Here is a 57671-nt window from a genome sequence, read left to right as displayed (position 1 = left end):
TAAAAACATTTTGAGAGACGGGGATAGTAAATAGTGTAGCAATAATTTACTTTTGAAAGCCTGTTTTCCAAATTTTTTGAGTGTCCTGTCATCTATGGCTTGTGTGAAAGTTTCGCCAATTCCCGTTCCCGTATTGCGTATTGTTTAATATCCTTCGTGGTATCAAAACCGTGAAGTGATAATAACTCGGGTTCTGCAAGGTCTAAAAATTCTTTAGCGTATTCGGTGGACCCGTCATATCCAGATTTTTCACAGTCTTCTACGCATTGCAGCCATTTTATAGCAAGATATGTTTTACGGTCATAATCCATTGTGCACCAACTGTGGCGTTAACGTTGAGATATCAGTTTGTATTTCTACTTTTTAATTCTCTATTGATATTAGTTACTGTGTTAAAATTTACAATCAAAATGGGCGAAAGTGCTAATGGAATAATAAGCAAATACGGGAATCCATTATTAATTGTTAAAAGGATAGCGTAGACAATTAGTACGATTAGCATTCCAGTCAAAATACCTGTTACAAGGGATATGGTCTTTTTTTTGATTAAATCTTCTGTGGTTATTTCTTTAAAACTTTCACTTCTCATTTTTATATCTATTTTGAATGTTTACAGGTTTACGCTGAACTTTAAATATGCGAATTTTTTAGTAACTGTTCGTATTGAGGACACACTTTTTACAACTCAAAAAATCGCAGTGAAATAGGCTTCTAGGCTTCGTAACGTTGATAGCTTATATGAGGTAAGTGTTTATTTATTGTGGCAATAGGTTACATAAGTTAAGAACTTATTGTAAATTTGACGATAGAAACCCTCAACGATAAACTTCTTGTGAATAAGTCTAATATTTTCGTCTATATCGAGCTGTCTAAACTCGTCTCAAGTCTCACCGCCAACGTCCTGCTGTCAAAAGAAATCTTAAAATCACAGGCAGGGTATTTCAATATCATTACCGGGAAATATTTTTCGGATGCTTTGTGTCCCGAATGGGAAAGCATAGCATCGGAACTGAAAGAGAAAGGCCCACAGAAAGATCAGGAAGGAAAAATAAAAACCAATGCGTTTATAAACACCATTGATCAGATGTCCCAACAAGAGTGTATTGATATGGTCTTTCGCATAACGGCTCTCTACGAGAAGGTAAAGTTAGAACTGGAATTTCCTGACTAAATCGAAATAATTACCAATTGAGTTTGTGGAAGTAGTTTCAAATATTCCTGGCAAAGATCAGGAATATTTTGTGTCTGGACGGTATAAGACACATATTCCAGACACCATAATTTCTGGTGCAGCCATCGATTAAACAATTTTCTTCGCGTGATAGGGTTTGATGAGCTGCTTTGCCATCAATTGAGACACTGTATTCTTTCCAAGCTTTAATGCTGTTTTTGCTGGAATTATTGGATAAGACTTTAGAGCAAAACAGTCCTAAAAATTACGCAGGTAACTTTTTATTCAGGGGAAGAGCTAGTTTTTAACATGCATTATTAATATATTGACATGATATACTAATTATGGTACATCTATATATACGAATTAAGGCACGGCTTAATAAACTAATTTAAATACGGCATTAAAAACGAATAGCGATTACAATGGCAACTCCATCCGAAAAACTGGCGCAATCACTTGAAGTGCTTCATAAGCTTCAAAGCAATGATGGGGTGATTGCCATACAAACAAAAGAATTAACGCGTACACACCGGGAAAGGTTAGTCAGTAACGGTTTTTTAACTGAGGTAATCAAAGGGTGGTACATTCCCTGCCGGCCAGATGAAATTCAGGGAGACAGTACAAGCTGGTATACCTCATTTTGGCATTTTTGTGCAGCCTACTTAAATAGTCGGTTTGGAAAGAACTGGATACTTTCACCGGAGCAATCCATCGCTATTCACAGTGGTAACTGGACAGTGCCAAGGCAGCTTCTTGTACGATCTCCCAAAGCGAATAACAACATTATAAACCTGCCATTCGACACCTCACTTTTCGATATCCGGGTTACGCTTCCAGTGGATAGTGATATAGAGCACGTTGATGGTATCCGCGTTTATACATTGGCGTCTGCACTGGTATTAAGCTCACCGACATTTTTTTCGCAAAGCCCTATGGATGCAAGGGCTGCGCTTTCCATGATACGTGACGGCTCTGAGATTTTAAGCCGGTTACTGGATGGAGGGCATAGCACAGTTGCAGGAAGGCTGGTGGGGGCTTTCCGAAATATTGGCAGAGAACGCATTGCTGACGACATCTTAAAAACGATGCTCAAAGCGGGATATGATGTACGGGAAAACGATCCATTTACAACCAAGCTTCCATCGGTGTTAAACTCTCGGGAGGTTTCACCCTACGCAAATCGTATCAAACTTATGTGGCAGCATATGCGGGGAACCGTCATTGAAAATTTTCCGTCAGCACCCGGCTTGGCTATTGACAGCACTGCTTACATGAAACGCGTTGAAGATGTATTTGTCACTGATGCTTACCACTCGTTATCTATTGAAGGGTACCGGGTCACACCGGAATTAATAGAGCGGGTTAGGAAAGGGGAGTGGAATCCGGAAGAAAATGCCTCGGATAATGAGCAAAAAAATGCGCTTGCGGCACGTGGTTATTGGCAGGCCTTCCAAGCGGTCAAAGAGAGTATTGCACAGGTTTTGAGTGGTGAAAATGCCGGGATTATCGCTTATGATGATCACGGTACGTGGTACAGAGAACTGTTTGGACCAAGTGTTACCACGGGGATACTGAATGCAAGCGATTTAGCAGGATATAGAAATCATCCAGTCTATATTCGCCGCTCCAAACATGTCCCGCTGAACAAAGATGCTGTAAGAGACACAATGCCCGTTCTTTTTGACTTATTGCGGGACGAGCCGGAAGCTGCGGTTCGGGTTGTTTTAGGCCATTTTATCTTTGTTTATATCCATCCCTACAATGATGGGAATGGTCGAATTGGAAGGTTCCTAATGAACGTCATGCTGGCCTCCGGTGGGTATCCATGGACTGTTATTCCGTTGGAAGAACGTAGCGACTATATGCAAGCCTTAGAAAAGGCAAGCGTCGATCAGGATATTACAGACTTTGCCCGTTTCATTGGAAAGCAGGTAGAAAAAAGACTTCGAGGAAATGAATTGCCTAAAATCCCGAATTAAACGCTAGCTTTTTTTGATATCTGTGCAAGAAATACTTAAAATCAAAAGTCGGATTTAAATTACCCGGTATTGATTTTAAGTATTTCCATGGTGGATTATCATTCACCAATTTGTTCCAGAATTTGTATTAAAGGCTGGGTAATGTCTGCTTCCTTTGTTTAAAAAAAAGTCAGCTCCGCCAGCTAAAATTCTCTGCATGGAATCGGCATCATTTTTACTTGAAAAGGCAATTATTTTCAGGGAAGGCCAATCTCTTTTTAATATTTGTGCCGTTTCGAAGCCGTCCATTACAGGCATTTCAATGTCAAGAATGATCACAGAAGGCAGCTTAACCGCTTGGCGCATTTTATCAATGCAGACCTGACCATTTTCAGCCTCAAAAATGATACAAACGTCAAGTCGTGTAAGAAGGAATGAGGTAAAGGCGCGTACGACCGGGCTGTCATCCACTATTGCAATGGAAAGGTTGGGGAATAGTTTCATGATAAACGTTGAGTGTTAGGGTTTTACTGAAAGATGAATATACTGTTATTTATTTGAATCTATATACGTTTTGAGTGTAAATAATCCTTTATCAGCTTGCCGTGCTACGCAGCGTTTAGGATAAAGAGTATTGATCTGACGAGAAAAACTGAGAGCTTAATTGCACAAGCATGTTTTAGAAAATACTGATGAAATAGGTATTTTTACATTTCAATGCAATTACAGAATTTTACTCTCCTATTTAAATGAAAACTGATACTCAACATCTTGCAAGATTCAATGATTTGCTTCTGTTATACAAAGCAGAAATAGAGCTGTCTACAATGAGACCTCTGGCTAAGAAAACATATTCAATCCATGCTCAAAACTTTGTTCGGTGGATAGCGGGTGATTTCGTACCGGGTGGCAAACTTAGAATGAAACAAATGGAGGGGGTAGATAGTACAGATTAGATATTTGTGTTCATTACCATCCTGTAATGGCTCATTCAAAACTTTAGTTTTTGGAGAATTGTCAGATTCAAAACTTGTTAACAAACCCTTGAACGGATTGCTAAGAGATTGGCTCTTATTGACTGGAAGCTGAAACCGCAAGAGGGTTAATTCAGTTTTAACCATCAAATCTCACCACTGATAATCTGTTTTTCGAAATCATTGTCACCAAGAGGTGAATTCACTTGGCAATCGCAATATTATCCCTGTTATTGCATCTGTCATTAAAATCCGACCTTTGTTTGTCAGTTGACTGATGATGTCAGCATAGCTCAACGGTTATAATACGCTTATCCCTCATTTTCTTTCATAAAATGCTCCCCGAAGGAATAAAATAGACGCGCGCATCAATTTTATTCCTTCGGGGAGCTATCATAACCTTATGAGCTTTCATGCTTCCATCATCAAAAACAAACAAAGGAGATTTGAAGATGACTACTAAAAAATTCCATTTAAATTGTGATGCACCTTCCCACAAGATCTTACTGAAGTGGATTCCCAATCTAAATCAATCACCGGTTTTCGATAAGATTGGTGCCGCTTGGGATTATGGCCAAGGCAAACTTATGCATTTAAGATTTATTGTACTTTCAACTACGGTCTATGCAATTGCCGAAGAAATTCAGTCGGAAACTGTGCTGAAATCAACCGGTTTGCTTAAAACTCTGATGGCTGAAGAACCAAACAATATGCCCTCACATGTTATCAAAATCGGCAATGTTATAGTCGGTGCCGTTTGGAAGCAAAAATTTAATTCGAGTTTCAATACCAAAATTTTTGTTATGGGGCATATTATTCAGCTCATCATACAGAAAGTTTGAACAGACCCGTTATGCACCTAACGCCTTCCGTAATGAGTGAAATGCGCCTTAAGTGTAACCCAGGCGTAACCCCGAATAGAAAAGGCCATAGCCTGTCTTAATTAAGTTATTGAAAATATGGTGGGCCCGGACAGATTTGAACTGTCGACCAGACCGTTATGAGCGTTCTCAATGCAATTTTATTGCAACTTACCGTCGATTAATATTATATTTATTTTCATCACTTTACTAGAGTTTTCTCTAATGTTATGTTTGCTTGAATTGAACCCAAATTACTCCCAAATGTAACCCCGGTGTAACCCAGACCAAGAGAGGCTGTCATTGAGCAAGAAGATTAATTTTACAAAATCTGTAATAGAGAATGCCACTTCACCTAAAAATACGCGACTTGTATTGCATGATACAAAGATAGTCGGACTGCAATGCCGAGTTGGGTCAACAGGTGTCAAAACTTTTTGTGTGTTCAAAAGGATAAGGGGAGGCGCTCCAGAGAGGATAACGCTAGGAAGATTCCCGGATCTAACCATTGAAAATGCGCGCAGAATGGCTTTGATCATTAGCTCCGAGATTGCTTCTGGTGCAAATCCCGCCCAAGTAAAGCGAGCTCATAAAGCCGAAATGACTTTCAAGGAGCTTTTTGAAGATTACCTAGAGAAGCATGCAAAATTTAAAAGTCGTACTTGGGAAAAGGATCTAGGCAGGTTCAAATACTATTTGGAAAAGCCGTTAGGGAAAAAGCGTCACTCACAGATTACTAAGTCTGATATAGCTGCGATCCACAATGGTATTAGTAGAGAGCCTGTAAGAGGGAAAAAGTGCATCGATGGTAAGCCCAAATTGAAAAGTGGGTCAACTGCAAACAGAATCTTAGACTTAATATCTGCAGTTTTTGGTTGGGGGATTCAGTCAGATTTATGTCAGCATAATCCTGCAAAAGGTATCAAAAGAAACCCGACGCGTAGTCGTGAACGTTTTTTGCAAAAAGATGAATTACCCGCGTTTTTCAAGTCTCTCGGTGAAGAAACAAATCTCTCGGTTCGTGACTACGTTTTAATATCTTTATTGACAGGCGCGCGACAGGCTAATGTATTGGCGATGAGATGGGATGAAATTTCTTTTGAGCGGAAAGAATGGCGTATCCCTCGAACAAAGAATGGAGACCCACAAACTGTCGTATTGGTAGATGAAGTTATCAAAATACTCAAGGCTAGAAAAGGCCATGCGTCTCGATATGTGTTTCCAAGTAAAAGTAAATCCGGTCATTTGTCTGACGCTAAAAAAGGATGGGCTAGAATAATAAAACGTGCACATATCGTTGATTTAAGAATGCATGATCTAAGAAGAACCCTAGGAAGTTGGCAAGCTAGAACGGGAGCATCACTTATAATAATTGGAAAATCTCTTAATCATAAGTCGCTAACGGCCACTCAAGTCTACGCTCGATTGGATAGTGATCCTGTAAGGGAGTCTGTTCAAAAAGCGACTAGTGCTATTCTTGAGGCCGCGCAACTGGATTTGTTCAATGAGTAATTTGTAAGGATTCTGTTGCAACTAATTAGCCTGAACTTGCTGAAAATGAGTAGCCGACTGTAATTTGATTCACGACAGCCATTCTGATTTTTGTTGAACTGTCTAATTTCGACTTTTAACAACATTAATTAATTCAGTAGCTGTATAGCCTGAAATATCATAGCGTTACAGAATAATAAATGACGTGAATTCGGTTTAGGAAATAGTTAAAGAAAGTTGATTTGTTTTAGCTTCTTCAATATTAAGTGACGGCTTTTAGGAAAGAAGCAATAGGCAATCGGGGCACCAAGTATGTTCATAATGAAGTTATTAATAGATCTATGCCGGGTATGTTCTATCTGGCATAGGTTCTTTTAATTCATCATTTGCCCGCATGGCCAATTTAAATTTCTTTTACTCGAACATTACTTACATCTTCAAAGTAATACATTAGTAAAGACGCCGCCTTAAAAGTCACAATTGTTTGCGGCGATCAATGAAAAATAATGTAAATGGAGAGAATAGTTGCCGTTGGATAAGATTATTAAACTTAAATTTTTCTTTTTTGTGCTCAAGGCGGATTTGATAAAAGTTTGAGATATCTTGCTGATGGGATAACCTTATCCAATTCGGTTGTAAGATAGTTACATTCTTATAACCCTTTGTATGCCCTTATTGCATTAATGCAGTATTACTTATATTTATTATATATCAACATATAAAAGTGGCGTACTGTAATTTGTTTGGAGACGTCAGTATAAAGGGTTCTTTATGAAAAATATTTTTAGATTTTCATTGGTTGTAAGTATTGTGATTGTCGTTTTTTGTTTGTCTGCCTGCAAACGGGAGAGTAGAAAAGAAACGGATGGCGCAAATGACAAAATTTCATATGCTGTCCCACAAACTATAGCAGCCATGCCAGCCTACGTCGCAATAGCGAATAAATATTGGGAAGAAGAGGGTTTAGAAGTCGACACTAAAATTTTTTCGTCTGGACGGCTTGCATTGGATGGATTGTTGTCCAAAAATGTCGAGGTCATGTCATCTTCTGAAACTCCATTAGTACATTCAATATTAAAAGGAAGTAAAATCTTCATAGTTGCCACAATAATGAGGCACCAAGAAGTGAAATTTATAGGACGCCGAGATCACGGCATTTCCGCACCTTCTGATTTTGTAGGGAAAACTATTGCTACTTTACCAGGAACGAATTCAGATTTCTTTATGTACAAATTTTTTAAGCATAATAAAATTGACATAAAGAATATCAAAGTTGTCAATATGTCTCCGCCCGAAATGGTTACGGCACTGGTAAGTGGAAATATTGACGGTTATTTTGCCTGGGAACCATATATCTACAACTCACAAGCAAAATTGCCAAAATCGACTGTTATTTTTAATCCCGGGAATCTTTATTACGGTAGGCACTGTGTAGCCATGAATCAGGATTTTGTTAACGCAGAACCGAAAGTTGTAGAGAAATTTTTAAGGGGGTTGATTCGCGCAGAGGATTTTATTAAAAAAAATCCCGGCACTGCTTTAGAGATAACTTCGAAAGCAATAAATATTCCGGTAAAAATTTTAGAAATTCTACTTCCTGAATATCACCCAATAATTGAACTTGACTCGAATTTGGTAGGTATTGTCAATCAGGAAGGCCAGTGGGCTGAATCAAAAACAACTTCAGATCGTAAAATAAATATCAAATTTGATGATTTTATATTTACGGAGTCGCTGCAAAAAATAAAGCCTTCAGCAGTCACAATCAAGATTCCCGAGGAAAGTATGCCATGAAAAGATTGCTTCTTAAATGTTTGAGTCGGAGCCTTGCTTTGCTATCAGTATTATTTTGCTGGCAGATTTTATTTTCCTTAGAAATTTATAATCCCTTTTTAATACCATCACCTCTTTCAGTTGTATCCGCCTATCAAGAAATGTTGATTTCAGGTGATTGGCAAAATGATGTGGCTACTAGTCTTAATCGATATTTATACGGACTTTTTTTAGGGGTAACTACTGGGATTGCCTTCGGTCTTATCACAGGAAAAACTCGAACTGTTGCTCTTTTTATAAATCCATTATTCAATTTTCTCCGTAGCGTTCCGTCGGTGGCTTTGGTACCGCTCGCTATAGTCTGGTTCGGAATTGAAGAGACAGAAAAGGTTATTCTGATATCCTGGGGTGTTTTTTTTCCTGTTTGGTTAAACACACAAATTGGAGTTTTGGAGGTTGAATCGGAATATATTTGGGCCGCAAGAAGCCTTGGATCAAAAAATCTATCCTTGTTAAGGGAAGTAATTTTACCTCGGGCTTTGCCAAATATCGTATCAGGAGTCAGAATTGGTATTGCCACTGGCTTTTTTGCTTTGACCGCGGCAGAGATGACGAGCTCGTCTGTTGGGATAGCTTATCGGATATTCTTGTCACACCAGATTTTTCGAACTGATATGATGCTAGTTTCAATTATTACGATTGGGGTGCTTAGTTTAATATTAGACACTATTTTTATGAGCTTTGTGATTTTAATTTTTCCATGGTTACGGGGGCATTCTAAATGATCAGGATAACAAATTTATCGCTAACCTACGGTAGGCGTGGACAGAATATTGAGGCACTTAGAGATATTAATTTATCGATTCAAAAGGGAGAATTTATTTGCCTTCTTGGCCCTTCAGGTTGTGGAAAGTCTTCTTTATTAAACCTTATAGGAGGGTTTTTAAATCCTACAAAAGGCGAAATCCGGATAAACAATCTTGATATGAAGCGACCCAATGCAGACATAGGAATGATTTTTCAAAAGTTTAGTCTGTTCCCCTGGCAAACAGTTGCTCAGAATATTGCATTTGGCCTGCGACAGAAAAATCTAGAACGTGAAGCTGTTATTGGCATAGTTAGATCATACCTTAAGAAAGTGGATCTAATCGATTTTGAAAGTGCTTATCCAAATGAGCTGAGCGGCGGAATGCAGCAACGTGTAGCTATAGCGAGGTCATTTGCAAATGACCCAGCAATTCTATTGATGGACGAGCCATTTGGTTCTCTTGATTCGCAAACAAAATATCAGATGAGATCTTTACTTCTTGATATTTGGAATGTCAGCCGGAAAACCGTTGTTTTTGTTACCCACGATATTGAGGAAGCAATAGAACTTAGTGACCGAATAATTGTAATCAGTAGTCGTCCCGGGACCATCAAATATGAACTTTCGGTAGAATTGCCTCGTCCGAGGAATTGGGATGTATTGAATTCAAAGGAAGGATTGTCAGTCAGGGAGCTACTGTTAAGCTTGTTGTGAATACCTAGTATATCAAAAGTTCCATAAATATACACATAGTCGTGACTGAAGTTCCCAAATTTGAAATTATAGAAACTCTATTGCCAAGTGCAAAAAGAGAAAATCCTGAGTTTGTTAATGTTATGGTGTTTCAGACGGAATACTCTCTAGAAACTGATTATAAAAAAATAAATGATCTATATTATCATAGGAATATGGATAAGATCAAATATGTGTTATTGGAAGCCTTGGCAATCGCCAAAAAAGATAATGTCCATCTGTTAGTTTTTCCAGAACTATCTATTCCAGAAGAACTGATTCCCTTGTTGCAAAATTGGAGCAAATGTAACCACGAGCTCGTAATCGTCGCTGGAAGCCACTATCATTGTGAAAACGAGGATAAAATACCAATCTCCCGATGTCCCGTTATTCACAATGGGGACGTTTATTATACACATAAGATTGTTCCGGCAGACGATGAACTGAGTATTAATTTGGGTTATGGCCTCAAGGAAGGGTCTCAAATATTAAAATTCAGTAATTCACCTGTGGGGAAATTTGTTGTATTGATATGTTCTGACAATCTAGAAAATTCGGTGCGAGTTAGAGCCACTAATTGGAATTTTGATTTCCTTGTAGTTATAGCTGCTCAAAAAAAGTCTGAGGATCACTGGATGCCAATATCACAATTTGTAAATGAAGGGACAGACCCGAAATACGTAATTTATGCAAACAACAAAATATCGTTGAAACATCCTAAATCTAAACGGAATTCCGTTATAATAACTGACGGAAGATCATCTTTTTTTGGTGTCACGAGCCCCCAAAAAAAAGATCAATTGGTAGACAGGGGTAACACAAATTTCAAACCGAAAGGTAAATTGGTCGAGATTACAGGTAAGGATAACTACTATTTTTTGAAAGCAAATATTAAAAACAAAAACCCTTCGGGAAAGCCTACGGTAGCACTGCGTGGGAATACAATGAATATTGATCAAGTTGTGTGTTTGGAAGCCAAAATTGACAATTTGGTTGCTTTGGAATTAAGCGGGACAAGGTTGATGTACCAAAATGCACTGGAACAGATTGAGAAAATCGAATTGGATCCATCGAATTATGGCAGTTTTTTGTATCCAGACCTGATCAAAACAGTTCAGTTTTATTTAGATAAATATAGTGTACTTATCCTTATTGGTCCAATTCAGGTTGGTAAAACAACTATGCTAAATATTATATGTCATTCTTTAAGTGAGAAAATTCACTTCGTGCCAATTATCGATAGCAGTGTTTTTTCTCTGAGGAGAAAGAAGATCGACAAAATAGATTCACTTTTTTTTCTCTGGTATTCTGAAATAGTTGACTATGTTTTAGCATTACAAAATAAGCATCGAGTAGAGCTAAGCCCGAATGACAAAAGTAGAATTGCTGAACAAGAAATATTTTTGGATTGGCTTGGAGAAAATAGGTTTGTTGGCGAAACAAACTTGCAAGCTTTTTTGAGGACCATTGAGCTTTTTAAAGAAAGTGTTGGATATAGGTCTGGATTGTATTTAGGTATTCGCTTGGATGAGGTCCAAAAATATGTAAGCGAGGCTGTGTTTACTGAATTCAACGAATTCCTTTCAACTTTAAATTCGACTACCTTACAAAGTTTCACGACCAAACTAATCATTGCGTCAAGATATTTTCCAGGAATGAATTTCAAACGTAATTCTTTAATATACGTACCGCATTTTGAAACGGAGGTTGTCAAAAACCTTACAGCACTATTTTCTTTTGAAATGGAGCAGGAAATACAGGATGAGTTCATTGAACTAATAATAGAAAAAACTGATGGGTATCCTTGGTTTGTGATGCGCTTTTTGAAAATTTATCTAAGGCATCGAATTCAGGATAATTTTACAAATCCGATAGAACTGTCTCATCAGATTTATAACCAAGGCAGCTTTTGGGTATCGGATTCTTTTTTTTTAAGTGAAAGCCATTCACATTTTGTAAATGAGCTAACTTCACTTTTGAAAACCAGTGATAAGGTTTCGAAAGATGAATTTAAAAGATTTATCCGGCCAAATTCTAGCCACACAGAGCTTAACAATGGATGGAGCGTTTCAAAGGATTACTTAGTCAAACAATCAGGGTTTTTTAAAATCAATCTGGATTCAGGACAATTTGAAAATAATGGTTGCTTTTTACTTTCTACCCATTTTAAAGATCTAGCTTTAAACCATGAGTAATGTAGTTTACAAAAAATTGGTGCAATTGTTGGAACAAATAGCCAAGGTTTCGTTTTCTGACATTATAGAGTCGGAAGATATAGAGGGTTTTCAAGAACTGAACGTTTGGAAATACCCACTTAACAGTCCCTTGGGGACACCACGGTACTGCTATGTAATAGTTCCTGGCCCTGAGGACAGTATACTCCCTGAAATTGAAAAACCTGATTCTTACATTATTATAGACTGTTTTGAAAATTTCGAAGAGAGGAGTGATGCGACAAATCCGTACCATTTTCTGACCGATTTTATTTTCAACGCTGACGAATACTATAAATATTTACGTCGTCAATCAGTATATAGAGATATTGATAGTTTATATACAGGAAGGAAGGTTTCTTTTTTTAACCATCAAGAAGAATGCCTGCAGTCCCTAGAACAGGGGTTCTCTTTGGAAGGCTTAATTTATGAATGGAAGAAAAATTGTAGCAAACCTCTCCTGATACTGGGAGAGAGAGGAATTGGGAAATCGTGGTCTGTTCAAAATTTTTGCAGAATTGGAGCCGAGCAATATCATAGTAATCCATGGGTAGAAAGTTTGCCTATTTATATTAATCTCAAATTGCTTTCAGGTAATACTTCAGGGCTAACAGACATTCGCGAACTGACTTTTTACCATTTAAAAAATCTATATGGTATTCGTATTTTCGGGAATTACGCTACATTCTTGTCATTGATCAACCTAGGAATGGTGATCCTTGTGCTCGACGGTTTAGATGAAATGTCTAAAGAAGTTAGCAACGAGATAGTGATTAAGAATTTGTGGCAGGTATTCACCCTTTTTTCTGGAAGTTCAAAATTCATATTGACTTCCAGGAAAAATTTTTTTAGCTCTGGTGATCAAATAAAAGAACATTTTTCCTATGAAGAATATCTTGCAGTCAGAAATGTAAAAAATCTACCAGAGCGCGTTTACAAGGACGAAGAGCGCCGGATACGACAGGATTTTAATATTTGGGAAATAGAACCATTTGAAATTGATGCGCGCATTCATCTATTGGAAAAGGCTCACAATATATCAAATAATTTCCTGGAGGCAGGACTTAGGCTTTTGCAGGAATTTGAACATTGCAGTGAACAAACTATTGAAAGAGAAATATTTAATCTATGGGATATTCCAGGATACTTTCTTCCAATTCTTAGACTTTTAAGCACGGAAAATGCAATTTCAAGATATGATCTATTTGAGCAATGTATAAACTTGGTGATTATCGAATATAACATAGAGACAAACCGAGCTCTTGATAGATTCCGAATCATCACAAGTGCTGCCGATACTTATCCAGATCAAGATGTCTCTATCAGATCCTACTCTTTTGGAGTAAGCGAAAAGAATGAAATATTGCGAAAATTAGCGTGGTACATGATTGAAAGAAATCTTGTTCAATTTAGCATGACAGAATTTCCTGACTTTATTCGAGAAATTGATGGCCAGGATTTTGATATCTTGCTTAATGACTTACAGACTCAAACCGTCATAACCCTAAAAGATGAGGGAAAATATGGTTTTGTGTCGGAAAGCATATTTGGATTCTACGTCGCCAATCATATATTGCTCTTATTGGAAAGCCCAGACTTTGGTAAGGTAAAGCTAGGTCTTCAAAATTTGGGCCGATATGATTTGTCGAGTAGTTCCGTTATGCGGAAGGCAAGTGTTTTTCTGCGAGAAAAACTAACAGGTGCGCGAAGTACAAATACATTTGAGGTCATTCATGGGCTTGAGAATGGTGTGCGAGATATCATTTTGTATGATCCCCCTTATTCTGCATGGCAAAAGTATTTAACACGGAATATCGAGATTTTAGGGATATCATTAAAGGAAATACCCAGAGTTAAAGATGTTTGGGTGTCGGCCCCCATATCTTACGCCGGTAACAAGGTCGATGAATTAATGTTGTTAATTCCAGGAACAGAAGATATCAACCCATTTTTTCTAGGATTGACGGAAGTTACAAATAGGCAATATTACGAATTTTTATATGACGACATAAACGAAGACCCGATAGAAAACAACGAATTTCTAACAAGATGGTGGAGGAAATCAGAATCGAAAAATCCTATAAATCCCTTCAGAGAAATTATTAATTACTACCACATAATATTTTGGTCTAGCAAAACGCGAATTCCGGCGGAAAAGGAGGATCATCCGATAGTTTGGGTTTCATGGTACGCCGCTGCGATGTATTGTAATTGGTTGTCGAGAAAAGAAGGTATGACTTGCTACTATAATTTCGAAATTGAGGAAGGTAAGTTTAAAAGGCTGACATTCAACAGGACGTCCTATGGTTATCGTTTGCCTACCTCCAAGGAGTGGATTTATGCTGCTCGGGAAGGCGGATCAGACTTCGATTCTTTTCTTGATAATATTGAAAATGCAAGGGAGAAAATTAGAATAATGGAGAAGTTTAGTAAAATGTCATTTGATACTTATCCGGTAAAAAATGAGAATGCTAACAAATTGGGTATTTACGGATTGATGGGAAATGTAAGAGAATGGGTTGAAACCGAGTCAGAAAACGATCAATTATTTTCTTACTCACTCCAATCAATAAAAGGTGTTGGATGGCTTTCAGATGATAAGAGTTTTAATTTTAATAGTGATAGTTTTCTAATTGCTCAAAATAACAATGCAGATGTCGGATTTCGTATCTGTCGTAGCTTATCGGACATTGAAAGAAAACGCGTAGATGAGGCAAATTTGAATTGGTATAAGGGATAAAATGTTATTAGATTTAATGTTAAACTTGTAGATAGCCATTTACATTACTTCAAGATTCATTTAACCATTGTATGTTATTACAAATCAAGACGAACAAAAAATGCTTTTGAACTCAACAAAAGTTAAAATTGCTCAATAGGTAGCAAAAAGACTTGTATCTAGGTCAGCGAATTCAGAACTAAGAACTACACCACAAAAGCTATCTATTGTAAAGTGGTTGTTGATTTGAATGGTTGGTTACTTAATAATTACGGCGTTGAGCTTGAAGCATTGGCATCCAATTTCATTATTGCGTCCGGCAAATTTAATAGCCGGGATTTCTGAAGTTGAAGAATTTGAGAATATCCATAACATAATGGTGGAAATTTGGTAGAAGTAATGATTATACAAGCTTAATCTTAGGCCACATTTCGACTTAACTATTTTTCATCGAGTTGATTTCGCGAAAATACATTTGTTTGTTAACTTTTGGAAGTTTCTGATTGTAAGGGCTTCGTAATTACAATCCGGAACTTCAAAGAGTACTACTTTAGCTGAAGTAATTTTTATATCAAAAATTTATTTAACAATACTACTATGACCTGGCTTTATATAGCTTTATCTCTATTAGGTACTTGGGCTTTTTTTTTTATAATTGGAACCAAATATCGACAAAGAAAGCAACAAGAAGATTGGCATGAACACGTTGAACCCTTTTCTGAAATGTCTGAAACAATCCTTATAACTATTCCGAGTCAGGAAATAAAACAAAGTGCTTGGGAAATTATGGAAGCAATTTTAGGTGATCAGATGCCTAAGCGTTTGATTTTCAATGGCGAAGTTAAATATGTTACTCATACTTCCAACCTGGAAGAGACACGTACAAAAGATAGGGAGAATAAGAAAATGGGATATACCGATTTAATGAATGCATATGGAATACTTTTCGAGGGTAAGGAAAAAGCCTTAGAATGGCAGTACAGCTTCTTGAAGACCCACTTTTACGAAACTCTTCTAAAAAATGAATGTAGAATAAAGGATCTTCCAAATTATTATGAAATATTAAATTTTGTAAAACCGTAATCAAGAGGTACCAACACGACTTTAATTAAAAACGGACTCGGAAATCAGTCAATCTCATTATTAAGTAAGATTGACATCGTATTGTTTATTAAGATTCCGGGGGTATCCGTGGACTGTTATTCGTTGGGAGAACATAACGACTATATGCAAGCGTTAGAAAAAGCAAGCTTCGAGCACATTTCAATTTCAGCCTAATATGTTTTGTGATAACTAGGTTTTTTTGATGTTATTCTATTTTGTTGCCGCAATACATGCCCCAAAAACTATATATATGTTAAAATCTATTGATTTTTATAAATCAAATGCACTAAATATTCAAATAGTAAATTTTTCTAGCAGTGACTTCGGCAACTGGCGTGCACTGCGGGCTTGAAGAAATTATCAATATGACCGAAAAACAAAATATTGGGTATGTCAAATTTACATTCCTGCTGCTTGATAGAGAATCCAGGCCAAATGCCGGTGAGAGACATGAAGACGTCCATGAGTTATCGTGGTAAGCTTCGCGCTGAAACTTTATCAAAGTTGGAACTGCTATCTCCATTCGTTTGCTGAAATAGATTACAGTCTTTATCTGGGCATAACATGAGCATCAAAGGTTGCCGTTAAATAAATTTCATTTTGCAATTTATTTATGTTAACTACATTTATAAAAACTTATGGCAAGCGCATCAATATTTGATAATAATGTGTATTTCAACTCCGTTGGATGAATCAGATTCATGCATCCTGAATTTACAGGTTTGAAGAGGGGGGCACTCGTATGATTTTGCTATTGATAGTGAAATTAAAAGATCCTTTTATAAACGGATATATTTGCAAGAGCTTAAATATAAAGGCACGATATATATCAGACAAAATTTGTGGCCCGTTTTCAGCAAGCTTGCTGTGGCTCAGGTTGGAGGCGTATTTAGCTTTTAATAATTATGAATACTTGGTGGAATAATGGAGGTAAAGTAAAGACCAGGTAAGCTAATTTCTTGCTTTAGTTTAAACTTACACATAAAACGACGAACAAAATGCAAATTTATGTAGTTACTTTCCTAGGAGGAAATGGTAGTTCTGATTATCAAACCATGCCTATTCATGCGGGCTCAAGAAATGATGCGATAGTTACTTTTCAAAAAAATTACAGTAATAGAATTGTCAGAGCAGATAATAAGACCGTTCATGATAATGTTAGTGCCGTAGCAAAGCATTTGATTTCTTTTGCTAAACTTTCTGATAATAGGGACATGAAAAATATAGGTAAATTTTCAAAACCAATAAGTGAGGTTTCCATCACGATTTTTGAAGAATTTATGCATCTAGTTGACCATATCGAAAACGATCATCATTTTGACGCAAAATTATCGGCTAAAAAAATCTATGAATCGGTAATAGTTGGGTTCAGTCGTTAAAATGTCAGCTTATTGTCTTCAGATTTTACTGGTGCGATTGAGACTGAGATCAAAAATGCAAAGTTGATTCATTAGGACTCCAATAGGCTAATTGGAGTTCCTAACGAATCAAATTTTGTATCACCTAAAATATCTAACGAAATCACCTGTATTTTACATTTATAAAGTCATTCCAGAGCATTTTGACCCACCTAAAACGGATTTCGACATCGCCTATTTAACTGTAAATAAGAGAATTTAAATGTCGTTTTTTGCCAGCGGGGAGTAATTTGGCATTATTACTCAATGTGTTGTTTTCCCAAACTCAGGTTAAACCAATTGAGTGTAAAGTAACCAATGATATTATCAATCTAGCCGCGATAAGCATTTCCATGTTTACTGGAATATGGTTTAATCTTAGGCATCAGGGGAGGGGATAATGGGGCGTCCTAAAAAGTGGCATCATTGGACATTCAGTCCACTAGCGATTATCAAGTCTAGGCAGATTTATTGATCCAATAGAAATCTGGTTCAGCACTAATAATTGAGGAAGTTTTCTCAAGACTCTTACTACAACGAATTATATATTTTTTCAAAAATGATATGCCTATTTTTATAAAGAATCCCGTCCTGCTTAATCGCTTCTTCTACTGGGAAAAAAAATCTTGAGATGCTTTCAGAACTTAAGATAAAATGATCTATCTCATCCACGAATGCAAATCCGTATTGAGTAAAGGTTATTGATTTTATTGGATCCCGGAAAGAATTGCGTTTCGCCAATTTACAGGCGTTTTCTTCAAATTTCGTAATTTTTTCGTACGCCATCCATTTTAGTTTTTTAATTTTTACATTTGATTCTTCATAAACCTCTCTAGTTGCGGTTTCTTCAAATGTTTCTCCCTTTGTGTGCTGTCCTCCAGGGAGGTCCCATCGCCCGTCCATTTTTTTAATTAACAGAAGGTGTTTTTTTTTATTAAAAACAAATACTCTTACACTTTTTAGTAAACAACTAGGTTCAGGTAGAACAGATGAGAAGTATAACTCAGTAATTTGATCTTTTGATGATTTGATGTATGAATACATATTAATTTCATACTTAATCCCGGTTTGAAAGTCAACTTATTTATGCATACTTACAATCGATGATATTTCTTGGCAGCAATCATGTACCGAATTATCGCCATCTATAATATAAAAATTTGAATAAATCTTGTTCATTATATTGTAAAATGTTTTTTCTGCATCCGGTTGTAAAGTTAAAGCGTCGTAATAATCCATTCCTTCATGTGCACGGCTGTCATTGAGGCGGGAGATCCTTACATCGTAACTTGGCTTAATATAGAATACTAAATCAGGGTAAATTACAGGTAGATTTTTATAATCTATATCAATACATTGTTGTTTCAATTGTTGGATATGCAATTGGTAGGAGTGCAATTCACTAGCTAACCATCGAGATACAATTAGAGGATATGGCTGATCAAGCATGAGTTGAATTCTATTACTGGTCTCTCCGAAGGCCATTAAAAATGCAATATGTAAGTTGTGAGGTGACCTAGAATTATAACGTGTACTATGAATTTGTTCTTTGAAAAAACTAGTGCGCTTCGACAACTGTTGAAATCCATAATTTTGAGAAAGAAACCGTGTTATTGTACTTTTTCCACTACCGTCTAACCCTTCCAGTGCTATAAACATTAAATCTGAGTGTTAAATCTGAAAAATTAGACCTTGATGGTAATAAGTTCCTTCTTTTCTTGTGAAATGGTGAACACCCACATTCGGGATTTCGGGAATGTGAAAATATTGTTTTAACTTTTTATTGCATAGAATCATATAAAGTATTTTCAATGGGATATCGTGGGATACTATAATAATTGTGTCAGCAGATTCTTTATCAAGTATTTGAAATTTGAATTCTAAGATTCGTTGGTAGACATCCACAAGGCTTTCACCTTGTGGATAACAAAATGAAAGTTTCTCATTATTTGCTTTGGCTGTAAGATAGTCTGAATAATTTTTTGGATATGTATAAGCCCATTCTTGCATAGAAAGGCCTTTAATTGCTCCAAAACATAATTCCTCAATTTTTCGACTTTCACTTATTAATATTTTTTTTGGGGAAGACAGTGACAATGCAAGTCTATCTGCAAGATATTTTGTACGTATAAACGGACTGTGATAGATATGAAGTCTCTTGTTGTTGAAATATGAATTTTTTATAAAATTCACGCATTGAGAAGTTTGCGCATATCCCAAAATAGAAATTTCGACATCAAAATCACGAACATGACGACAAATCGATCTATCAATATTCGCTAAGCTTTGTGGATGTCTAATAAGTAGAATATCACGGCTACATTCCATGGCTAGACTTGTATGCTCCAATGTGACTTTGCATTATTTTAACAACTTGTGATGGAGCTATAAGAGAAGTGTCTATTTCTATTATGCCAGGGTTTACCTTTCGAATAACTTCTAGGAACAAGTTTTGAGCCTCTGTGGCTAGACTTTTTAAGTCATTACCCACAATTTCTCCTCTATTTCGCATTCTTTCACTCCTCACAGTATCATTAAGCAATAATAGAAATGAAATATCTGGTTTAATGATATTTAAAAATTTATAGTCGATTTCAAGTGGATCTTGACTTTTTATCTTAGAGTGAAAGTGATGAGATGCCGCTTGGGTTGCTGTCCAACGAGCTACAACAACATCTTGCCCGTTTTTAAGATGCTCATGAATTAAGATTGATTGCTCAACTGCGCCAGACAAATAGAGAAAAAAAAGCGTTGTTTCATTAACACCATGTGCCTTGGCCTTATCAATTATATTGATATAATTGTTAGATCTTTTTGGAATCTTGATAAAATTAGAGGTTTCTGCAAGAAGTGCGGCACTTGTACTTTTTCCTACACCATCAATTCCTTCTATTGATACGAACATCTGTTTATTGATTTTGTTAAAACTTATCAACCATCACCTTGTATGACTATTTAATCCAGCTTCAACTAGTTTAATTAATAATGGAGTTAATTTAAGAAGATACCTCAATGTTGACAGGGAGCCAATATCTGCATCATTGATCGAATGAATAATTTTTAATGCTAAGGTGCTGTTGCCGATTGGGTTATCTTTAATTCTAAGAACAACTTCTTCAATTGAAATTCCTGATGAAAGATTAGGATTTTTAATGGTCTTGTCCAAACTTCCTAGTATGTCATGATTTTTAATTATGAAACTTATTAAAGTTTCTTCTTGATTTGTAACATTTAGCTTTGCTTTTTGCCAAATCTTTGCACCATAGGCAGCGTGACAGCCAGCAGTCCAAACAGTTCTGGTATTTGTTTTGCCAATATCGTGCATTAGCATTGCCATTCTAATAGGTTTTCGAAATTGTTCAGGCAAATGATCAGTTTCAAGGCGAATGGTTGAATTCAAGGAATGTTGCCAAGTTTTCCAGCCTTGGTGCGTTCCTTTTTGTTCGGTTAGTTGTAAATCTATTATCTTTTGAATATTTAAATCGATTTCGATATCATTTCCTTGGTAAGCATATTCGGCTTGTTGTAATAGCCAGTATCTGAATGGCAAATCCTTGTCAATCCAGGGGTTTGAAGAGGGATTACTTCCAAAGGAAGGAGCGGGTATCCATTCCATTTGCGCTGGATTATTTTTGTGCCATTCAAGAATGGTATTAATTTCCCGCAGATGGATTTCAGGAAAGCAGACTTTTGGAGTCATGTTGAAATTTTTGAGGATTAATCTCTCTTGGTTTTCTCTAGCGATCTCATATTGTGAGGTCAAAATTTGTGCTGGGTTTATGTTATTAATAATTAGTGCTGGAAAATTTTTGGCCAATTTTAAAATTTCGATCGTTGTACCTTCACAGTTAATTATTCCTTGTTCTAAAGAATTTTTTATATGTGTGGAAGGAAATTTGATGGTTGGGTATCCATCATCCATGGTTATAAAAATATCCTCAAGCCCTCCTAATTCCCTTCTAATAAATGGCTTCCATACAATAGTGGGTACAAGCATGTTTAGTTTATTAATCAAAAGATTTGATTCAATATTAGGACTCAGGAATTCAGTTGTTAGTGGTTCGTTCATCGGACCGAAGCGACCTCCAAATAGGATTGCAGCTACGGACTCTCCGCATAAATATATTGGAAAACCCGTAGCTTGGAGAATATTAAGTTTATCGGAAATCCACTTTGGACAGTTGGCAATTATTTCTTTCATTTTGCGCTATGATAAGAATAACTCTAGGATACAATTTTTTTTTTGAATTTCAAATCAGATTAATGAAATATTAAAAGTGCATGATGGACTGTATACTACATGAGAATAACTATATCCAATCCTTGGGATGGGAATGGGAAATTTTAAGAAAAATTGAATTTGCTTCAATGCAAACAGGAATAGAAGCTTGGGGAGCGACTGGGCTTTTCTATCGCCCATTTTTTAACGGGCGTTATGGACCCGCCCAGGATGGGTTTGATAAGGATGTATGTGTCAGAACTGAGCAAGAAGTTAGAATATTTTGGACTTTTTTAAAGGACATTTGGCCGGATATACGTTGGTCCGTTTATAGCGGTGAAATAGAAAATAATAACTATCATGTTCCTAACAACCACTGGGCTGTACAGATGGGACGCCCACTACTTTTTCGGTTAGGAGCAGTAAATATTCATAATGGGAAGGTACATGTTTTAATGCCTTATGAAGCACTTGTCTCTTTAAATTCAGGCTTAATTGAAATTAATCATCAAGCATTTATAAATGATGGAAGTCAGGAAGATATGAAAAATGTCGCGATTTCGGCAGTGACTAGGACAAGAAAGGTACTTTCTGAATATCCTGGATTAAAGTGTGGATCGACAGTAAACGAAATTGCAGAAAAATTTCAAGTAGATAAGGTCGCTAGTTATGATGTTAAGGATTTATTTTATTTAAATGCACAAGTAGGAAAATCTTCGAAAAAATTAAATTTATTTTTGGAAGATACTCAAGAAGGATTGGTGTTGATAGAAAGAATTAAAACTAATCTTAAATCTGGTAGTTATCCTTCTCCGCGATTCGAAGAATTACCAAAGGCTCTTGAAAGTATTCGTAAAATTAAAATCAAACAAGAGCATTATTTGGAGATAACGAATTTGGAAGAAACCGTTCTGAAACAAAGTGATGAAATTGTCGCGCCTGATCAGTATCCATCTTGGTTGGAGTATTGTGCCAAAAACGAATTCGATGCTTCATTCAAAGAATGGTTTTCAATACAGTTAAGGTCTAGAAATCCAGTTGGAGGCAAGGACCCTTACTTAAGTAAGTTCATTAGTGGATACCTGTTTAGTGATGAATTTGACATCAATACAAATGGAGTACACCAGAGCGGTTGGTCGTGGAAAAAATATATTCGAGAGAAAATTTTCGCACTTAATATTGATCTGCTAGTTGTTGATAAAAAAGAGGTCAGGTCCTTGGTTCGTTTGGCAACTATTTTTTTCGATATTGATACGGTAAGTGGCCTGAAAAATCAAGGTAGAGAAGAACTTACAGTTTCTATTTGGAAAGCTTCATATCCGGAGTGGCTTTCTGAAAATGAAGTTTTTATTGTTACGGAATTGATACGGGGTCAATATCAACTGATGGGGCTACTTGGAGAGGCGCTGCGAAAAATTAATCTAGCGCAGGGAAACACAATTTTGAATACTTATGATGGCTCAATCAGTAATATGTTAAAGGTAAAAAGTCGTTTACTGAGGTTAGAGGTTTGGAGGGAACAAGAAATTTTCAACTTGCTTTTAGCTTCATGCAGAGCCCACCTTTATGCTACAAATAGTCTCCAATTTTTATCCGTTTTTGTTGACGAAATTTTTAGTTTAATATTTCCTTTGGATTAATTTAGTATTTTTATAGATGAGCTTTTGCAAGAGTATTGACAGATAGTTGCGCTAAACATTTCCATGCACGCGGGAATATAGTTCAATCCTTAGCAGGCCAAAATTGCCTGTTCATATTTTTCCTTTAAGTAACTATAGTTGAGTTGATAAATGTTTGACATTCATAACAGTAGAGGCGGATGGTCACAAAATTTTGAATGTAAGATACAAATTTCTCCAATGCGATGAGCGACTCAGCAAGATTCTGGTATTTTTAAATCTTAGGAACATCAAATAAATATTGCTGTATATCTCTGCTGTTTATCAATCATTAATCAAACTCTGGTTGTATTGATTTCGCCCACAAAAAACTGTTATCACTATCGGGTACCGGAAATGATTCCGGTAGATCATCATTTTTGAAAGGTATTTCTCGATGCCAAAAATTCTACCAGCAGATCAATTACTCGACCGAAAAGCGGCTGCAAAATATTTAAAAGTAACGCCGGGAACGCTTGCAGTTTGGGATTGTACGAAACGCTACGATCTTCAGCCATTGAAAGCGGGACGTTCCGTCCGCTACCGATTGTCAAGTCTGGACAAGTTTATCGAACGAAATCTGGTTCGATAAAAGTCGGGAAAGAAAAGTTTTCGAAGAACTTTTTCCTTCCCTGGGTTCCATACCACCACATCCTATGAGAGAGCATAATGAATATTGAACTTGCTAAATCTATAGCTATATCCGAAATTCTGGGCAAGCTAAATCTTATACCTAAGTCCTCCTCCAACAAAGAACTCCGCTATTTATCACCCTTTCGCAACGAGCGAACCCCCAGTTTTTTCGTAAATATTAACGAAAATGTATGGTTTGATCATGGGGAGGGGATAGGTGGTGATCTGGTTAAATTCGCATGTGTTTACCTGGAACGGCAGAACGAAGCCCATACTGTTTCTGATGCGCTACGCTGGATATCTAATTTATCTTCTGAATTTCCGGTCAGTTCTCTTTTGCCAGTACGGAAAGAACGCAGCTTTGAAAAAGAAGATAGTCCGCTTTCCTTAAAATCCAATCGCCCACTCACTAACGTTGCGCTGATCCGTTATCTTGAAAAGCGGGGTATTCCCTTAAATTTAGCCAAACGCCATCTAAGGGAACTTCAAGTTCTCAACAGCAATTCCGGCAAACGAATTACCTGTCTTGGTTTTCCAAACGAAGACGGCGGATTTGAGCTTCGCAATCCATTTTTTAAAGCTTGTCTGAGACCAAAATCAATCAGCTTTATACGGGGCAGGGTGCCAAAACCCGATGGTATCCATTTGTTTGAAGGGTTTCTTGATTACCTTTCAGCAATTGTTCAACTAAATGGCCGTCCCCTGAAAGCAGACACCATCGTATTAAATTCAGTTTCCTGCGCAAAAGAGGCAATGGCTTATATCCACAAATATGGCTATCGCATTGCCTATACATGGATGGATAACGATCCTGCCGGACAAAAAGCCACGGAAGCCTTTGCTGAATTCTTCAAATCTGAAGATGGTCTATCCCATGCACCGATGAACAATATTTATAGCCCTCATAAAGACGTCAATGCCTGGCATATGCACCATCTTAGGCTGTGACATATTTCTAGTCCGATAATTTACTGACTTATAATTTGCCAAGGGTTTCGGGTTGATCATTTGATCAGACTCCGTCGGTTTGTTTTTGAGCTGTCGTTGTACACGGGGGCGCTCATTCCACCAACAACAATTTTCCCCTGCCTTCGGCATTCCTCGCGCGAACAAAATTGTTGCCGGTTCATTCCCTTATACCCCCGTGTCATTCCAACGCCGTCAAACCAACACGAACGGAGATAATACATGACATCAACTAAATCCAAAAACGCTTATAATAAATCAAAATCAACGCGAACTGGACAGAATGATAATTCTGATCCATCTTTAAAGGACGTGTATTCCAGAGTAACTGCGAAAATTATTTCAGATCTTGAAAAAGGTGAACTTACATGGCGCAAGCCTTGGAATTCTGCATACATGGAAGGAAATATTATGCGTCCGCTCCGGTGGAATGGTATTTCCTACACTGGGATCAATACCATTCTGTTATGGGCAACAGCAGCTGAAAAAGAGTATGCTCAGCCACACTGGATGACTTTTAATCAGGCTATAGAGCTCAAAGGGTCAGTCCGTAAGGGTGAAAAAGGTGCACAAATTGTTTATGCAGATAGCATCACAAAACAGGAGGAGGACAAAAATGGAGAGACTGTCACTAGTAAAATACCGTTTTTAAAAACCTATACTGTTTTCAATGCTTCTCAAATTGATGGGCTCCCGGATCACTTTTATCAGTTGCCTGAAAAGCAGATCGAACCAGCTAACCTTCGAAATGAAACATTGGATAAGTTTTTTGCCGAGACAAAAGCAGATATTCGTCAGGGAACAAAGGCGTTTTATGCACAGCATGTCGATTACATCTCCATGCCGCCAATTGAGAGCTTTGAAGATCCAACACTCTATTACTCTACACTTGCTCATGAAATTACTCATTGGAGCAAACATCCTCAACGCCTTGATCGCGATTTTGGTAGAAAGGCATATTGCGATCAAATGTACGCCAAAGAAGAGCTTGTTGCCGAATTAGGTTCCTGCTTTTTAGGAGCTGATCTTGGGCTGGAGCCGCTTCCGGAAGAACGTCATGCAGCTTACATTCAGTCTTGGTTGAAAGTTCTCAATGATGATAAACGGTTTATATTCTCGGCAGCATCCCATGCACAGAAGGCAGTCGAATATATTCACTCTCTCCAACCTCAGATTATCTAAAGGATCAATATGAACTTGTTTTACCAAATTCGGGCACCTCCTTATAAAACTTCAAATTGATTATCTCGTAGATAAACCGAATGATTGATGAGTTAACTTTATCTCATAATTATGGCAGACATTATAATTCCTTGATCCGGATCGTCAGTTTAAATTTAAAATTCTCTTGTGGCGGAAATCCTGTTTTCATATAGATCATTAGTACATCTACTTTCTTTGTTGTTTTCAGATGATGTCAGAATGACCCATTACCTCGTGATACGCTAATCCCTCATTTTCATTAAAGGCAATGAAAATGCTCTTACGACTTCGTCAAAAAATAGACGTTGCACATCGATTTTTTGTCTACGGGGAGCTTTCACGATTTAACGGGTCCTTTTACTTCCATCATCAACAACAAAAAAAGGAGATATGATGATGACTAACGAAACTGAAACCAACTCAAAATACCCAACACACACAGTTTATTTTTTAAAGACAAAGGAGGGCTCTAATAAACCTGAGTGGATTAAAGCCGGGGTTGCATGGGGACATCTGGACGGAGAGGGACTCAATCTTTCTCTTGACAGCTTGGGTCAGAAGATTGCTCTAACTGTCCGCAAGAACAAGCCTAATATTAAATAACACAATGAGCTGGACGGAATAATTTCTGTCCAGCTTTTTCTTTCAACTCTGTTATCTGATAAGATTACTCGTCTCTCTTCTCTACAAACATTTCTGTGATAACTGCTTCCTGATTTGTGTCATCCGTTACATATCTTTCGTCAGTAGCAACAATTATTCTCGGGACATGTTCCAGCAAAGCCATGAAAATGCTTTCCAGGCCAAAGCCTTTGATTTGAATGGAATGTCCAGAAAAATTAAGGGTAATTACGTTTTTCTCATCTGTATCACTGAATGCGCCAGATATCAGATAAGCGTAATTGAAAAACATGCGCGTATTATCTGGCCAGACAAGACAGAGGCTCCTTGCATGACCGGAAACGTCATAAAGTTCATTGTGATGAGTTACAGAGGACGGAGCATTGGTTTTACCAGGATCCCCCTCACGTATTTGATCGTATCGCAATTTAAATCCCTGGCTCATAGTCTTGATGTCTGGTTGGACTTGATTTGTCAATATTTTTTGGTTTTTCAGGTAGAGCTGGAGATCGGCTCATTTCATCCCTGATATGCTGCTGCGCCATTTCCTCGGACTTGTTCCGCTTGCTGACAAGCTCTATCGCGGACATCCTGTCACCCATTTGGGAAGCATGATGAAGCAATTGCTCCTTGTCATCTGTGTAAATACGAGCCCGCTCCCGTGCCCGGGAGACCGATACATAGAATTGCTTTGCATCAGTTGCAGGAAAAGTGGCAGCTGGCTGCGAGATAAACACCTCATCAACGGTTTTCCCCTGCGATGCATGGGAAGTAATACAATGGGCATGAGCAATATGGCCATAATCTTTTTTCAGCTGATAAGATTCTTTGCTGAATTTATTCCGTAGCATTATATCGCCCTTTTTCTTTACTCCCACCACTTCCAAAATTTGACCGTTATTCAGACGGGAATCTTTTTCATCAAATCCATTCCGCGTAATCCGGATAATATCTCCTTTTGAAATACCGATTTCGCTTTTGGAATACACTTCAAACTGACTACTTTTTTCCACAGGCAAAGGGATAAGCTGGTTATCGTCATTGGATATCATCACAGCTTTGTTTGATGTTGTAGTTACATTCCAGAGACTGCCTCGTTTAATACCAGGGACATTCTGATTAAACTGAACAACCTGCCCAGGTTGAAAATTACGCCAGTCTGCTTTCTCTGCTTCTGTCAGATTAAGGTTTTTAAATCTTGACGCTGATATTTCTTTTTTGCCGACTAACCCGGCAGATTTTAACTTTTTGCGTATTTCATCGGTGACTTCGTCTCCCTGCTGATGGGTGGGAGCAATCACCAGAGCAGATTTCCCCTTTTTTACTGCTTCGATGTAATCGCCAACGATCAAATCATTGGGCTTCAAAGGATCAATATTTTGAATAGATTGTATCTGGTCAAGCTTTTCAAAACCATCTTTTACATTACCTTTTGAGAGATCTTCTACGACTGAACGGAACTCAAAGTTTTTCTGACGATAAATTTTACTGACTTCGGCCGTTTTGATGCCACCTACAGTATTAAGTATACGCAGAGCATCTCCTCTTATTACACTGGAATGTTGCCTGGTATCTCCTCCAAGGATAAGCCGGGCATTCTGTTTTGTAACAAGTTCAAGGAGGGAAGTCATATCCTTTGTTCCCAGCAATCCAGCTTCATCTACCCAAAGAACCTGATCTTTCAACTTATCCTGCATTTTTTTGTTTTGCAGTAATGTTGCAACAGTTTCTGCCTTATCAAACCCTTCTTCGCGAAGGACACCACGTGACGCCTGAGCGGTGGGAGCAACAACAATTACCTGTTTTCCGGCCTTTTTCATCAAACTGGCAGCCTCTTTCATCAATGTAGTTTTACCCGTTCCCGCTGCTCCTCTTATAATCGAAACACGGTGAGGGGTAGTCAGAACATGTCGAACCGCTTCTGCCTGCTGGCCGTTCAAAAACAGCTCAGGAACCTGGCTATATAGGGGCTTTAACTTCCCTTGACCCTCACGGGCCAGCTTCACCATCTTTTGTTCTTCTGACAGTACCTGACGGGTTGTACACATGGTACGAAACTTATCCTTCACATGGATGATGCGATCATCCTGCTGAAAATGACTGGTAACGTCTTCAAGAGAAATCGAACTATCCCCAATGCTGTGACGATAGGCCGCATCCAGCAGTCGTCTGTCATGCATCACCGAAGCACGCTCAAAGCCGTGGAGCATCGCATGATCAACACAGAGTTCAGGGGAGAGCTTGTCTTTCTGCTTTTCAGTGGAGAACCGGACTGCTGAATTGCCATCATCATCCTTGTCGGGCTCCAGTTCCTTTATCTGTCTTTTCCATTCAGTTTTAAGTTCGGACATGGATAAACCCTTTTGTTTTTTAGATCGAGTTCTGGCACCTAATGCGCCCAGTTCGTCGATATCGGTAATGCCCTTTTCTTTCGCAATGCGACCGATTTCGTCGGTGCGCTTGGAAAACAGGGCGATGACGTTCTTTGGAACTCCTGTAACTTCAAATGATTTTCCAGCCCGTCGGATCTCATACCCCTCTTTGATAAGATTATCAGATAGCCTTTTATGAAACCTTGCCTGGTAATAAGGCATGTCTCTATTGATATCTCTGAATTGTCCGGCCTTGATCCGTTCTTCCTGTTCATCCCATGTGGCGTTAAATACGAAACAGTGTGCGTGAAGATGGGGATCGGGAACTGAGCCGTCTACTGGTCGAGCTGTCTGATGGACAAAGTCTGCCCACACAAGCTCTCCTGTTTCTCTGTCATCATACGCACCTTTTTTACGGACACGTGTCTTGCTGTCCCGTTCTATATCCTTCATCGTTTCTTTGACACTGTCGTGAAACAGTTCCAGAAGATGATCGTCTTTTGAAAGAGCATGCAGGATCGACACCGATTTTGGGCAATGAAAATTAATGTCATAGCCTACTGTTCTTTCTTCTCTCTGACGCGCTGTTAATTGCTCCCCAGTTGCAGGGTTTACATTTTCAGACAGTGCAAAAAATGATTCTTTTGTTGCTGGACCGGTAATGCCTAAACGTTCTGCAAGTCTGCCCTGGATTTTCCCGTTCAGCTCCTGATCATCGATATAATAATCGGATTTATCCAAGGACTGAGAGAAGTAAGCTTTGGCGTGAGCGGCTGAAATACTCTGGATCATTCTTATCATGACCGGGGACTTTACAGGCGTTTTTTACGAACTGAGAAATATTCGTGTGTTGATAATAACAAAGAATGCTGGTTAAAACGGGAAATTGGTTTTGCTGTGCTTCGAAAAATTGCCTGTATCATTATAGAAATAGTATCAGACGTCTTCCCTAAGCACAGCTTACGCTTAAAAAACCTCAGCAGTTTCTGACTGCTGCTCTGTAAACGTCTCCGCCACTTTTCTCCTTATCTCTGGATCGGCAGGACGACGACCATAGTAATTTACCCCACGTGTTTTACTTGGTTCAATTCCCTCGACAAAGGAACTATAGAGTTCCTGATTACAGATAAGTTCATCTATCTTATCCATGATGAAGTTATCTCCCACATGGAATGCCGCCATATAACTGAATGAGTAAAATATACTGCTAATTGCAATAAGCGCACCTGAGATGGCACCCATCTTGATTAAAATCAAGCCAACAATTAGACAGACTAGGGGCTCTAATATGGTAGCTATTTGACGTTGATCAGGTCCCACTTTCGGCCCTCCTGCAACTTCTCTATTCTTAAAAATTGTGACTTTTTCAAACAATGGATTTGTATCGCCAGATGATAAGCTAAATTTTCCGAGATCAAAAACCGATGGATTTCTATCAATTTCTTTCTGCCTGAAATAGGCAACGGCAAGGAAGATACCTATGAATATGTACCATTCAAGATACTTAACAAATATGTCGTACAAAGAATCAAACTGTCTCATATAACTGTCAAATATCTTATTGAGCAGCACTGGCATTAATGCCAAAAAGAACGCCATGATGACAGCAGTAGAGAACGAAAAATAACGTTCTCCGAAATTTTTGCGTAAAAATACTTCCAAAAGCAGGCGAGGCCAGGAAGCCAGGGCAGTGAAAATATTAAAAAAGAATTCTTTTACTGGGTTTTTTCGTTGGAAAACTGCGTGGTAATAGAGGTTTTTTTTCATGAGGATTACGATTTGGGATTACGGTTTTGATTAAAGATTGCTTTGGTAAAACTATGTCCCCCAAACAGAGCATCACCCTGTTTATGGAAGAAGCCTTCTACACGGTGACCGTTTCTCGGGCCTCCGGTTTTAAGCTTCAAGAATTCTTCTGGTCTTATATGTTTATCCATTTTTAATGAAAAACTATCACCATGCGAAAACTTTTCTCCCGTCTGAACTGATGTCCCATGCTCCTCATACAAAATATCCCCGAAAAGCTCAGAACTGTATTTGTTGGTTTCTATATCAGCATTTGAATGAAATATCTTGGTTCCCAATGTTCCAAGAAAGCTTTTAACCTTGTATTCCGCTTTTTGTCCTCCCATCGACGCATAATAATTTGGAAGGTTCTGGCTTATATACACTGTTGATATGCGGCTGCTACGTGCTGTTGCCTGATATTCCGCATCATGCTCATGCAAAAAATTCTGTGCTTCATCGGCCCATAAAAATACTGGTGGTGATTGAGGAGTGATTATTCGTCTCTCCATAGCACGCTGCCACACATACTTGAACAGGATTTGGCAATCCCGCCCAACCTTATGATAAACTTTCACAGGAAGATTTATGAGAATGATTTTTCCTTTTAAGCAATCCTCAGGAACCACATTAGATTTATGCTTACAAAAAATAGAATAAACTGGCTCCCGCAAGAGCCGAAACAAAAACCCGGAAAAAGTAAATTCAATTATTGACCTCGTTTTAGAACTAAGGTTTTTGAAATTATCCATGAAAAACTCATGCAAAAATTTTAAAAGCCGCGCCTCAGGAACAGCTTCCAATATTGCACGATTGTAGGCTTCCTCATCCGAAATGGCATGTTTTTCTCCAGGAGATAAACTTTGAAACCACTCTTTCGCCTTTTGTAAGACTTTGGCGTGCGCTATATCATACGCTTTGTCGAAAGCGCCTGTTTCTTTTTTATCGTCTTCGTTTTGAGAATCCGGCTGAGCTTTTGGTATAGATTGTACGATTTCATACATATGCTCAACCGAGATTTCGCCATAAGCCATCCGGCATAAATCAATGACGTTGAACAGGAGCATGTCAAGCGCTGTCTGCCAGAATGCATCATCTGAACCACCACCGCCTTCTTCTTTTTCTTTACCGGCCTTAATGACAGTTTTTAATACCTGGACGATATTGTCTGTAATCGCTTCGTTCCCGTTTGAGCGGGACGTTTCATATTCGAGAAAATTAAAATGATATTTTCCGTTTGGCTCGATAATCACCAAATCCGACATTCGGTTAGTCTCTTTACAGTATTGGACCCAGAGATCTTTTTCGTCTTGCTTTGCAGTTAGGACTAATCCTCCAAATCCATGAGAAAGATATTTGAGAGCCAACATTTTTCCGGAACCAGAGGTTTTGCCAGAGCCAATTCCTCCAAAAATTTGTACGCCTTCCACGGCGTCGCGGATCGTCCATTCAGCAGATCCTGTAGCATGAGGTATGCTGAGTATTGGTTTATCTAAATTGATAAAACTCATATTAAATATAACGTTGAGATGAGGAGGTAATAACCAAAACTACATTTTTTGCTAAAAAATGAAAAGATTTGGATTATTTTTTTTGAAAAAATTTGCGAATTAATTTTTCAACAGCGTATCAACCAACAAAGGAGAGGCGTCGGCTGCGGCTTTGCCATCAGTAAGGAGGATTTTCCGATATTTAATGATAGAGACCGCTTGAATATCCAGGCTTGTCATCTCGTCATCTGGGAAATAGCAAAGGTCATTGGCCATCTGTTGTCGAAGCATTAGCTCGACTTTAACAGAATGTTCCAGATTGGGCTCATATCCCATAAACATCTTGAGTCTGTCAGATACTGCAAATCGATATTCAGGATGGAAGCTTTCATAGTCCTGATATGTTTCAAAATCAAAACCTTCCTGTAAATGTTCTTTCATCACGTTGTTTCGAATTTCTTTGATATGGATTGCTGCTTGCTCAAATAATTCGTCTTTCGTAATACTGCCGTTTTTAAATTGGTAAACAACGGTGCGAATGAAAGCTTCCTGAGGAAGGGTGTCGAAGTTGTCTGGAATATAACCGAGATAGAAATTTATTAACTCGTGGCCACTGTCAGTTAAATGGGGCAGGACAGTTTCAGCCGCAACAAGGTCTTGGAAACTGATTATTTCTCTTTTACTTTTTGCTGCCGCTTCATAATAGGCGCGTTTGTTACCGCCAAAGGATTCATCAATTACCTTTTGTAACTCTTCTTCCGTGTAAACTGACATGTAAGCTCCTGAAGCTAATCAAAGAAATATTTTATATATTAGCACATCCTTCGATTTATGCAATCTAAAATTTCAGAATGTATGGCAAAAGATGATGATGAAGAGGAAAAGCCAATATTCCCACCGCAGTATTCGCATTTAGAAAAACCCTTCAAAGAAGCGCAGGAGCAAGTCAATCAAATCGATAAAGCGATTGCCAACTTGCGTACGAAGCAGGGGCCAACATTATCTTACCGTCCTCCCGGTGCTGATGACGCGAATATAGGGTATAAGCCTAAAAAGACTGAAAAGCGATTTAATCAACACCGGGATATTGTAAGCAGAAACTTTGAAAGGAAGGTACATAGGGAAACAAGAGACGCCGATCCTAAATTAGCATCGCATTTGCGATCTTTGGTCAAACATAAATTGAGCAGGGTGGTGGATAAGGATAAAACCCCAAGCGAACTCAAAGACATTCGTGGTGAGGTCAAGAAAACGGATAGATCTTTTGGATATATGGAGTCCCTTCATTTCAGCCGCTTCACTCATGAGAAGGACGGCGCAAAAAGCAATGATGGGAAATCGGGAATTCAAAGTTATAAAAAAGAATTCTCCCTTGATGAAATGTCAGATAGATTTATTGATAAGTTAAGTCGCCAGTCAGGAAATGGAAAAGAAGAAATGAACCCCAAAAGAGATGTAGAAGAACCTAACATGGAATAGCTGCTGAAAAAAAAGAAGCTATTTTTCGACATCCATGTCACGATCTAAATTTTTGTTTCTACCAACATTCTGTTCTGGATCATTCTTTTGCTGCTTATGTTTCATCCACGAAGGCAAACGCTGTTCGAATTGTTCGTTTAAATATTGCTCTTTGCCATGGTTAAATCCTTGGCCACGCGCATTTGTACCATATGCTTTTGCTAACTGATCGGCTATTTCAGGCATATGCTGAGAAATAAGATATCCTTCGTTAAATCCCTTTATATAAATCGGATCTAACTTTTCTTGTTCTTCCATGATCAAAAGGTTTCTCGTGAATTTTTTTCCAAATATGCCATTATCGATTCACGATCATAAAGAATAATTTTTTTTTGTGGCTGAGAGAATCGTATCTTTCCTTCATCGCGAAGTTTCTGCAAAGTTGTTTTAGACTTAATGTTCAAAAATTGCATTGCTTGCTCATCAGAAATCCATTTCTCTTTAAGATCGCCATTACTTTCTTTCAAGCGGCTAACTACTTGCTCAATCAGAGCATAGAAGGCAGTTTCTTCAAGGCATATTACTTGCATAACGGATACATACTCAAAACAAAATCATTGTTGGTCATTCCCAATACGTAAAAATTAATTATTTTAGAGCTATTTGATTTCTGACAAAGCGTTCTAAACTTTGTAATGTTTTCTTAGCATTTTTTAAAATTTCCTCATCATTGTTAGAGTCAACGCTTACTTCGTTTTTTGGTTTTAATGACTTATTCATGTCATTAAATTTCCAATTTTGAAAGGCAATTGTGTTAGGCACTAAAATACGCCTATAATAATTGTCAAAATAAATTATATCATTATCAGATAAAGCTGAGCGACGTGGGTGATTGTAGCACTCCATCTTAACATTTTCGGCAAAAAAATCTTTGGTAAGAGAATAGTTTAAGACCGAAAATTCGTCATACTTTTCACCAAAGTCATAAAGCGAAGCAGATGTTAGCGGTAGATAATTAATTCTGACTATTTCCTGAACATCATGCCTAAGTAAATCAGTAATTTGTGTTGACGGTTCTTCAGTTTTTATTCTAGTTATTAATGCCTCGGATGCTCGTAAACCATCAATTTTGCATTCATTATTTAGAGGGTATTGGTGCTCATGCATAATTCCTAATACATGACCGAATTCATGAAGCACTCTACTTCGGAATTCATCATTTTTGTCTACAACATTTTCCAATTTATGAAAATATACAGTCGCTTTTTGGGTACTAGTAACTGAACGTAACTCGCTACCAACAGCTGCCCAATCCGACTTTACTCGTAATTCATTAGGTAATCGATTACTGTTTGTACTAACTCTCACACAATTTATACAACCGTCACAAGATGATAGATATTTGGGATCGTCCAGGACCAGTTTAATCGATTGATTCTTATTCCATTCAAACGCAATCGCAAAAATTTTCTTAGCAAGTTCTTCTTTGTCTCTATCAATGTAACAAACTTTTAATATAGTTTGAGTAGGCCAACGATGTTGTCGATCAATAATAGTTTGAATACTTTTGTCAGTGTCCTTCAAGGTTTTTTCAAGCTTAAAAAAATTGCTACTAACTGTATCTGGGCTTTCAAAGCGTAACGTGTTCAAAAGATCATCTGGGTGTAGAGGTAAAATCTTGTCGGAAGCCTTTTTATTCGGGGTTTTGAAAATATCGGAATTGTTATTTATCAAATCATATAACTTTGCTATTTGATCCCTCAAATTATTAGCATTATTTTGAGGACTAATATAAATAATATCTGGCATGTCGAACGGTGTGGATTCTTGTTGGCTGTATCCGTCCATCGTTATAATTAACATTAACCCAATAATAAACTTTATCTTCTTCATCATTATTTTTTGTTTAAACCAAGGAGTTCACCTATGGCACTTGGAGACATCGTTAAACCAAAAAATATTCGAACATTGTAGTTTCTTTTATCGGAATCTTTTAAATAGCCTACTACATTTGATCCCGTATTTAGTGGTACAACATTTGTGATAGTGGAGGAGTACCAAGAACTGCTGACGAAGAGTCCAAAATTCTTTTGAATATCATAGTTTATGCCTAGAAATAATGCTTCAAGAGGATCTTTGCTGATTCTAACACCACCATTTAATGAAATTCTTTCTAAGGGTTTTTGATAGAATTTTCCATCTATATGAGAAATATCCTGTCCCCATGGATACCAACCAATCAAAGCAGCAAGGCTTGACTTTATTTGTGTTTTTCTAGTGGAGTCTGGATTGAAGGTTAACTGATTATTTTTTAGTCCGAAATAACTTACATCGGCTTTTCCCGCCCCAAACGAAACCTTTAATCGAAAGTGGACTTTCTCAAATACTTGAACAGTATCTTTAAGGTTATTTGCTAAGATCCGGATATCGTAGGGTGGTCTAATTTTATTGTCATTCTTTGGTATCAGAAAAGTAATTTTTACACTTTCTGTGCCGTCTTTAAAGGGATCACTAGTAAAGATATCTTCTCCTCTTGAACCACCAACTACTCCTTTAATAAGATCACCCATAGCAATAATTTCACCTTTGATATTTCTTTCCTTGTTTACCAAAGTGATTTTTACCGATGTAAGTTTTTTCGTATTTCCTATTAAAACAATAGCGACTTTTTTACTATTTAGAAAATACTTGTCATCTGTAATTGTTCCGACCAGAGCCTGTTCGATTTTTGTTGTATCCTCGATATACCGAGGAGTACTACCATATACTTTCCTCACTTCGTCGATCCCTTCTTTCTGCTTTTCTATTAATCCCTGCCTTAAATCTTTCATTAAAATATTTAATCTTTCATTTAGGGCCAAATATTTTAAAGTACTATCAACTTGTCGTTTAGCTACAAGTTTTTCAATTAAATTTAAATTTGATAAGTATTCCCTTTGAGCTAATGCTAAGGAGTTCATCATTAAATTTTGCTCAGCTTTAAGCTCGGTAAAATGATTGGTGGAAATTTCATCTACTGTTTTTTTGTAAAATGTCTCCAAACTTATGGGATGATGTAATGCTATTAGTCCTTTTTTATCCTTTTCCGGATTTGGTATGAGATAGGGATTTATTGTTGATAGAATTGTTTGAAGTCTATTTTTTTCTGGGCCATCGGCTTCAAAGGAAATTAGCTTATTCAGCACACTTCTCAATAACGCTTCAGGGCTTATTTTTTCACTAAGTATTTGCGGCGTCGCTGTTGAGGGATCTAAGGTTTTGACTATTGAAGCTAAATCTGACGCATCAATTTCCACTTCGTATCTCTCAAACTGTTTATTGCCATTTATGGACTGTGCCGCAACCGAGAATGGAATTATGCAGGAGCAAATAAAGATTAATTTAATAGTAAAGTTGTTCATAGAGAGGATGTTTAGTTTTAGCAAAACTATTTAAAATCCTCCTATATGGCTATACGTAATAATACGCTTTCTATAGAGTATTATTACGCTTTACATTGTTCGAGAAATTTTTCAAAGGCGCCTAATCCAATAAATGATGTTTGGCAAATGTTTGGCACAAAATTAAAGGGCACAAAAAAAGGAGTTACGAAAAGATCGTAACTCCTTGACAGTGATGTACCGGGGACGGGAATCGAACCCGTACGAGCCTTACAGCTCACAGGATTTTAAGTCCTGCGTGTCTACCAGTTCCACCACCCTGGCATTAACCCACCTTCAAACAAGTTTGTCGGTTTTTATGAGAAAAAGCACCGTTTCCGGTGCTTGATATCTCTGAGCAGAAGACGAGGTTCGAACTCGCGACCTCAACCTTGGCAAGGTTGCGCTCTACCAGCTGAGCTACTTCTGCGTGTTGTCTGGTGCGTTATTTGATTAACGTGGTGCAAAGGTATTCATATGAGCCATGCGGCGCAAGTGTTTGATGAAAATATTTTTGAAAAAAAATGAAACAAACTATTAACAAATTGTAAATCATAATAGTTAGCGAAAATAAAAAATTCACTTTTTTTTTGAGATCAATGAATGTTATCTAAAATATGATCTAAAAATAGAGTTAGAACGTTGGTTTTGAAATAATGAATGAGAAATTTATTTTCCAATCGGATGAATTTCTTTCAAGCCAGTAAACCATACTTAATCGATTTTAGGGAGGAAAGATTATACTTACAACCGTTTGTCCAAATAGCCTCCGGCACTTCAAATTTTGATTACCTTTGTGTCGTATTGACAATGGGGACAATTCTCATTGATTTTTATGACTCATCTCTGTCGTTGTCCAGGTATAAAAAAATAAATTTTCATGTTTTCGAGCGAAGTACTGTTTTTTGGAGGTTTCCTTTTAGTGATTGGCATCATGCTCCTTTTAGATCTGGGAGTTTTTAATAAAAAAGATCATGTTGTAAAATTTAAAGAAGCTGCTGCCTGGACCGTCGCCTGGATTGTATTGGCGCTCGTATTTTACATGGTCATTAAAACGCATGGCGATTTAGTTCATGGCGTTACTAATTACGAAGATCTCTCGATAATTCAATCCAAATATGCACCTCAGTTAAAGCTTATTCCTGATAATTTTGAAGCAAGTTTGGAAATATACCGGAAGAATATGTCTCTGGAATTTATTACCGGTTATTTGCTCGAATACGCCCTTTCAGTAGATAATATTTTCGTAATCATTCTCATATTTGCTTCGTTTGGAGTACGTCCCAAATACTATAAAAAGGTATTATTCTGGGGTGTTTTAGGAGCCATTTTAATGCGTTTTGTTTTTATTTTTGTAGGTTCTGCATTAATCCAGCGTTTCGAGTGGATCATTTATCTATTTGGTATATTGCTCGTTTATCAAGGGGGCAAAATTTTCTTTCAGGGGGAAGAAGATGAAACAATTGATCCTGCCAAACATCCGGTAGTTAAATTTGCTTCAAAATATTTCTCCGTTTTTCCGCGTTATGTTTACGAACATTTCTTCGTAAAGAAAAAAGGGAAATGGCTTGTTACACCTCTTTTCGTTGTTGTTCTTATCGTTGAATTTACGGATTTGATCTTTGCCGTGGATTCAGTTCCTGCCGTTTTCTCTGTCACAAAGGATCCTTACGTGGTTTTCTTTTCAAACATTTTTGCTATCATGGGTCTTCGATCGATGTTCTTCTTTTTGAGCAACATAATGGGACTTTTTCGCTTTCTTAAATATGGACTTGGTGTACTTCTCGTCTTTATTGGTGGAAAAATGCTGGCACATGTTCCACTTGAAGAAATGGGTTTCAAGACCGTTTATTCGCTCTACGTAATCCTTGGAATCCTGGCAGTAAGTATCCTTGCCTCGGTTATTTTTCCCGAAAAAGAAGAAGTAAAAGAAATCGTATCCAATAGTTAATTCGCAAGGATCGTTTTAAATCTATGAACCGAATCCTTAAAGCTTATTTAAAACGACTGACTAACCTCAGCACGCGTAACAAGTCACTTTTGTTAACGAGCCTTCCGGCTGAGCAATTTCTGGATTTAAACGAAACGGATTTTCTTCTTGGGAAATCTTCCTTTGAATTTATTCAAAACCTGATTCAGCGAAAAAACCGGATTCCTGTTTGTGATATACAGGATCCCCGTTTTGAAAAGGTAAATGAAGTCAGCAAGCGTTTGCGCAAAATAGCGCGCACGGAGCATTTTATAGAAGAGGAGCGGGGTTCGAGAGATCTCTATGTTGGCTACCCGTTTGTTCGTGGAAAACTTTCTGACGGCACGCCCATTCACGCACCCTTATTATTTTTTCCGGTAACGCTTCGGATTGACCGGGAGCAGTGGTGTTTGTTTGAACGTGATGACATTGGTATTACGTTGAACCGCAGTTTCTCGCTGGCCTATGCACATTTCAATGAGGCCGTAATTTCAGACGAAATACTTGAAAAATCTTTTGAGGATTTTTCAAAAGACATACTTGAATTCAGGACCCAGCTTTACGAATGGCTGAAAGAAACGCCGCTTAAAATTAACTTTAATCAGCAGCTTTTCGAAGATAAGTTAGCTCCATTCGCTATTCACAAAAGCGCAGACTTGCAGCTTTTGGAAAAAAATGGCGAGCTGAAACTTTATCCGGAAGCTGTGCTGGGAATATTCCCGCAGGCGGGTTCCTACCTTGTGCCGGATTATAATACTTTGTTGGAATTGTCGGAGCAGGAAACATTTAAAATGCTTTTGCTTAATGACGAAATTGATGAAAGTTTTCAATCGCAGGAAATTTCAGAATTGGTTAGCGAAGAACCGCAACCCATTTTAAGAGAAGAGCAAATATTAACCCCTTTTGCAATTGATGAGTCTCAGGAAGGGATTGTCCGAGCTGTAAAATCGGGCAAATCTGTTGTAGTGCAGGGCCCGCCCGGAAGCGGAAAATCTCAGTTGATCTGTAATTTAATGGCCGATTTTGCTTCACAGGGAAAACGTGTTTTACTGGTTTGTCAGAAACGGGCTGCGCTGGATGTCGTTCATCAGCGGTTAAAGACCGTAGGTATGGATCCGTTTGTAGCGCTTATTCACGATTTTAAAAATGACCGGGCTGATTTGTATCGTCAATTTGCAACGCAGATTGAGCAGGTAGAATCCTATCGTCAGCAAAATTATAGTCTGGATGCTGTTTTTCTGGAAAGGCAATTCGGTCAGGAAAGCCGTCAGATTGATCGTACAGTAGGGGAGCTTGATGTTTTCAGAAGTGCATTATTTGATGACACCGAAAGCGGTGTTTCTGTGAAAGAATTATATCTGACCTGTGACAACAAAGCGGAAATCATTGATGTCAAAGATCTTTACCGCTTTTTTCGTCTTGATCAATGGGATGATTTTAAGAGAAGATTGAAAACATTGACAGGTTATCACCTACATTTTAATAAACAACATGCATGGTTTAACCGAAAAAGTTTTGCAAAATATAGCATTGGGGATTTACGAAATATGGAAAAAATGTTGTCCGATTGGCCGGAAGCATATAATCTTCAAAGTCGTAAATTTGAAAAAATAGCAGGAAGGCCTTTTTCAATTGATTATATTCAAAACAGAAGTGAAATCCTTGAAAGACTGAATGATATCTCCGAACTGATTCAAAAGGAAGCTGTCTATAATCTCTTCAAAAAATATATTGATTCCGATAAAAACAGTTCCGAGAGGCTGGCATTTATCCGTCAGACGACGGATTCACTGGAAGGGTTTGTGGAAGATGGGATTGAATCAAACTTAAACCAATCCGGGCTTACCCCGTTTCGTGCACAATTGAAAAAAGCAATGGATGCAAAGCAATCCTCTGTATCCGGAATTTGGTGGAATTTGTTTGGGAACGAAAAAGCTGCGGTAACAGATATTGCGCTCAAAAACGGTCTTACTACCTCTGCTGAGGATCTTGGAAAACTAGAACTCCGACTGCGCAACAGAATTGAACTGGAAAACTGGCTTCGAAGTCCTTTACTGGATTTCGATGAGAAATTCCTTGAATTTAATGCTTCTTTTGAGCAACAACATATTCACTTTTTTCAGGATGCTGAAAAAGCTGCTGATGGAGTTTCCCGCTCACTATTAAAACCCTGGCAAGAAATAATTATTCATTTGGCTTTGCAATCTGAAAATTTGAATGATTTCCAGATCAATATCGAAAAAATGTCGGGTTGGATTAAATCATGGGGACGACTGGAAGAAATGTTGACCCCATTTCTATTACCACTACAAATTGAAAAACTGATTTTACAGCCTGAAAATTACAGCAGAGAACTACTTTCTTCTTTAAGCCGTGATTTTGATTCGCTTGTGGAGATGGACAGAATTGTGTTTGAAATGAACGCAAATGAACAAACCATCACGAAACGTATTATTTCAAAGGGTCAAAAATCTGAATACAATAGTTCTGAGCAATTTGTGAGCTTGTTTGAAAACAGTATTTCCCTTGAATGGATTGAACATATTGAAAATAAATTCCCGGAGTTAAGGGCTGTCACTTCTCTGAAAATGCAGCAGTGGGAAGAGCAGCTGCAAGGTAGTATTGAAGAAAAGCAGAATTTAAGCCGGGATATAACAGGAATAAAACTTCGGGAAGCAACCTATCAGGATATTGAAAAAAACAGACTTGGAAACCGGGTCACCTACCGCGAATTAAATCATCAGGTGACTAAAAAACGAAAAATCTGGCCGATCCGGAAGCTTTTGGAAAATTATGCGGAAGACGTTTTTTCATTAATTCCATGCTGGATGGCATCTCCCGAAGCCGTTTCTGCCATATTCCCGATGCAGGCTGATTTATTTGACATGGTTATTTTTGATGAAGCTTCACAGTGTTATGCGGAATATGGATTACCTGCGGCTTTTCGCGGGAAACAGGTTGTTGTAACGGGCGATGCTAGACAACTTTCTCCAAGTGATTTATACAAAGTCCGGTATGAAGAAAAACCGGATGAAGAAGAAGTTTCGGTAGCACTCGAAGTTGTTTCTTTACTTGATCTGGCTGCCCAAAGTCTGGACCAGTATCAACTATCGGGACATTACCGTAGTCTTTCTCTGGATCTGATTGGTTTTTCAAATCAGCATTTTTATAAAAATTCTTTACGACTGCTGCCCGATTTCAATTTGATAAACAAACAGGAGCCGGGGATTTCTTATGTTAAAACAGACGGTGTCTGGAAAAATAACATGAATTTGATCGAAGCTGAAAAAGTGGTTGAACTTATACGAGAGCTGGGCACAACTGATAAAACGCTTGGTGTAGTCACGTTTAATTTTTATCAGCAACAGCTTATCCAGGAGGTTTTGGAAAGAGAAAAGGTCACTGGAAATGATTTATTTGTCAAAAATATTGAAAATGTTCAGGGAGACGAAAGGGATATTATTATTTTCTCAATGGGTTACGCCCCCGATGAAAAGGGAAAAATAGCAATGAATTTTGGTAGTCTTAACATGCAGGGCGGCGAAAACAGACTCAATGTAGCAGTAACCCGTGCGAGAGAAAAGATCTACTTTGTAACCAGTGTCTGGCCCGAACAATTACAAACGGAACAGACTGCAAATGAAGGGCCAAGATTATTGAAAGCGTATCTTAATTATGCACAGCAGGTTTCAGAAGGGAATTACCAGCCAAAACCGTTAGCAACGGATCGTTTCAGGTCAAACTGGTTATTGAAAGACAGACTGGCAAAACTCCGGCCTGATCTTTATAAAGAACTGCCGTTTTCGGATCTTACTATAAAAGAAGAAGGGGTATATAAAGGTCTGATCCTGACGGACGATGATTTGTATCACCGAAGTAAATCGTCAAAAGAACCACACGCTTATTTACCCCTTCTGCTGCGACTGAAAAACTGGCCTGTCAGACGAATTTACAGCCGCGAATACTGGGCCGGATCGATGAACTTAGAGGACTAAAGTTCTTTGATCCGGATATTTTTGAAGGAAACTTTGTTCCCATGATCCTGCAAAGCAATTTTGCCTTTTTGCGATACACCGAAACCATCCCATGTTTTGAACTTGCTGTTAGCAACAAGCTTCTCCCACTCAGGACCCATCGTTGAGAATTCAACCAGCTTTTTGCCGTTCAACCAGCTTTCACCATGACCGTTCTTGATAATGATTTTAGCTTTGTTCCATTCACCGGCAGGTTTTGTAGCAGTAAAATCACTTGGAGGAAGCATATCGTAAAGAGAAGCTGATTTGTGATTTCCGTCTTTTCCAGCTTTTGCGTCAGGATGTTTCACATCGTCCAAAATCTGAATTTCCGGACCCGTAGAATAGGGACAGCAGTATTTTTTGTCTTCAGTCACGTGATAAATAATTCCACTGTTACCACCTTCACTGATCTTCCAGTCCAGTTCCAGTTCAAAATCAGCATATTCTTTATCCGTAACCAGGTCTTTTCCTCCTTTGTCAGCAAGAACGATAGCACCATCTTCGATTTTCCATTGAGGCAAAACCGAAGTTTCCTGCCAGCTATGCCATCCGGTCAATGTTTTACCGTCAAACAATTTTACCCATTTGCCTTTTTGTGCCTGTGCTTCGTTTCCAAGAAGTGCGAGTGAAAATAAGGCGATTAGGGCTGTTTTGCCAAATCCTTGCCATTTTGTCAAATTCATGTGCTATTATTTTTAAATGTTTTGGATCACAATATTAAGTACTTTTGGGAATGGAATTACTTAAAATCGTATTAAAGTTTAAGTAATTCTATTTATATTTTTGTCAGATCCGAAAAACAAAACAATTGATGGCTTCTATATTTTCAAGAATTGTCAGCGGAGAAATTCCTTCCCACAAAATTGCTGAGAATGAAGAGTTTTTAGCTTTCCTCGATGCATTCCCTATCGCCAAAGGACATACGTTAGTGATTCCAAAGAAAGAAGTTGACTATATTTTTGATCTGGACGACGATACTTACACCCGGCTTTTCCTTTTTGCAAAAAGCATTGTACCTGCTTTGGAAAAGACAGTACCCTGTTTGCGGATAGGTGTCAGTGTAATTGGGCTGGAAGTTCCTCATGCACATATCCATTTGCTTCCTTTAAACAGTATGGCTGATGCAGATTTTAGTAAAAAGATAAAGATTTCACAGGAAGAGCTGGCTGATTTGGCGACGGCGATTCGTGGTAATATGTAAAATGAAGGCCACCAAAATATAATTTTTAATGGCCTTTTATTAATGACGAGAACCTATTTACTTAAAAGCCCTTCCTTTCTTAGTCCCAACGTAAACCCATAAGTATCAGCATATAACTTGCCTAAATCCGCCGCCACTGACCCTTTCAGGATTGTGCCGCCAAAGATGTTGATCTTGCCTTGCATGGTTAACAGGCCGGAAAATTGGGTGGGGGAGGAGATAAATGGCTCGTCATACGTTCCTGAATTACTGGAATATGATAATTTTGTTGTCCATATGATTTTTTGCATTAAAGTGCCTTTTAGGCCAATATGTATAACACTTACGCGGTTATTGCTTGTAAAGCTGTCTGCGTAACTAGGCCATTTCCATCTAGTATCGGATGTCGGCGTAATAAAAGGTGTACCGATAGTGCGATCATAATAGGACCAACCATCCCGAACCTGGGCGTGATTGAAGTAATTATCATGTCCTCTGTTTTTTCCATCGGTAATTACAAAATTATCTCCTCCCTGATCTTTTGTATAAAGGAATTCCAAGACACCTTCGGTGATTTGAAAATTGGAACCATATGAATTCTTTCTGCGGATACGAAGCCCATTTAACCCATCTTTAAGCCCAGTCAAATAAAAGATTGAACCGTCTTCGTATGGTGTTTGCCTGTATATCAGAATACTTGATCCATATGTCTCTATTTCAACAGCTAGATCAATACTTCCTAATTGATTCCCTATTCTATTGGTGCTATCGAAATAGGTAGCATTTGTTCCTTTCACCCCTAATCTTCCAGTAACCATATTAATATAGTTTCCAAAGCCACTTGGCATTTTACCGTCGACTGTCAAATAAGGCGATTTTCCTCCCCATTGAACTTGGTGATTGGCGCCTGCATATAACTTCAGTCTGGAAGTAGATTTACCCAATCTTAAGTAAATAGCCTTTTGGTGGAGTTTCAAGTCACTGGTAATCGGGCGATTATTTTCAAAGAATCCGTCAGAGTAAAACCCATTAAAAGAAACCCATCCTTTCGTGAATGGGACGGCAACAAATCCCATTGTACCAAGTTGGATTTTAGGAATAGGCATAGCATTTCCGGACCATGCATAAGATCCGGTTCCGAGGGTTGAGTCTGCTAATCCAACCCATTGTTTTTTTCTTCCAACCGAAAATTCCCAATTTTTAAACCGGATAGAAGCATATGCTTGTGGAAGAAGAAATTTATTTTCTTGTTTTGTAATATTACCTACTGCCTCCACACCAAATCCGATTCTCCATTTATTAGTTTCATCATTGGAAAGGCTATGGAAATAATCGAAACCGGCATGCACACTTCCAGCAGGGCTTGCACGAGGAACAATACCAAACTGGTTAGCCTGAATCCAAAAAGGTGTGCGTGAGGTAGAGCTACCAAATCCGGTGAGTTCTACAAATGAAGAAGTTGAATCTGAAAATTTATTTACTGCAGAAACAGATTGAGAATAGCTTCTGGAACAAATGATTAAAATAAGAAAATAAATAAAAATTGTGGAGATTGGTCTCATAAGCTAACTTCAAAGGTTTTTATATAGTGTGTCATAATTAAAATTATCGAGAGGGTTGAATATAAAAACTTTTGTTTTCTAACGCTTCAAAACAATACCTTATATATCACCAAAACATACCGCTTTTACGATAGCCAAGTAATAAGCTTGATGAATTTGGATAAAGTTTGCCAATATCGGAATAAAAACTCGCAATGAGACTCCCGTTTCTAAGAAATTTCATTTTTTTCTCTGCACTTAACTGGATAGAAACTTGCTGTTTGACAGTATCGAATGGATTAATATAAGTTCCGAAATTTCGAGAATAAGTTCCTTTAAAAAGAAAGGTAGTATTTAACCAGCTTGCTGTAATTCCTGAATGAAAAACCCAGCCTCTGTTGTTATTTGTAAATTTAGTTTGGTTACGCGGGAGATCGCCATCGGTTAAACTTTGCCCTGGAATTAATGGTGTTCCTATCGAGGCTCCGTTATATGACCAACCTCTGCGGTAAATGTAAGAATTGAAATAGTCACCATTCTCAAAAATTGCAAGCCCCGACAGTGGAGAATTGTTGGTTTGATTTTGTGTTCCTATCACTTCTAACAAAAAAGAATTGATGGAAAAATAAGTTTCATTTTTGCTGAGCGGTTTGATGCGTTTTATTCTTATCCCATTCAGGCCGTCAATAAAATTGTTTGCTTTAAATAATGAGCCTGTGTCATAGATATTCTGTCTGTACAAAAAGTAATTCCAGTTGCTGCCTTTCCATTCTCCGGCAAGATCTATGGTTCCAAAGTGGGTGCCTACTTTTCTATAATCCAGTGTTTTTCCTGATACCACGTACCAGTAGGCGTTAAGAGTGCTAAGATGATTAACAGGTGAAATCTCATTTTCTCCACCCCAAATGGCCTGATGATTGATGCCCGTATAAATTTTAAAGAGGTTATTGGGACGTCCAACCCGAAAGTAAAGTGATTTTTGATGAAAATACGTGTTTGGTACATAGCTGGTACTTCCATAAGTAATTTGACTTCCTCCCAATCTACCGTCTGAAAACGAGGCTTTAATTGAAATCAAATCGTTAGTAAAACCCAAAGGCAGGAAAACAGGAATTGAAATTTTGAAACCAGGTATTGGTCGGGCATTACCCGACACGGCCAGAGAGCCGGAAGTAAGGAGTGTGTCGACCAAACCCGTTATCGATTTTTTCTGACCGGCAAGAAACTCGACAGGTCCAATCTTGCCCGCAACATATAAATCGGTGAAAAAATAATCTCCGGATTTTCCGAGTCCTGATTTTCCGTAGTTCGTGATTAATTCGGCTCCTGCAGACCATTGAAAAGTTCTGGGATTGTGGGCATTGTAAATTTTATGCGCCGCCCACTGACCGCTTACAAAAGTACCATTCAAAGGAACGGCTCCATTTTGGTTGGCATGCATCCAAAAAGGCGACTGGGCAGTAGAGCCAGCCAGAGCAAGAGAAGTTTTATATTGGAAAGTAGAGTCTTGAGCGTGTGATAATAACGCGGTAAAAAAAAGGAAACTGATAAAAAAGCAATTACGCATCGAATTAGAATATAGGTATTTAATGACCTAAAATATCTTTAATGTTATTTATCAGGAAGGTCAAGAGTTAACGGAGAAAACCTATCTTTCTCCATCCTATGGTAAGAGCGGAGTTATTTGTATATAATTTACCGATATCAGCTGCTAAACTTATACTTAAAAGACTTCTATTCCAAATAGAAATTGGTCTTTCTGCGCGAATTAATAGTGACGTTTGGCTAAGAGCTGATGGGAATGGGAAATCATATGTTCCAAAGTTTTGAGAAAAAGTGCCTTTAAATAATAAGTCAACCTTATTCCAGGACGCTTTTAGGCCAAGATGAAATGCAATTATTCTATTGTTTGCAGTGAAGTTTGAGCTGTCACGAGCAATATTATCCCGATACATATTCTGAGGGCCTATCAAGGGTGTGCCAAGAGCCCTGCCTTTGTATGACCAGCCTTGTGCGTAAACGTAATGGTTAAAGTAATTATCTCTTCCAAAAATACCTTTGTCAAAGTCGAAGGTGCTGCCCCCTTGCTCTTTTGTATAGATAAATTCAACTAAAACAGTATTGAGTTTAAACGAAAGATCTTTTTCATCAATATGTTTTCTTTTAAATCTTAAACCGTTAAGACCGTCAGCAATATTGGTAAGTTTTGCCAGCGAACCATCCTCATAAATACTTTGACGATATAAGAAAACATTCCAGGTATTGCCTCTCCATTCTGCTGCTACGTCTATTGTCCCGAAATGATTTCCTACCCTGCTATCTGCCCAGGGTTTTCCTAAAATTACATACTTGTAAGCCTCCAGAGTTTTTAAACCACCGGTAAATATTTTCTCCTCTCCACCCCACATAGCCTGATGGTTAAAACCCGCGTATAAGCTAAGCCTATGACGTGAACCTCCTAATCTCAAATAAAGAGATTTTTGATGCATATAAGTATTAGGAACCTGGCTGACATTTCCATAATTAATAGCAGCTGAACCTAATAAACCATCTGAGTAAGAAAATTTAAATGAGATAATATCATTTAAGGGGATAATATTTACAAAATTAGGTGTAGAAATTTGTATTTTGGGATATGGACGAGCATTCTCGGATATCGCCAGGGAACCTGATGTTAAGGTGCTATCTGTTATTCCCATTGATCCTTTACGTTGCCCTATACTTATTTCAAGCGGCCCCGCTTTTCCAGCCACATACAAATCGGTAAAAAAAACAGAACTGGATTTACTCACATTAGTAATAAGCTGGGCCCCAGCTGACCATTGAAATAAACGAGGATTTCCGGGATTATAAATTTTGTAAATTCCATATTGCCCTGAAATAGATGAGCCATATGGTGGAATAGCTCCATATTGGTTTGATTGCAACCAATATGGAGTTTTGTTATTAGCCCCGGAAGCAAGAAGGCTAAAAGAATAAGTTAGTGTTGAATCTTGTGCGTGGTTTATACCAATACTTAAAACAAAACATAAGAAAAAGTTAAGTACTGATATTTTCCTCATTGGAAAGGTTGGCAAGATTTGAAATTAGGCGTAGTCAAAATAAATATTAAAGACCTTTCCTGCCTAATATTACCCAAATTGTTAACATTATTATCTTAAGTTCAAGTTGTATACTCCAGTTCTTAATGTAATAAAGATCATACATCAATTTATGACGGGCATCGCGAACGCCAGCACCATAGGGATACATAACCTGTGCGTATCCGGTAATACCAGGTTTTACATTATGCCTTATGTTATAATAAGGAATTGTTTCATCGAAAGTTTCAGTAAATACAGGCCTCTCCGGTCTTGGACCAATTAACGAAATATCTCTACGAAAAATATTGATGATTTGAGGAAGTTCGTCGATCCTGCTGGCACGCATGAAAGATCCGTAAGAAAATATACGTTCATCTTTTTTTCTTGAAAAACTTGCTCCGTTAATTTCTGCGTCCAGGCGCATAGACCTGAATTTAATACATCCGAAATTTTTGTTATCCATACCTACCCTTTCCTGAAAATAAAAAACGGGTCCTGGGGATTCCATTTTTATTCGTAGGTAGCTAAGTATCCATAGCGGGAGGCTGAAGAGAAATAATGTAGCAGAAATTGAAACATCAATTATCTTTTTAGGATAGCGAACTCTCCTTCCAAAGTTTAACAAGCTGTTAATGTTTGGGTTTATTTCCCTAATATCATGAGGAATGTAAACTTTTTTCAGAATATTTTCACAAAAGTCATAAACTGTATTTATTCGAATGGATTTATTTTTCCGAACAACTAAATCATAAATGACATGATAACGACTATCATATTGAGGATTAGTTACCAAATGTATTTTCTCAAACTTATCAAGAAGTGGACTTACTTCCTGGTTTAATAAAAAATCATCATCAGTGGATTGTGGGATCAGAATTACTTCCTGATAATTTTTTAAAAGAAGCGCCAGATCAAATTTTTGAAGGAAATAATCATAACTTGTTACGATAAGAACTTCATTTGTAATGGCTGTTTTGCTTCGTAAACGGTGAATACAAGTGTGATAGGTTGTAGTTGTTTTCCTCATAACTCTGAAGATAGATGTGTGTGTTGAAGATATATATGTGTGTTTTGCTTACAAGTTTATACAATAATATGTTAAAATAAAAACTTTAACTAATATCTTTTAAAGACGCAAATATGTTCAATATATTCTAGGATTATTATTATGATAATCAATGATTAAAATACATAGATGAAAATATTTTAAATCTATTCTTAGGGAACAAAATCGACTAAAAATGGTATTAATATTGGGTGAAACAAAAATAATTGTGTATTGGAAAACAAAGGGCATCAGGAAGTTAAGTAACTTGTTTTTCTGTTAATGGATTATAGTTCAAATAAAATTCGATAGTTGATTATTATTGGGGAGCAATTTTACCAAATGGTTTCCATGTTCCTGGACTTCCAGAATTAATACAGATCCAACCGGTGTATCCGTTCTCAATGGGTATAAGATTATAAATTTTACTTCCTTTAACATAATATCCACTGGAAGGAGGAGATATTCCATTCTCCGAGATAATGGCAAAATGCTCAGGCAAAACTTTTTTAGGGAAACTTGAATCCGAATAATTATTTATAAACTGAAAATCTGGGGCAAAGTCTGCGGTCTCAATAGAATAGGCAATTTTTCCTTTTCCTAAATTAATAGCAGAATTGTCAGAGAAAAGAGATCCAGTGGAATAAAATCCTTTTGACACCACAAATTGGTAGGCTATGCCACTATTTATTTTTACAACGTTGTTTTGAATTCTTTTTATCCCGGATTGAAAAACGGCTAGGCCAAGAACATTTGGAGAATTACTTGATATAGTAATAAAGTTATTGCTAATAATGCATTCGGATTCGTTACTTTTTATTCCAATAATTCCAATTGTAGATTCTAGTTGATTTCCTATGATGGTAATGGTTCCATTTTTGTAACTGTCGATGCCATATTCTTTAAATCCTGTTATAATATTGTTAGCGATAATTAGACTTTTGGCGCCAGATCCCGAGTAAAGGGATATGCCTTTTTTTAAGACATTGTTTCCCGTAATAGAGTTATTTACAATGCGGATATAGTAGGAATCTGACTGGCAGTTTATTCCTGCAAGCGATGAGTCACTACTTGCAAAAATTTGATTGCCTTCAATATCAATATTACTTTGATTAGCATGACAATCAATACCATAGGACTGAATCCCGATAGTAAATTTTGGTTTGCATCCAAAATTTCTGATCGTATTATTTTTTATACTGATATGACCGGTAATTGACTTTGGACTATCAGGTTCTATATCAATACCGTCCAGATACGTATTTAAGATAAAATTGTTGCTAATCTTGATATCTGTAGCAAAATCTGCAATGGCAATTCCTTGTCTACTACACTTATTAAAGTAATTATTTTCAATAATCACCTGGCTAGAATGTTGAATGCACACAAAGTCTCCTCGGGCATTTCCATATCCTTTGATATTACTAATGGTATTGTTGAGTATTTTAATGTTTTCAGATCCAAAATTGCCAGAGGGCGAGGCTTTGAAGCTTCCCGAAACAAGAATGCCAAATCCATATTCGAGCTTGCTGGATTCAACACCAATATTGGAAATGGTGCAGTTGGCGATTACAATATTTTTTCCATCTATAATATAAATTGCTTTATCAAAGGCATTTTCACCATCATTGGCTTTTATCGTCAGGCCTTCAATAAAAATATTTTTGCTGCCTTTAATTATTATGGCGTCAAAAAATGACCTATTGGGAGCTGTTATTGTACTTTGCTGACCTATTATCTTTTTGTTACTTGGAACGATCAGCGGGCCTGAAATCTTGTAATTCCCAGAAAGTAGAATGGTGGTTTGTGCCGCGTTAAAAGCTGCCTGAAGTGCGACTCTGTCGTCGGCAATTCCGTCACCTTTAGCACCAAATGTTTCGGGTGCAACATAATCTCCTGACTTGGGAAGGGTTAATTTTATGTTTTGTCCTGCTAAATAAAATGATGATAGATTAAAGAGAACAAAAGCAGTAAAATGGAGTTTTATTCTCATAGTATAACGTAGTCAATGAGAAATTTAATTATTTAGAACTCGATGTTGCTAAAAAAATATTAAAAATCCTTTAATATTTTTTTAGCCTGATTTCCCATTATAATAATATATATATCATTTGGTAACAGGGAAATATCCAAAACTGCTTTGGTAGGATTAAGTTGCTTTATTGGTATATTGCTTATGGTTACTCCGTTTTTGTTTAATATCTGGATATTTTTCAACTGGGGTCCCTCTATATTTAAAATGCCCTTTGCAGGATTTGGATAAATCTGGAAGTCAGGTGATGTCATGTTTACACTTTGAATTTTAAAGTAGGTTACAGTGCCATCCCAATCTACTTGTTTGAGTCGATAATAAGTCAGTCCCGAAATAGGAAATTCGTCCAGGCATGAATATTTATTTATTTTGTTACTATTGCCAATTGATTTGATGTAAGCAACCTTCTTCCAAGATTTAATATCCGAGGATCGTTCAACTTCATAATAGTCACTGTTGAATTCCTGGGCGGTCGACCAGTTTAAAGCAACCTTATTATCTAGGACCTTCGCCTGAAAAACGATCAACGTAACGGGTAAAATTATATCTTTTGACATAATACCAAATTCCGAAGTACTTCTATTAGGGGATTGACGTGAAGCAGTTCCTGTTATTCTGTCTGTTTGAGTGACAGCGGAAGCGGGATTAAATGTTACATCGGTAAACTTTCCTGTGTTATCTGTTAATACGTCTCCCAAAAATACCTTTCCTTCTCCATGGGCGGCGGTTCTTGGGAAACCAACAGAGACGGCCCCGTTTTGATTACCATCGTCGTCTTCTAGGTACACTTCGATATTCAACACTTCATTGATGGTGGAGCCCGCTATTTCTTCTGATGCACCGCCTTTGCCGACATACCCGCTCACAGTAATTGAATTATTGGTGTTAACTACAAACTTTGTAAATATGGGATAGTCAAGGGCGTTATTGCTATTATTGAATGAGGGACCATTAACTCCGTCATTAACCAGGATCCCATCGTTCACATCAACGCCTTTGTTTCTGTCTAATAAATCGATTGGGAGTCCTCCGTTATTATAAAAGCTATTACGGCTCACAAGGTTCCCGATGCTTACACGCTCTCCAGGGACAAGGTCCGGTGTCACATTTCCAATAGCAACGCCTGAATGAACGTTATGTGCAATGATATTTCCTTTGGCTGTGGAGGGGCTTCCTGCATCAGAACCAATGATATTATTTAATGATCCATGAATGACCAACACGCCGTATCCGTTGCCTGCTGCCTGAGATTGGAAATCTTCACCGATGTTATTCCCCGAAATTTTTGTATTAATTGCTCTTCCCGGGGAATTATAGTCATCAATGTTGTTGCTGGCATTTAACAACAATCCGGAACTGCTATTATTACAAATGTAATTTCTTTCAAGATTATCATTAATCCCGTCTCCGTCTGTCCCGACAAGAACAGATCCGGTACCTCTGATATTTATGCCGTTTCTATTTCCCAAATTTCCGATCCCGCTGGAGTTTAAGCCAATAAAGTTTCCGGAAATTTTTCGTGTACTGCCTGTCATGTTTAAAAGCTCAATTGCATTTTCCCCGTTACTGCTGATCACATTCCGCATTACTTCAAGACTCGTGCCGGCAACATTGTCGTCGTAGCCTATAAGTAATTGGCTAATTTGCATTGACTGTCCTCCGGTTCCCCGATAGGCACCGATGCCGTTATTCGCATTTCCTCTGGGTAGCGTACCGGTGATGTCTGTTCCGATGTAGTTGCCGGCAATAAGAATATTTTGAGTTTTGCTTATTTCCAATCCATCAGCAAAATCATTTTCCGTGACATTTTGCTTATGGGCGCTTATGACATTTCTTTCCAAGACATCAGACTTTCCATCCCCGTTAGTTCCAATTCTGATGTTTAAATTCAAATCTGATGCCAGAGCGAATGCAATTCCATTTGTTCCGGTTTTTACTATTGTGGTTGAAAGTCCATTGATTATGCCATTACCTAGTTCGGTGCTTCCATCGCTTCCCAATCCCACGATGTTTCCGGCAATTACAAGTTCTGAGACATCCATAAGTTTGATGCCGTCACGTCCGTTGCCACTGATTACATTGCCTTCAAAGGCATCGGATACTTCATTTCCGTTGGTTCCGACTGTTATTCTCTTACATTGTCTGATGAAAATTCCTCCGTTTTTGTTGGTATTTGAAATCGATACCGTATTCCCAGTCTTATCAGTTGGGCCAATATAATTGCCAGCTATGATCAGATCGTTAACATAAACTGCCACAATTCCACAGTTAACACTATAGTCTTCATATCGGTCAGGATTGTAGTATGTATTCGTAATCACATTGCCTTCTGCAGCATCCTGCATTCCATCTCCATTTGTACCTATAGTGGCAGTAAAAAATGATCCGGGATTGCCACCGATTAACTTTATACCACAATTGGTATTGGTAGTTCCGTCTGCAGCTCCCGTCTCTTTAATCCCTAAATAACATCCCCAAATCCAGATCCCTGCTATAAATGTATAAGTGGCCTGGATACCAATATTCGATGTTATTGGTCCGGTATTATAAATGGATAAACCGGAAATGGTAACACCTCCCTCGGAGTATATGTTGAATCCATTGTATCCATTTAAATTTATGGCAACGGTGATATTTCTACTGTTTATACTCCCGATGGAAGAACCGGGTGCAGTATAACCATTAATTTGAAGATTAGTATTCTTGATGGTCGGGAGATTGGAATTGAGTACAATTGTCCCGGCAACTTGAAAATTAATTTCATGAGGTCCCGTCCCAGCTACATTAAATGAATTGATTGCGTCTCTGAGTGTTGTTTCCCCTGGAGAGCTTAAATCGGACGTCGTTGTTACTATAAATTTGGTCGCGAAAGTTTTGAAACCTGATAATACAAGTAGTAAGAATAACAATGATTTTTTCATGACTAGATGTGTGATAGTTTAAAAGATAGAAGAGGATTGAATTTTATATTATGTTTATAGTCAGACTATTATGTAACCTACAACTTCTCAAATGTATATTAATAATTTACAATTAATATAGATGCAGCAAAAATAATTTATCAATAAAGAGGGCTTTGAGAAAATTTATTGATGAGGAAAGATTATCAGTAAATTTTCTTCGGAAGAAATGTAAGAGTAAAGCTAATTGAATTATTAATAGTTATTTTACTCTTACATGTTAAATATCGGGCTTTAAAAATAATTATTTTGCTAGCACAATAAGAGAACTTCCTCCCATAATTCTTACTGCCAGATCAGGATTGATATTATAAAAAAGTCGAAATGGAAGTTGAAATATTTTTTTGAGTAAGGTTTTTTGAGCGAGTTCAAATCCCCACGGAGTATAGAAGGAATCAACAATTTCATAGCCAGAGTCGACCAAAGTTGCCAGTGCTGTTTCTTTTGTAAAATAATGAAGATGTCCTACGTTCTGACGTGCGTCTTTTAAAACATCAGTTCTTAAAACTTTTTGAACTGTCATATCCAATGGAATATGAAAAATTTTATATTCCGCTTTTTCCCTGCATTTTCTAAGAAAACCAATATAATCCTCAATATGCTCAAAAACATCAATAGTAAGCAAAAGATCAAATTTAGATGAAGGATCAAGAAGTAAATCACCTTTTATAAATTTTAGTCGGTCTTTTGTTCTATTTTGTGCAAGGTCAATTGCATTTTCTGAGATATCGTATCCAACGAAATTTGAATAATCAGGAAAAGCACTATGTAGCTGATTTAAAATTTCTCCGGCACCGCATCCGATTTCACATATTGTTGTAGGCTTGATATTGTTTTTTGCTAATATCATTTTTATTTTTTCAGCCTTCCACTGCGAATCTTCGACGTGCCAGTTTGGGTGATTTTTTAAATACTCTCCGTCCAAATAGAGTGATTCGGTCATTTTTTACTTGTTTAGCATGTGAAAATTTATTCTTTAATTTTTCATTTGTTTATCAAAAATGTTGGCTTGCCATCCTCAATATTAATTCTTTGTAAATCTGCTAATTTTTTTTCATTACACTATTATAATAATTTATATACTCTTCTCTATGCAGGCTTAAGTTGAATCTTTCGTTAAATAGGTTGAGCGACGCAGTGCTGAATTGTTCTCTATTATCTAAGCAGTATGATAATCCCTCACGTATAGCTTCAATATTATTTTTTACCAAAACTCCATTGTTCGCAATCAATTCTTCGCATCCACCTACATCGCTAAGAAGTAGGGGTAGCCCGCATGACATTGCCTCAATGGCCGACATAGGCAGTCCTTCGCTGTCAGAAAGCAGAAGAAATAAATCATAATCCTGAAAACTGGAAAAATTTTCAATGCTTCCTAAAAAAGTAAAATTTAAAATTTCATCATTTTTTACCTGATCTTTAAGGGCAGTTTCCTGGGATCCCCCACCAACTATATACACATGTACATCAGAATAATTTCCAAACGCTGCCAAAGCCAGATCTACGCGTTTGGGATAATCTAGTCTTGCTACTGTTAGAATCTTTAATGGTTTGTCTGGCGAAAATTCTGGCTTTAAAACAGAAAGTTGGGAGAAAGTTTTATTTTGTATAACATGTAACCTGTTTTTTGAGATTCCTATTTTTTTTAATGCGGTATGATAATCGTTGTTTGAGATACAAAGTATGGCAGACCCAATTGTACTTAATCCATTTTCTATCAGGTTGAAAATACCGGAGAGTCCTCTTCCTTGATATACAGATGACCAGCCATGTGAGACGAAGATCGATTTTCTACCGGTCAAAACTGCTGCGAGCCTTCCATATATTCCTGCATAAGCTGAATTACAAACCACTAGGTCGATATCGTATTTACGTATAAATTTGCAAAGAGTAAAGAAGAAAGAAAAAGAGACCTCTTTGATTCTCTCATTTAAAACGCTGCCTGCTAAATGTGCAGAAGCTGCTTGAAAAAGCCATCCTTCTGTATCGGTGCATAGAAAACAGTCAAAATTATTTTTTGAAATAAGAATTTGTTCGTAAACAAATTTTTGAGCTCCTCCGGGCTCTGATTTTGTTACAATAAACAGAATTTTTTTCTTTAATGAAATCATTTTAACAATTGTAGTTTAAGTCTTTGGGCTTGATATGAAATTTTCTACAACGTTGATGGTTAAATTAATATCCTAGAGTCCGATCAATATTATTAATTAGGTCCTCCTTGTAAAGAAGAATATTTTGCCAGTTTTCCTTTGCAGACTTGCTAATATTAGCCATTCTGGAACCGTCGTTTAAAATTAGACGGCTTTCGGTAAAAAAGGTATCTAATTCCTTTTCTGAGGTGCCCTGCAAATGAACGGCGCTGACCAAATGACTGGAATACTTTTTAATTTCACCCACAGGCCTGACAAAACAAACCAGGCCTGACATCATAGCTTCAACTACCGAAATTGACATTCCCTCATAGTCACTAAACTGCACGTAATGGTGGTAATCTGTATATAAGGCCGCTAATTCTGTATAAGGCCGTGGGCCGTGGTAGGTAATATTTAAATTTTCCTGGATTATTTTTTCAGAATATGTTTGCCATATATTATCCTCATCGGGCCCAAAAATGTCAATTTTATAATTAAAACTATTTTTTTTGAGCATTTGAGCAAAAAGAATAATCAGGTCTATTCTTTTAATTTTGATTACCCGGCCTACAAAAAGAAATCTATGCTGTTGAATATTGCTAAAATTAATTTCGTTAGCAGGAACAGCCCGGATAAGAAATGAGATGATTTTAGGGAGCTGCGGTAAATGATAACGGGCTTGAATG

The 57671-nt window shown here is 37.6% G+C and carries 45 protein-coding genes, 2 tRNA genes and 1 pseudogene (2 of these 48 running past the window's edge); 20 read left to right on the top strand and 28 right to left on the bottom strand.

Going from position 1 to position 57671, the window contains the following annotated elements:
- From FDK13_RS05620 to FDK13_RS05610, 3 genes are all read left to right on the top strand, one after another.
- Positions 1-34, top strand: partial view of a hypothetical protein gene (locus tag FDK13_RS05620; protein WP_137339006.1) — the 3' portion only. 434 nt of this gene lie to the left of the window's left edge; 34 of the gene's 468 nt are visible here — the last part of the coding sequence; the start codon falls outside the window, past its left edge; the stop codon is at positions 32-34.
- A gap of 798 nt (positions 35-832) precedes the next feature.
- Entirely contained in the window at positions 833-1171 is a 339-nt protein-coding gene (locus FDK13_RS05615; RefSeq protein ID WP_170982715.1) for a hypothetical protein, read from the top strand.
- Between the two features lie 425 nt (positions 1172-1596).
- A complete protein-coding gene (locus FDK13_RS05610) occupies positions 1597-3153 on the top strand; it encodes a Fic family protein (RefSeq protein ID WP_137339004.1) in 1557 nt (518 codons plus the stop codon).
- A 102-nt stretch (positions 3154-3255) separates the two neighbouring features.
- Here the strand turns inward: FDK13_RS05610 and FDK13_RS05605 are convergent, their stop codons facing one another.
- On the bottom strand, positions 3256-3636 hold the full coding sequence (locus FDK13_RS05605) for a response regulator (protein ID WP_137339003.1): 381 nt from the start codon (positions 3634-3636) through the stop codon (positions 3256-3258).
- Positions 3637-4519: 883 nt separating this feature from the next.
- On the opposite strand from FDK13_RS05605, the gene FDK13_RS05600 reads away from it, so the two are divergent.
- Entirely contained in the window at positions 4520-4948 is a 429-nt protein-coding gene (locus FDK13_RS05600; RefSeq protein ID WP_137339002.1) for a hypothetical protein, read from the top strand.
- Positions 4949-5269: 321 nt separating this feature from the next.
- Positions 5270-6478 (top strand): tyrosine-type recombinase/integrase, encoded by a 1209-nt coding sequence (locus FDK13_RS05595; RefSeq protein ID WP_137339001.1) that lies wholly within the window; start codon positions 5270-5272, stop codon positions 6476-6478.
- Positions 6479-6673: 195 nt separating this feature from the next.
- Here FDK13_RS05595 and FDK13_RS35765 read toward each other — a convergent pair.
- Positions 6674-6831: pseudogene (locus FDK13_RS35765) on the bottom strand (IS982 family transposase); the annotation flags it as partial.
- A 397-nt stretch (positions 6832-7228) separates the two neighbouring features.
- Between FDK13_RS35765 and FDK13_RS05585 the strand changes: the two are divergent.
- From FDK13_RS05585 to FDK13_RS05555, 7 genes are all read left to right on the top strand, one after another.
- Positions 7229-8251, top strand: a complete 1023-nt coding sequence (locus tag FDK13_RS05585; RefSeq protein WP_137339000.1) for an ABC transporter substrate-binding protein — start codon at positions 7229-7231, stop codon at positions 8249-8251.
- Positions 8248-9015, top strand: a complete 768-nt coding sequence (locus FDK13_RS05580; protein WP_137338999.1) for an ABC transporter permease — start codon at positions 8248-8250, stop codon at positions 9013-9015. Before FDK13_RS05585 ends, FDK13_RS05580 begins: the two co-directional genes overlap by 4 nt.
- Entirely contained in the window at positions 9012-9752 is a 741-nt protein-coding gene (locus FDK13_RS05575; protein ID WP_137338998.1) for an ABC transporter ATP-binding protein, read from the top strand. Before FDK13_RS05580 ends, FDK13_RS05575 begins: the two co-directional genes overlap by 4 nt.
- 41 nt (positions 9753-9793) lie before the next feature.
- Positions 9794-11965 (top strand): carbon-nitrogen hydrolase family protein, encoded by a 2172-nt coding sequence (locus FDK13_RS05570; protein WP_137338997.1) that lies wholly within the window; start codon positions 9794-9796, stop codon positions 11963-11965.
- Positions 11958-14723 carry an SUMF1/EgtB/PvdO family nonheme iron enzyme gene (locus FDK13_RS05565; RefSeq protein ID WP_137338996.1) on the top strand — a complete coding sequence of 922 codons (2766 nt, stop codon included), beginning with the start codon at positions 11958-11960 and terminating at the stop codon, positions 14721-14723. The genes FDK13_RS05570 and FDK13_RS05565 overlap by 8 nt, the downstream gene beginning before the upstream one ends.
- A 576-nt stretch (positions 14724-15299) precedes the next feature.
- Positions 15300-15785, top strand: coding sequence for a hypothetical protein (locus FDK13_RS05560; RefSeq protein ID WP_137338995.1), 486 nt, complete (start codon positions 15300-15302; stop codon positions 15783-15785).
- A gap of 1019 nt (positions 15786-16804) precedes the next feature.
- Complete coding sequence (locus FDK13_RS05555; protein WP_137338994.1) at positions 16805-17185, top strand: hypothetical protein; 381 nt, start codon at positions 16805-16807, stop codon at positions 17183-17185.
- 549 nt (positions 17186-17734) lie between these two features.
- Here the strand turns inward: FDK13_RS05555 and FDK13_RS05550 are convergent.
- The 5 genes from FDK13_RS05550 to FDK13_RS05530 are packed head-to-tail and all read right to left on the bottom strand — an operon-like array spanning position 17735 to position 21404.
- Positions 17735-18247 carry an NUDIX hydrolase gene (locus FDK13_RS05550; protein WP_137338993.1) on the bottom strand — a complete coding sequence of 171 codons (513 nt, stop codon included), beginning with the start codon at positions 18245-18247 and terminating at the stop codon, positions 17735-17737.
- Positions 18248-18283: 36 nt separating this feature from the next.
- Complete coding sequence (locus tag FDK13_RS05545; RefSeq protein WP_137338992.1) at positions 18284-18862, bottom strand: nucleoside/nucleotide kinase family protein; 579 nt, start codon at positions 18860-18862, stop codon at positions 18284-18286.
- Positions 18863-18874: 12 nt separating this feature from the next.
- Positions 18875-19552, bottom strand: a complete 678-nt coding sequence (locus tag FDK13_RS05540; RefSeq protein ID WP_170982714.1) for a histidine phosphatase family protein — start codon at positions 19550-19552, stop codon at positions 18875-18877.
- The gene (locus FDK13_RS05535) at positions 19521-20108 is read right to left on the bottom strand and encodes a nucleoside/nucleotide kinase family protein (RefSeq protein WP_137338990.1); all 588 of its coding nucleotides are present in this window, start codon (positions 20106-20108) and stop codon (positions 19521-19523) included. Before FDK13_RS05535 ends, FDK13_RS05540 begins: the two co-directional genes overlap by 32 nt.
- Before the next feature lie 33 nt (positions 20109-20141).
- A complete protein-coding gene (locus FDK13_RS05530; protein ID WP_137338989.1) occupies positions 20142-21404 on the bottom strand; it encodes an HD domain-containing protein in 1263 nt (420 codons plus the stop codon).
- 80 nt (positions 21405-21484) lie between these two features.
- Here FDK13_RS05530 and FDK13_RS05525 point away from each other — a divergent pair, with 80 nt between their 5' ends.
- The 4 genes from FDK13_RS05525 to FDK13_RS05510 all read left to right on the top strand — a co-directional run bounded on the left by FDK13_RS05525 (position 21485) and on the right by FDK13_RS05510 (position 25861).
- Positions 21485-23062: a hypothetical protein gene (locus FDK13_RS05525; protein WP_137338988.1), complete on the top strand. Its 1578-nt coding sequence runs from the start codon at positions 21485-21487 to the stop codon at positions 23060-23062.
- 415 nt (positions 23063-23477) lie between these two features.
- The gene (locus tag FDK13_RS05520; protein ID WP_137338987.1) at positions 23478-23672 is read left to right on the top strand and encodes a helix-turn-helix domain-containing protein; all 195 of its coding nucleotides are present in this window, start codon (positions 23478-23480) and stop codon (positions 23670-23672) included.
- A 77-nt stretch (positions 23673-23749) separates the two neighbouring features.
- Positions 23750-24661: a DUF8464 domain-containing protein gene (locus FDK13_RS05515; protein ID WP_137338986.1), complete on the top strand. Its 912-nt coding sequence runs from the start codon at positions 23750-23752 to the stop codon at positions 24659-24661.
- A 240-nt stretch (positions 24662-24901) separates the two neighbouring features.
- Entirely contained in the window at positions 24902-25861 is a 960-nt protein-coding gene (locus FDK13_RS05510; protein ID WP_137338985.1) for an ArdC family protein, read from the top strand.
- A 688-nt stretch (positions 25862-26549) separates the two neighbouring features.
- Here FDK13_RS05510 and FDK13_RS05505 read toward each other — a convergent pair.
- The 5 genes from FDK13_RS05505 to FDK13_RS05485 form a co-directional block, all read right to left on the bottom strand.
- On the bottom strand, positions 26550-26948 hold the full coding sequence (locus FDK13_RS05505) for a hypothetical protein (RefSeq protein ID WP_137338984.1): 399 nt from the start codon (positions 26946-26948) through the stop codon (positions 26550-26552).
- A complete protein-coding gene (gene mobF / locus FDK13_RS05500) occupies positions 26932-29676 on the bottom strand; it encodes a MobF family relaxase (RefSeq protein ID WP_229215914.1) in 2745 nt (914 codons plus the stop codon). Before mobF ends, FDK13_RS05505 begins: the two co-directional genes overlap by 17 nt.
- A gap of 165 nt (positions 29677-29841) precedes the next feature.
- Entirely contained in the window at positions 29842-30642 is an 801-nt protein-coding gene (locus tag FDK13_RS05495) for a hypothetical protein (protein WP_137338983.1), read from the bottom strand.
- Between the two features lie 5 nt (positions 30643-30647).
- The gene (locus FDK13_RS05490; RefSeq protein WP_137338982.1) at positions 30648-32171 is read right to left on the bottom strand and encodes a type IV secretory system conjugative DNA transfer family protein; all 1524 of its coding nucleotides are present in this window, start codon (positions 32169-32171) and stop codon (positions 30648-30650) included.
- A gap of 99 nt (positions 32172-32270) precedes the next feature.
- A complete protein-coding gene (locus FDK13_RS05485) occupies positions 32271-32924 on the bottom strand; it encodes a hypothetical protein (RefSeq protein WP_137338981.1) in 654 nt (217 codons plus the stop codon).
- Between the two features lie 81 nt (positions 32925-33005).
- Between FDK13_RS05485 and FDK13_RS05480 the strand changes: the two genes are divergently transcribed.
- Entirely contained in the window at positions 33006-33629 is a 624-nt protein-coding gene (locus FDK13_RS05480) for a hypothetical protein (protein ID WP_137338980.1), read from the top strand.
- Between the two features lie 18 nt (positions 33630-33647).
- Here the strand turns inward: FDK13_RS05480 and FDK13_RS05475 are convergent, their stop codons facing one another.
- From FDK13_RS05475 to FDK13_RS05450, 6 genes are all read right to left on the bottom strand, one after another.
- Entirely contained in the window at positions 33648-33926 is a 279-nt protein-coding gene (locus FDK13_RS05475) for a hypothetical protein (protein ID WP_137338979.1), read from the bottom strand.
- A gap of 2 nt (positions 33927-33928) precedes the next feature.
- Entirely contained in the window at positions 33929-34198 is a 270-nt protein-coding gene (locus FDK13_RS05470; protein ID WP_137338978.1) for a helix-turn-helix domain-containing protein, read from the bottom strand.
- A 58-nt stretch (positions 34199-34256) separates the two neighbouring features.
- Positions 34257-35504 carry a zinc metalloprotease gene (locus FDK13_RS05465; RefSeq protein WP_137338977.1) on the bottom strand — a complete coding sequence of 416 codons (1248 nt, stop codon included), beginning with the start codon at positions 35502-35504 and terminating at the stop codon, positions 34257-34259.
- Positions 35504-37009 carry a hypothetical protein gene (locus FDK13_RS05460; protein WP_137338976.1) on the bottom strand — a complete coding sequence of 502 codons (1506 nt, stop codon included), beginning with the start codon at positions 37007-37009 and terminating at the stop codon, positions 35504-35506. Before FDK13_RS05460 ends, FDK13_RS05465 begins: the two co-directional genes overlap by 1 nt.
- 217 nt (positions 37010-37226) lie before the next feature.
- A tRNA-Leu gene (locus FDK13_RS05455) sits at positions 37227-37312 on the bottom strand.
- Between the two features lie 72 nt (positions 37313-37384).
- A tRNA-Gly gene (locus FDK13_RS05450) sits at positions 37385-37457 on the bottom strand.
- Positions 37458-37907: 450 nt separating this feature from the next.
- Here FDK13_RS05450 and FDK13_RS05445 point away from each other — a divergent pair.
- Both FDK13_RS05445 and FDK13_RS05440 read left to right on the top strand, forming a co-directional pair.
- Positions 37908-38978: a TerC/Alx family metal homeostasis membrane protein gene (locus FDK13_RS05445; protein WP_137338975.1), complete on the top strand. Its 1071-nt coding sequence runs from the start codon at positions 37908-37910 to the stop codon at positions 38976-38978.
- Between the two features lie 23 nt (positions 38979-39001).
- Positions 39002-42991, top strand: a complete 3990-nt coding sequence (locus tag FDK13_RS05440) for an AAA domain-containing protein (protein ID WP_137338974.1) — start codon at positions 39002-39004, stop codon at positions 42989-42991.
- Here the strand turns inward: FDK13_RS05440 and FDK13_RS05435 are convergent.
- Complete coding sequence (locus FDK13_RS05435; RefSeq protein WP_137338973.1) at positions 42988-43695, bottom strand: 3-keto-disaccharide hydrolase; 708 nt, start codon at positions 43693-43695, stop codon at positions 42988-42990. The two genes, FDK13_RS05440 and FDK13_RS05435, sit on opposite strands and share 4 nt — an antisense overlap.
- Positions 43696-43823: 128 nt before the next feature.
- On the opposite strand from FDK13_RS05435, the gene FDK13_RS05430 reads away from it, so the two are divergent.
- The gene (locus FDK13_RS05430) at positions 43824-44213 is read left to right on the top strand and encodes an HIT family protein (protein WP_137338972.1); all 390 of its coding nucleotides are present in this window, start codon (positions 43824-43826) and stop codon (positions 44211-44213) included.
- Between the two features lie 53 nt (positions 44214-44266).
- Here the strand turns inward: FDK13_RS05430 and FDK13_RS05425 are convergent, their stop codons facing one another.
- From FDK13_RS05425 to FDK13_RS05385, 9 genes are all read right to left on the bottom strand, one after another.
- Entirely contained in the window at positions 44267-45754 is a 1488-nt protein-coding gene (locus tag FDK13_RS05425) for a capsule assembly Wzi family protein (protein WP_137338971.1), read from the bottom strand.
- 106 nt (positions 45755-45860) lie between these two features.
- The gene (locus tag FDK13_RS05420) at positions 45861-47300 is read right to left on the bottom strand and encodes a capsule assembly Wzi family protein (RefSeq protein WP_137338970.1); all 1440 of its coding nucleotides are present in this window, start codon (positions 47298-47300) and stop codon (positions 45861-45863) included.
- Positions 47301-47367: 67 nt separating this feature from the next.
- Positions 47368-48795, bottom strand: coding sequence for a capsule assembly Wzi family protein (locus FDK13_RS05415; RefSeq protein ID WP_137338969.1), 1428 nt, complete (start codon positions 48793-48795; stop codon positions 47368-47370).
- A 46-nt stretch (positions 48796-48841) separates the two neighbouring features.
- Positions 48842-49843, bottom strand: a complete 1002-nt coding sequence (locus FDK13_RS05410; protein ID WP_137338968.1) for a sugar transferase — start codon at positions 49841-49843, stop codon at positions 48842-48844.
- Between the two features lie 337 nt (positions 49844-50180).
- Positions 50181-51854 carry a right-handed parallel beta-helix repeat-containing protein gene (locus FDK13_RS05405; RefSeq protein ID WP_137338967.1) on the bottom strand — a complete coding sequence of 558 codons (1674 nt, stop codon included), beginning with the start codon at positions 51852-51854 and terminating at the stop codon, positions 50181-50183.
- 59 nt (positions 51855-51913) lie between these two features.
- Complete coding sequence (locus tag FDK13_RS05400) at positions 51914-54814, bottom strand: T9SS type A sorting domain-containing protein (RefSeq protein ID WP_137338966.1); 2901 nt, start codon at positions 54812-54814, stop codon at positions 51914-51916.
- 283 nt (positions 54815-55097) lie between these two features.
- Positions 55098-55703: a class I SAM-dependent methyltransferase gene (locus tag FDK13_RS05395; RefSeq protein WP_229215913.1), complete on the bottom strand. Its 606-nt coding sequence runs from the start codon at positions 55701-55703 to the stop codon at positions 55098-55100.
- A 193-nt stretch (positions 55704-55896) separates the two neighbouring features.
- The gene (locus FDK13_RS05390; protein WP_137338964.1) at positions 55897-56964 is read right to left on the bottom strand and encodes a glycosyltransferase; all 1068 of its coding nucleotides are present in this window, start codon (positions 56962-56964) and stop codon (positions 55897-55899) included.
- Between the two features lie 64 nt (positions 56965-57028).
- Positions 57029-57671: the 3' portion of a glycosyltransferase family 4 protein gene (locus tag FDK13_RS05385; RefSeq protein WP_137338963.1), read on the bottom strand. Its footprint extends 440 nt past the window's final position; only the last 643 of its 1083 coding nucleotides appear in the window; its start codon lies off the right edge, out of view; the stop codon is at positions 57029-57031.

Origin of the sequence: Dyadobacter frigoris (assembly GCF_005280585.1) — a bacterium.
Taxonomy (GTDB): domain Bacteria; phylum Bacteroidota; class Bacteroidia; order Cytophagales; family Spirosomataceae; genus Dyadobacter; species Dyadobacter frigoris.
Note: the sequence above shows the minus strand (reverse complement) of the source record. Positions and strands in the feature narration are given on the sequence as shown.

Bases quoted from the DNA above. Each gene is read 5' to 3' on its own strand.
- FDK13_RS05580 (WP_137338999.1), top strand. From the start codon at position 8,248: ATGAAAAGATTGCTTCTTAAATGTTTGAGTCGGAGCCTTGCTTTGCTA.
- FDK13_RS05545 (WP_137338992.1), bottom strand. From the start codon at position 18,862: ATGTTTATAGCACTGGAAGGGTTAGACGGTAGTGGAAAAAGTACAATA.
- FDK13_RS05430 (WP_137338972.1), top strand. From the start codon at position 43,824: ATGGCTTCTATATTTTCAAGAATTGTCAGCGGAGAAATTCCTTCCCAC.
- FDK13_RS05415 (WP_137338969.1), bottom strand. From the start codon at position 48,795: ATGAGGAAAATATCAGTACTTAACTTTTTCTTATGTTTTGTTTTAAGT.
- FDK13_RS05460 (WP_137338976.1), bottom strand. From the start codon at position 37,009: ATGAACAACTTTACTATTAAATTAATCTTTATTTGCTCCTGCATAATT.
- FDK13_RS05530 (WP_137338989.1), bottom strand. From the start codon at position 21,404: ATGAAAGAAATAATTGCCAACTGTCCAAAGTGGATTTCCGATAAACTT.
- FDK13_RS05585 (WP_137339000.1), top strand. From the start codon at position 7,229: ATGAAAAATATTTTTAGATTTTCATTGGTTGTAAGTATTGTGATTGTC.
- FDK13_RS05550 (WP_137338993.1), bottom strand. From the start codon at position 18,247: ATGTATTCATACATCAAATCATCAAAAGATCAAATTACTGAGTTATAC.
- FDK13_RS05410 (WP_137338968.1), bottom strand. From the start codon at position 49,843: ATGAGGAAAACAACTACAACCTATCACACTTGTATTCACCGTTTACGA.
- FDK13_RS05495 (WP_137338983.1), bottom strand. From the start codon at position 30,642: ATGAAAAAAAACCTCTATTACCACGCAGTTTTCCAACGAAAAAACCCA.
- FDK13_RS05565 (WP_137338996.1), top strand. From the start codon at position 11,958: ATGAGTAATGTAGTTTACAAAAAATTGGTGCAATTGTTGGAACAAATA.
- FDK13_RS05445 (WP_137338975.1), top strand. From the start codon at position 37,908: ATGTTTTCGAGCGAAGTACTGTTTTTTGGAGGTTTCCTTTTAGTGATT.
- FDK13_RS05505 (WP_137338984.1), bottom strand. From the start codon at position 26,948: ATGAGCCAGGGATTTAAATTGCGATACGATCAAATACGTGAGGGGGAT.
- FDK13_RS05470 (WP_137338978.1), bottom strand. From the start codon at position 34,198: ATGCAAGTAATATGCCTTGAAGAAACTGCCTTCTATGCTCTGATTGAG.
- FDK13_RS05435 (WP_137338973.1), bottom strand. From the start codon at position 43,695: ATGAATTTGACAAAATGGCAAGGATTTGGCAAAACAGCCCTAATCGCC.
- FDK13_RS05480 (WP_137338980.1), top strand. From the start codon at position 33,006: ATGGCAAAAGATGATGATGAAGAGGAAAAGCCAATATTCCCACCGCAG.
- FDK13_RS05475 (WP_137338979.1), bottom strand. From the start codon at position 33,926: ATGGAAGAACAAGAAAAGTTAGATCCGATTTATATAAAGGGATTTAAC.
- FDK13_RS05510 (WP_137338985.1), top strand. From the start codon at position 24,902: ATGACATCAACTAAATCCAAAAACGCTTATAATAAATCAAAATCAACG.
- mobF (WP_229215914.1), bottom strand. From the start codon at position 29,676: ATGATAAGAATGATCCAGAGTATTTCAGCCGCTCACGCCAAAGCTTAC.
- FDK13_RS05465 (WP_137338977.1), bottom strand. From the start codon at position 35,504: ATGATGAAGAAGATAAAGTTTATTATTGGGTTAATGTTAATTATAACG.
- FDK13_RS05390 (WP_137338964.1), bottom strand. From the start codon at position 56,964: ATGATTTCATTAAAGAAAAAAATTCTGTTTATTGTAACAAAATCAGAG.
- FDK13_RS05425 (WP_137338971.1), bottom strand. From the start codon at position 45,754: ATGAGACCAATCTCCACAATTTTTATTTATTTTCTTATTTTAATCATT.
- FDK13_RS05485 (WP_137338981.1), bottom strand. From the start codon at position 32,924: ATGTCAGTTTACACGGAAGAAGAGTTACAAAAGGTAATTGATGAATCC.
- FDK13_RS05420 (WP_137338970.1), bottom strand. From the start codon at position 47,300: ATGCGTAATTGCTTTTTTATCAGTTTCCTTTTTTTTACCGCGTTATTA.
- FDK13_RS05405 (WP_137338967.1), bottom strand. From the start codon at position 51,854: ATGAGAATAAAACTCCATTTTACTGCTTTTGTTCTCTTTAATCTATCA.
- FDK13_RS05600 (WP_137339002.1), top strand. From the start codon at position 4,520: ATGCTTCCATCATCAAAAACAAACAAAGGAGATTTGAAGATGACTACT.
- FDK13_RS05400 (WP_137338966.1), bottom strand. From the start codon at position 54,814: ATGAAAAAATCATTGTTATTCTTACTACTTGTATTATCAGGTTTCAAA.
- FDK13_RS05605 (WP_137339003.1), bottom strand. From the start codon at position 3,636: ATGAAACTATTCCCCAACCTTTCCATTGCAATAGTGGATGACAGCCCG.
- FDK13_RS05610 (WP_137339004.1), top strand. From the start codon at position 1,597: ATGGCAACTCCATCCGAAAAACTGGCGCAATCACTTGAAGTGCTTCAT.
- FDK13_RS05560 (WP_137338995.1), top strand. From the start codon at position 15,300: ATGACCTGGCTTTATATAGCTTTATCTCTATTAGGTACTTGGGCTTTT.
- FDK13_RS05440 (WP_137338974.1), top strand. From the start codon at position 39,002: ATGAACCGAATCCTTAAAGCTTATTTAAAACGACTGACTAACCTCAGC.
- FDK13_RS05555 (WP_137338994.1), top strand. From the start codon at position 16,805: ATGCAAATTTATGTAGTTACTTTCCTAGGAGGAAATGGTAGTTCTGAT.
- FDK13_RS05575 (WP_137338998.1), top strand. From the start codon at position 9,012: ATGATCAGGATAACAAATTTATCGCTAACCTACGGTAGGCGTGGACAG.
- FDK13_RS05490 (WP_137338982.1), bottom strand. From the start codon at position 32,171: ATGAGTTTTATCAATTTAGATAAACCAATACTCAGCATACCTCATGCT.
- FDK13_RS05520 (WP_137338987.1), top strand. From the start codon at position 23,478: ATGCCAAAAATTCTACCAGCAGATCAATTACTCGACCGAAAAGCGGCT.
- FDK13_RS05515 (WP_137338986.1), top strand. From the start codon at position 23,750: ATGAATATTGAACTTGCTAAATCTATAGCTATATCCGAAATTCTGGGC.
- FDK13_RS05395 (WP_229215913.1), bottom strand. From the start codon at position 55,703: ATGATATTAGCAAAAAACAATATCAAGCCTACAACAATATGTGAAATC.
- FDK13_RS05535 (WP_137338990.1), bottom strand. From the start codon at position 20,108: ATGTTCGTATCAATAGAAGGAATTGATGGTGTAGGAAAAAGTACAAGT.
- FDK13_RS05525 (WP_137338988.1), top strand. From the start codon at position 21,485: ATGATGGACTGTATACTACATGAGAATAACTATATCCAATCCTTGGGA.